65 protein-coding genes, 7 tRNA genes and 2 riboswitches are annotated in these 56,320 nt (G+C 37.1%); of the genes, 51 read left to right on the plus strand and 21 right to left on the minus strand.

Annotation, left to right across the window (positions count from 1 at the left end; genetic code table 11):
• Positions 1-230: 230 nt before the first annotated feature.
• Both P9E47_RS03375 and P9E47_RS03380 read left to right on the plus strand, forming a co-directional pair.
• Entirely contained in the window at positions 231-953 is a 723-nt protein-coding gene (locus P9E47_RS03375) for a tRNA (adenine(22)-N(1))-methyltransferase (protein WP_003333483.1), read from the plus strand.
• Positions 940-2,058, plus strand: coding sequence for a Nif3-like dinuclear metal center hexameric protein (locus P9E47_RS03380; RefSeq protein ID WP_003333482.1), 1,119 nt, complete (start codon positions 940-942; stop codon positions 2,056-2,058). The genes P9E47_RS03375 and P9E47_RS03380 overlap by 14 nt, the downstream gene beginning before the upstream one ends.
• A 256-nt stretch (positions 2,059-2,314) precedes the next feature.
• Here P9E47_RS03380 and P9E47_RS03385 read toward each other — a convergent pair whose 3' ends face one another.
• Positions 2,315-3,259: a 4-hydroxy-3-methylbut-2-enyl diphosphate reductase gene (locus P9E47_RS03385; RefSeq protein ID WP_326162603.1), complete on the minus strand. Its 945-nt coding sequence runs from the start codon at positions 3,257-3,259 to the stop codon at positions 2,315-2,317.
• Between the two features lie 61 nt (positions 3,260-3,320).
• Positions 3,321-4,010, minus strand: coding sequence for a VrrA/YqfQ family protein (gene vrrA / locus P9E47_RS03390; protein ID WP_326162604.1), 690 nt, complete (start codon positions 4,008-4,010; stop codon positions 3,321-3,323).
• 185 nt (positions 4,011-4,195) lie between these two features.
• Here vrrA and P9E47_RS03395 point away from each other — a divergent pair, with 185 nt between their 5' ends.
• Both P9E47_RS03395 and P9E47_RS03400 read left to right on the plus strand, forming a co-directional pair.
• Positions 4,196-5,515, plus strand: a complete 1,320-nt coding sequence (locus tag P9E47_RS03395; RefSeq protein WP_003333478.1) for a DEAD/DEAH box helicase — start codon at positions 4,196-4,198, stop codon at positions 5,513-5,515.
• An 18-nt stretch (positions 5,516-5,533) separates the two neighbouring features.
• Entirely contained in the window at positions 5,534-6,427 is an 894-nt protein-coding gene (locus P9E47_RS03400; RefSeq protein WP_003333477.1) for a deoxyribonuclease IV, read from the plus strand.
• 38 nt (positions 6,428-6,465) lie between these two features.
• Here the strand turns inward: P9E47_RS03400 and P9E47_RS03405 are convergent, their stop codons facing one another.
• Entirely contained in the window at positions 6,466-6,726 is a 261-nt protein-coding gene (locus P9E47_RS03405; RefSeq protein ID WP_003333476.1) for a DUF2624 family protein, read from the minus strand.
• A gap of 260 nt (positions 6,727-6,986) precedes the next feature.
• Here P9E47_RS03405 and P9E47_RS03410 point away from each other — a divergent pair, with 260 nt between their 5' ends.
• Entirely contained in the window at positions 6,987-7,373 is a 387-nt protein-coding gene (locus tag P9E47_RS03410; RefSeq protein ID WP_039957883.1) for a DUF4190 domain-containing protein, read from the plus strand.
• A gap of 88 nt (positions 7,374-7,461) precedes the next feature.
• Here P9E47_RS03410 and ispG read toward each other — a convergent pair whose 3' ends face one another.
• From ispG to P9E47_RS03425, 3 genes are all read right to left on the minus strand, one after another.
• Entirely contained in the window at positions 7,462-8,550 is a 1,089-nt protein-coding gene (ispG, locus tag P9E47_RS03415; protein ID WP_326162605.1) for a flavodoxin-dependent (E)-4-hydroxy-3-methylbut-2-enyl-diphosphate synthase, read from the minus strand.
• 89 nt (positions 8,551-8,639) lie between these two features.
• The gene (locus tag P9E47_RS03420; RefSeq protein ID WP_003333473.1) at positions 8,640-9,047 is read right to left on the minus strand and encodes a hypothetical protein; all 408 of its coding nucleotides are present in this window, start codon (positions 9,045-9,047) and stop codon (positions 8,640-8,642) included.
• Positions 9,048-9,280: 233 nt separating this feature from the next.
• The gene (locus tag P9E47_RS03425) at positions 9,281-10,081 is read right to left on the minus strand and encodes a DUF1189 domain-containing protein (protein ID WP_326162606.1); all 801 of its coding nucleotides are present in this window, start codon (positions 10,079-10,081) and stop codon (positions 9,281-9,283) included.
• A gap of 196 nt (positions 10,082-10,277) precedes the next feature.
• Here P9E47_RS03425 and P9E47_RS03430 point away from each other — a divergent pair.
• The 11 genes from P9E47_RS03430 to rsgA all read left to right on the plus strand — a co-directional run bounded on the left by P9E47_RS03430 (position 10,278) and on the right by rsgA (position 14,348).
• A tRNA-Asn gene (locus tag P9E47_RS03430) sits at positions 10,278-10,352 on the plus strand.
• A gap of 9 nt (positions 10,353-10,361) precedes the next feature.
• Positions 10,362-10,435 (plus strand) — tRNA-Met (locus P9E47_RS03435).
• Between the two features lie 21 nt (positions 10,436-10,456).
• Positions 10,457-10,532: transfer RNA gene (locus P9E47_RS03440), tRNA-His, on the plus strand.
• Positions 10,533-10,550: 18 nt separating this feature from the next.
• Positions 10,551-10,627 (plus strand) — tRNA-Ile (locus P9E47_RS03445).
• Between the two features lie 24 nt (positions 10,628-10,651).
• A tRNA-Ser gene (locus P9E47_RS03450) sits at positions 10,652-10,744 on the plus strand.
• Positions 10,745-10,925: 181 nt separating this feature from the next.
• Positions 10,926-11,002, plus strand: a tRNA-Met gene (locus P9E47_RS03455).
• Between the two features lie 13 nt (positions 11,003-11,015).
• Positions 11,016-11,088: transfer RNA gene (locus P9E47_RS03460), tRNA-Phe, on the plus strand.
• A 212-nt stretch (positions 11,089-11,300) separates the two neighbouring features.
• Positions 11,301-11,912 carry a superoxide dismutase gene (locus P9E47_RS03465; protein WP_003332388.1) on the plus strand — a complete coding sequence of 204 codons (612 nt, stop codon included), beginning with the start codon at positions 11,301-11,303 and terminating at the stop codon, positions 11,910-11,912.
• A gap of 180 nt (positions 11,913-12,092) precedes the next feature.
• Positions 12,093-12,590, plus strand: coding sequence for a CBO0543 family protein (locus P9E47_RS03470; RefSeq protein WP_003332389.1), 498 nt, complete (start codon positions 12,093-12,095; stop codon positions 12,588-12,590).
• A complete protein-coding gene (locus P9E47_RS03475) occupies positions 12,587-13,060 on the plus strand; it encodes a CBO0543 family protein (protein ID WP_003332390.1) in 474 nt (157 codons plus the stop codon). The genes P9E47_RS03470 and P9E47_RS03475 overlap by 4 nt, the downstream gene beginning before the upstream one ends.
• A 202-nt stretch (positions 13,061-13,262) precedes the next feature.
• Positions 13,263-14,348 (plus strand): ribosome small subunit-dependent GTPase A, encoded by a 1,086-nt coding sequence (gene rsgA, locus P9E47_RS03480; RefSeq protein ID WP_326162607.1) that lies wholly within the window; start codon positions 13,263-13,265, stop codon positions 14,346-14,348.
• Positions 14,349-14,634: 286 nt separating this feature from the next.
• Here the strand turns inward: rsgA and P9E47_RS03485 are convergent, their stop codons facing one another.
• On the minus strand, positions 14,635-14,787 hold the full coding sequence (locus P9E47_RS03485) for a helix-turn-helix domain-containing protein (protein ID WP_003332392.1): 153 nt from the start codon (positions 14,785-14,787) through the stop codon (positions 14,635-14,637).
• Between the two features lie 112 nt (positions 14,788-14,899).
• On the opposite strand from P9E47_RS03485, the gene P9E47_RS03490 reads away from it, so the two are divergent.
• Positions 14,900-16,099 carry an MFS transporter gene (locus P9E47_RS03490; protein ID WP_003332393.1) on the plus strand — a complete coding sequence of 400 codons (1,200 nt, stop codon included), beginning with the start codon at positions 14,900-14,902 and terminating at the stop codon, positions 16,097-16,099.
• Between the two features lie 50 nt (positions 16,100-16,149).
• On the opposite strand, the gene def is transcribed toward P9E47_RS03490, so the two are convergent.
• Both def and P9E47_RS03500 read right to left on the minus strand, forming a co-directional pair.
• Positions 16,150-16,722: a peptide deformylase gene (def, locus tag P9E47_RS03495; RefSeq protein ID WP_326162608.1), complete on the minus strand. Its 573-nt coding sequence runs from the start codon at positions 16,720-16,722 to the stop codon at positions 16,150-16,152.
• On the minus strand, positions 16,715-16,906 hold the full coding sequence (locus tag P9E47_RS03500) for a helix-turn-helix transcriptional regulator (RefSeq protein WP_003332395.1): 192 nt from the start codon (positions 16,904-16,906) through the stop codon (positions 16,715-16,717). Before P9E47_RS03500 ends, def begins: the two co-directional genes overlap by 8 nt.
• A 148-nt stretch (positions 16,907-17,054) precedes the next feature.
• On the opposite strand from P9E47_RS03500, the gene P9E47_RS03505 reads away from it, so the two are divergent.
• From P9E47_RS03505 to phoU, 5 genes are all read left to right on the plus strand, one after another.
• On the plus strand, positions 17,055-18,356 hold the full coding sequence (locus tag P9E47_RS03505; RefSeq protein WP_003332396.1) for an MFS transporter: 1,302 nt from the start codon (positions 17,055-17,057) through the stop codon (positions 18,354-18,356).
• A gap of 210 nt (positions 18,357-18,566) precedes the next feature.
• Complete coding sequence (pstC, locus tag P9E47_RS03510; RefSeq protein WP_003332397.1) at positions 18,567-19,496, plus strand: phosphate ABC transporter permease subunit PstC; 930 nt, start codon at positions 18,567-18,569, stop codon at positions 19,494-19,496.
• Position 19,497: 1 nt separating this feature from the next.
• Positions 19,498-20,346 (plus strand): phosphate ABC transporter permease PstA, encoded by an 849-nt coding sequence (gene pstA / locus P9E47_RS03515; protein ID WP_003332398.1) that lies wholly within the window; start codon positions 19,498-19,500, stop codon positions 20,344-20,346.
• Between the two features lie 13 nt (positions 20,347-20,359).
• The gene (pstB, locus tag P9E47_RS03520) at positions 20,360-21,127 is read left to right on the plus strand and encodes a phosphate ABC transporter ATP-binding protein PstB (protein WP_003332399.1); all 768 of its coding nucleotides are present in this window, start codon (positions 20,360-20,362) and stop codon (positions 21,125-21,127) included.
• Between the two features lie 33 nt (positions 21,128-21,160).
• Entirely contained in the window at positions 21,161-21,820 is a 660-nt protein-coding gene (gene phoU, locus P9E47_RS03525; protein WP_003332401.1) for a phosphate signaling complex protein PhoU, read from the plus strand.
• A 58-nt stretch (positions 21,821-21,878) separates the two neighbouring features.
• Here phoU and P9E47_RS03530 read toward each other — a convergent pair whose 3' ends face one another.
• The 6 genes from P9E47_RS03530 to P9E47_RS03555 form a co-directional block, all read right to left on the minus strand.
• Entirely contained in the window at positions 21,879-22,064 is a 186-nt protein-coding gene (locus P9E47_RS03530; protein ID WP_003332402.1) for a hypothetical protein, read from the minus strand.
• A 34-nt stretch (positions 22,065-22,098) separates the two neighbouring features.
• Entirely contained in the window at positions 22,099-23,115 is a 1,017-nt protein-coding gene (locus tag P9E47_RS03535) for a ThiF family adenylyltransferase (protein ID WP_003332403.1), read from the minus strand.
• Positions 23,116-23,128: 13 nt separating this feature from the next.
• Positions 23,129-23,920, minus strand: coding sequence for a DUF92 domain-containing protein (locus P9E47_RS03540; protein WP_003332404.1), 792 nt, complete (start codon positions 23,918-23,920; stop codon positions 23,129-23,131).
• Positions 23,911-24,477 (minus strand): 5-formyltetrahydrofolate cyclo-ligase, encoded by a 567-nt coding sequence (locus P9E47_RS03545; protein ID WP_003332405.1) that lies wholly within the window; start codon positions 24,475-24,477, stop codon positions 23,911-23,913. Before P9E47_RS03545 ends, P9E47_RS03540 begins: the two co-directional genes overlap by 10 nt.
• Positions 24,478-24,540: 63 nt before the next feature.
• Entirely contained in the window at positions 24,541-24,690 is a 150-nt protein-coding gene (gene rpmG / locus P9E47_RS03550; RefSeq protein WP_003332406.1) for a 50S ribosomal protein L33, read from the minus strand.
• A 106-nt stretch (positions 24,691-24,796) separates the two neighbouring features.
• Positions 24,797-25,477, minus strand: coding sequence for a hypothetical protein (locus P9E47_RS03555; RefSeq protein WP_003332407.1), 681 nt, complete (start codon positions 25,475-25,477; stop codon positions 24,797-24,799).
• Between the two features lie 320 nt (positions 25,478-25,797).
• Between P9E47_RS03555 and P9E47_RS03560 the strand changes: the two genes are divergently transcribed.
• From P9E47_RS03560 to P9E47_RS03595, 8 genes are all read left to right on the plus strand, one after another.
• Positions 25,798-26,040, plus strand: a complete 243-nt coding sequence (locus P9E47_RS03560) for a hypothetical protein (protein ID WP_003332408.1) — start codon at positions 25,798-25,800, stop codon at positions 26,038-26,040.
• Positions 26,030-26,557, plus strand: a complete 528-nt coding sequence (locus tag P9E47_RS03565; protein ID WP_003332410.1) for an MltG/YceG/YrrL family protein — start codon at positions 26,030-26,032, stop codon at positions 26,555-26,557. Before P9E47_RS03560 ends, P9E47_RS03565 begins: the two co-directional genes overlap by 11 nt.
• 35 nt (positions 26,558-26,592) lie before the next feature.
• Positions 26,593-28,116 carry a rhomboid family intramembrane serine protease gene (locus P9E47_RS03570; protein ID WP_003332411.1) on the plus strand — a complete coding sequence of 508 codons (1,524 nt, stop codon included), beginning with the start codon at positions 26,593-26,595 and terminating at the stop codon, positions 28,114-28,116.
• 67 nt (positions 28,117-28,183) lie between these two features.
• On the plus strand, positions 28,184-29,650 hold the full coding sequence (locus P9E47_RS03575; protein ID WP_003332412.1) for a spore germination protein: 1,467 nt from the start codon (positions 28,184-28,186) through the stop codon (positions 29,648-29,650).
• 106 nt (positions 29,651-29,756) lie between these two features.
• Entirely contained in the window at positions 29,757-29,984 is a 228-nt protein-coding gene (locus P9E47_RS03580; RefSeq protein WP_003332413.1) for a YqgQ family protein, read from the plus strand.
• A 1-nt stretch (position 29,985) separates the two neighbouring features.
• Complete coding sequence (locus P9E47_RS03585; protein WP_003332414.1) at positions 29,986-30,945, plus strand: ROK family glucokinase; 960 nt, start codon at positions 29,986-29,988, stop codon at positions 30,943-30,945.
• Positions 30,946-31,009: 64 nt separating this feature from the next.
• Complete coding sequence (locus P9E47_RS03590; RefSeq protein ID WP_003332415.1) at positions 31,010-32,197, plus strand: M14 family metallopeptidase; 1,188 nt, start codon at positions 31,010-31,012, stop codon at positions 32,195-32,197.
• Positions 32,198-32,266: 69 nt separating this feature from the next.
• Positions 32,267-33,391, plus strand: coding sequence for a YqgU-like beta propeller domain-containing protein (locus tag P9E47_RS03595; RefSeq protein WP_235786744.1), 1,125 nt, complete (start codon positions 32,267-32,269; stop codon positions 33,389-33,391).
• Between the two features lie 79 nt (positions 33,392-33,470).
• Here the strand turns inward: P9E47_RS03595 and P9E47_RS03600 are convergent, their stop codons facing one another.
• A complete protein-coding gene (locus P9E47_RS03600) occupies positions 33,471-33,656 on the minus strand; it encodes a DUF2759 domain-containing protein (RefSeq protein WP_003332417.1) in 186 nt (61 codons plus the stop codon).
• Positions 33,657-33,894: 238 nt separating this feature from the next.
• On the opposite strand from P9E47_RS03600, the gene P9E47_RS03605 reads away from it, so the two are divergent.
• On the plus strand, positions 33,895-34,536 hold the full coding sequence (locus tag P9E47_RS03605; protein ID WP_003332418.1) for an MBL fold metallo-hydrolase: 642 nt from the start codon (positions 33,895-33,897) through the stop codon (positions 34,534-34,536).
• Positions 34,537-34,569: 33 nt separating this feature from the next.
• A complete protein-coding gene (locus tag P9E47_RS03610) occupies positions 34,570-35,691 on the plus strand; it encodes a class I SAM-dependent methyltransferase (RefSeq protein WP_326162609.1) in 1,122 nt (373 codons plus the stop codon).
• Positions 35,692-35,733: 42 nt separating this feature from the next.
• Here P9E47_RS03610 and P9E47_RS03615 read toward each other — a convergent pair whose 3' ends face one another.
• Together P9E47_RS03615 and P9E47_RS03620 are read right to left on the minus strand one after the other, a co-directional pair.
• Entirely contained in the window at positions 35,734-35,976 is a 243-nt protein-coding gene (locus P9E47_RS03615) for a DUF2626 family protein (RefSeq protein WP_003332420.1), read from the minus strand.
• 282 nt (positions 35,977-36,258) lie between these two features.
• On the minus strand, positions 36,259-36,951 hold the full coding sequence (locus tag P9E47_RS03620; RefSeq protein ID WP_003332421.1) for a helix-turn-helix transcriptional regulator: 693 nt from the start codon (positions 36,949-36,951) through the stop codon (positions 36,259-36,261).
• Between the two features lie 266 nt (positions 36,952-37,217).
• Between P9E47_RS03620 and comGA the strand changes: the two genes are divergently transcribed.
• The 15 genes from comGA to P9E47_RS03695 all read left to right on the plus strand — a co-directional run bounded on the left by comGA (position 37,218) and on the right by P9E47_RS03695 (position 47,900).
• A complete protein-coding gene (gene comGA / locus P9E47_RS03625; protein ID WP_326162610.1) occupies positions 37,218-38,273 on the plus strand; it encodes a competence type IV pilus ATPase ComGA in 1,056 nt (351 codons plus the stop codon).
• On the plus strand, positions 38,270-39,304 hold the full coding sequence (comGB, locus tag P9E47_RS03630) for a competence type IV pilus assembly protein ComGB (protein ID WP_326162612.1): 1,035 nt from the start codon (positions 38,270-38,272) through the stop codon (positions 39,302-39,304). Before comGA ends, comGB begins: the two co-directional genes overlap by 4 nt.
• 24 nt (positions 39,305-39,328) lie before the next feature.
• Positions 39,329-39,643 carry a competence type IV pilus major pilin ComGC gene (comGC, locus tag P9E47_RS03635; RefSeq protein WP_003332424.1) on the plus strand — a complete coding sequence of 105 codons (315 nt, stop codon included), beginning with the start codon at positions 39,329-39,331 and terminating at the stop codon, positions 39,641-39,643.
• Positions 39,644-39,662: 19 nt separating this feature from the next.
• Complete coding sequence (gene comGD, locus P9E47_RS03640; RefSeq protein WP_003332425.1) at positions 39,663-40,118, plus strand: competence type IV pilus minor pilin ComGD; 456 nt, start codon at positions 39,663-39,665, stop codon at positions 40,116-40,118.
• A complete protein-coding gene (locus P9E47_RS03645; RefSeq protein ID WP_326162614.1) occupies positions 40,102-40,437 on the plus strand; it encodes a type II secretion system protein in 336 nt (111 codons plus the stop codon). The genes comGD and P9E47_RS03645 overlap by 17 nt, the downstream gene beginning before the upstream one ends.
• Positions 40,424-40,879, plus strand: a complete 456-nt coding sequence (gene comGF, locus P9E47_RS03650; protein ID WP_326162615.1) for a competence type IV pilus minor pilin ComGF — start codon at positions 40,424-40,426, stop codon at positions 40,877-40,879. Before P9E47_RS03645 ends, comGF begins: the two co-directional genes overlap by 14 nt.
• Positions 40,880-41,269, plus strand: coding sequence for a competence type IV pilus minor pilin ComGG (comGG, locus tag P9E47_RS03655; protein ID WP_003332428.1), 390 nt, complete (start codon positions 40,880-40,882; stop codon positions 41,267-41,269). It abuts the gene before it with no gap.
• A complete protein-coding gene (locus tag P9E47_RS03660; protein ID WP_003332429.1) occupies positions 41,270-41,764 on the plus strand; it encodes a shikimate kinase in 495 nt (164 codons plus the stop codon).
• 47 nt (positions 41,765-41,811) lie between these two features.
• Positions 41,812-42,015, plus strand: coding sequence for a YqzE family protein (locus P9E47_RS03665; RefSeq protein ID WP_003332431.1), 204 nt, complete (start codon positions 41,812-41,814; stop codon positions 42,013-42,015).
• 87 nt (positions 42,016-42,102) lie between these two features.
• Positions 42,103-43,134, plus strand: coding sequence for a GTP 3',8-cyclase MoaA (moaA, locus tag P9E47_RS03670; protein WP_003332432.1), 1,032 nt, complete (start codon positions 42,103-42,105; stop codon positions 43,132-43,134).
• A gap of 247 nt (positions 43,135-43,381) precedes the next feature.
• Entirely contained in the window at positions 43,382-43,978 is a 597-nt protein-coding gene (locus P9E47_RS03675; protein WP_003332433.1) for a 4Fe-4S dicluster domain-containing protein, read from the plus strand.
• A 75-nt stretch (positions 43,979-44,053) separates the two neighbouring features.
• Positions 44,054-46,591, plus strand: a complete 2,538-nt coding sequence (gene napA / locus P9E47_RS03680; RefSeq protein WP_003332434.1) for a nitrate reductase catalytic subunit NapA — start codon at positions 44,054-44,056, stop codon at positions 46,589-46,591.
• A 12-nt stretch (positions 46,592-46,603) separates the two neighbouring features.
• Entirely contained in the window at positions 46,604-47,023 is a 420-nt protein-coding gene (locus P9E47_RS03685) for a nitrate reductase cytochrome c-type subunit (protein WP_003332435.1), read from the plus strand.
• A 44-nt stretch (positions 47,024-47,067) separates the two neighbouring features.
• Positions 47,068-47,325: a chaperone NapD gene (locus P9E47_RS03690; RefSeq protein ID WP_003332436.1), complete on the plus strand. Its 258-nt coding sequence runs from the start codon at positions 47,068-47,070 to the stop codon at positions 47,323-47,325.
• A 5-nt stretch (positions 47,326-47,330) separates the two neighbouring features.
• Positions 47,331-47,900, plus strand: coding sequence for a 4Fe-4S dicluster domain-containing protein (locus P9E47_RS03695; protein WP_326162616.1), 570 nt, complete (start codon positions 47,331-47,333; stop codon positions 47,898-47,900).
• 67 nt (positions 47,901-47,967) lie between these two features.
• Here P9E47_RS03695 and P9E47_RS03700 read toward each other — a convergent pair whose 3' ends face one another.
• Together P9E47_RS03700 and P9E47_RS03705 are read right to left on the minus strand one after the other, a co-directional pair.
• The gene (locus P9E47_RS03700; RefSeq protein ID WP_003332438.1) at positions 47,968-48,756 is read right to left on the minus strand and encodes a YqhG family protein; all 789 of its coding nucleotides are present in this window, start codon (positions 48,754-48,756) and stop codon (positions 47,968-47,970) included.
• A complete protein-coding gene (locus tag P9E47_RS03705) occupies positions 48,734-50,419 on the minus strand; it encodes a DEAD/DEAH box helicase (protein ID WP_003332439.1) in 1,686 nt (561 codons plus the stop codon). Before P9E47_RS03705 ends, P9E47_RS03700 begins: the two co-directional genes overlap by 23 nt.
• A gap of 153 nt (positions 50,420-50,572) precedes the next feature.
• Positions 50,573-50,688: riboswitch (glycine riboswitch) on the plus strand.
• A gap of 3 nt (positions 50,689-50,691) precedes the next feature.
• A riboswitch (glycine riboswitch) is annotated at positions 50,692-50,781 on the plus strand.
• Between the two features lie 72 nt (positions 50,782-50,853).
• On the opposite strand from P9E47_RS03705, the gene gcvT reads away from it, so the two are divergent.
• The 3 genes from gcvT to gcvPB are packed head-to-tail and all read left to right on the plus strand — an operon-like array spanning position 50,854 to position 54,768.
• A complete protein-coding gene (gene gcvT / locus P9E47_RS03710) occupies positions 50,854-51,960 on the plus strand; it encodes a glycine cleavage system aminomethyltransferase GcvT (protein WP_003332440.1) in 1,107 nt (368 codons plus the stop codon).
• Between the two features lie 11 nt (positions 51,961-51,971).
• Positions 51,972-53,318, plus strand: a complete 1,347-nt coding sequence (gene gcvPA, locus P9E47_RS03715; RefSeq protein ID WP_326162618.1) for an aminomethyl-transferring glycine dehydrogenase subunit GcvPA — start codon at positions 51,972-51,974, stop codon at positions 53,316-53,318.
• Positions 53,311-54,768 (plus strand): aminomethyl-transferring glycine dehydrogenase subunit GcvPB, encoded by a 1,458-nt coding sequence (gene gcvPB / locus P9E47_RS03720; protein ID WP_003332443.1) that lies wholly within the window; start codon positions 53,311-53,313, stop codon positions 54,766-54,768. Before gcvPA ends, gcvPB begins: the two co-directional genes overlap by 8 nt.
• 93 nt (positions 54,769-54,861) lie before the next feature.
• Here gcvPB and P9E47_RS03725 read toward each other — a convergent pair whose 3' ends face one another.
• The gene (locus P9E47_RS03725) at positions 54,862-55,245 is read right to left on the minus strand and encodes a rhodanese-like domain-containing protein (RefSeq protein ID WP_003332444.1); all 384 of its coding nucleotides are present in this window, start codon (positions 55,243-55,245) and stop codon (positions 54,862-54,864) included.
• A 213-nt stretch (positions 55,246-55,458) separates the two neighbouring features.
• Here P9E47_RS03725 and P9E47_RS03730 point away from each other — a divergent pair, with 213 nt between their 5' ends.
• Positions 55,459-56,295 carry a lipoate--protein ligase family protein gene (locus tag P9E47_RS03730; RefSeq protein WP_003332445.1) on the plus strand — a complete coding sequence of 279 codons (837 nt, stop codon included), beginning with the start codon at positions 55,459-55,461 and terminating at the stop codon, positions 56,293-56,295.
• Positions 56,296-56,320: the final 25 nt, after the last annotated feature.

Below are 56,320 nucleotides of genomic sequence, written 5' to 3' on the forward strand. Positions count from 1 at the left end.
AGAGGTTTCCCTACTTTATTTACATCATTGTCTAGCTCTAGCGCCTATCGCTTAGCAAACTTCAGGTCTCCTCCCTACGATAAGTCAACTAAGAATTGCTGACGCAATTCAAGTTTCCTTTATCTCGAGACCGAAGACCCTCCAATTTGTACGGTGATGAGCAAGGCGCTTGCGCTTTTCTAATTTATGATATGATTTAGGAAAATATTGAAAGGTTTTTGGTGATTATTGTGAACGAACTAGCGTTATCGGATAGACTAAGAGCAGTTGCTCTTGAAATCCCCATCGGTTCAAAAATAGCTGACATTGGCTCAGATCACGCCTATCTTCCTTGTTTTGCAGCGCTTCAGGGTCTAATTAGTTATGCCGTTGCAGGTGAAGTAAATGAGGGACCTTTTCAATCAGCTAAAAATCAGGTCGAAAAATTAAATTTGAATGACCGTATAAAGGTTAGAAAAGGAAATGGCTTAGAAGTAATTGAAAAAGATGAGATAAATGTTATCACTATCGCTGGTATGGGTGGTCCCTTAATCAGTGAAATTTTAGAAGCGGGTAAAGACAAATTAAATGGAAAAGAACGCCTGATTTTACAGCCGAATATTGGAGCAAAAAGCATTAGGCTTTGGCTTATAGAAAATGGCTGGGAGTTAATAAAGGAGCATATTTTAGAAGAAGATCAGAAGATCTATGAAATATTAGTTGCTGAAAAAGGTAACCCGCACGCACCCTATAGTAACGAGGAGAGGGAGGCTGACTTATTGCTTGGTCCATTTTTAAAGAAAGAAAAAAATGAAGCATTCCAGAAAAAGTGGAAGCATGAGCTTTTAAAATGGAAAAAGATTATCAGGCAAATCGATCAAAAAGCTCAAAACGAAGATACCGTCGAAAAAAGAAAAGATCTAATGAATAAGATACAAATGGTTGAGGAGGTATTGAACGATGAGATTTCCTAACGGACAGGAAGTCATTCAAGTATTTGAAAAACTGGCACCAAAATCATTGGCAATGGATGGTGACAAAATTGGATTACAAATAGGAACCTTGCAAAAGCCAATCAAAAAAATTATGATCACACTTGATGTACTAGAGGATGTTGTTGATGAAGCCATAGTTAAGCAAGTGGATTTAATCATAGCTCATCACCCTGTGATCTACAATCCATTAAAAACAGTGATTACCGATAATCCTTCTGGGCGGATAGTTGGAAAGTGCTTAAAAAATGATATTACGGTTTATGCCGCCCATACTAATCTAGATGTTGCAATTGGCGGTGTAAATGATCTTTTAACTGTAGCCCTTGAGCTTGAAGATACAGAAGTATTAGTTCCGACATTTGAGGATAGTTTAAAAAAGTTGGCAGTCTATGTACCGGAAGATCATGCTGAAAAAATGAGAAACGTCTTAGGTAGTGCCGGGGCGGGATATATTGGCAACTATAGTCATTGCACATTTAATTCAGCGGGTACAGGTACTTTTCTGCCCAATGATGGGGCAAATCCATTTATTGGTGAGCAAGGAAAGCTGGAGCATGTAGCGGAGGTGAAAATTGAAACTATTTTTCCGGGATCAATTCAAAATAAAGTCATTAACGCTATGTTAAAGGCTCACCCATATGAGGAGCCTGCTTATGATATTTATCCGTTAGAAAACAAAGGACCAACACTTGGGTTGGGTCGTATCGGGGTGCTGAAAAAAGAAATGACATTAAAGGAATTTGCAGAACATGTTAAATCTTCCTTGGATGTTTCCGGCGTGCGAGTAGTTGGTGATCTGGGTTCAATCGTTCGAAAGGTCGCAGTTTTAGGCGGAGATGGCGGCAAGTTTTGGCCCAAGGCTAAATTTAAAGGAGCCGATGTTTTTGTAACTGGTGATATATATTATCATGTTGCCCATGATGCCATGATGGAAGGGCTTAATATGGTTGATCCAGGGCATAATGTTGAGAAGGTCATGAAGCAAGGAGTGCAAAAGTATCTACAATCATTTATAACTGAAAAGAAATATGACACTACAGTCATTACATCACAGGTCCATACTGATCCGTTTCAATTTATGTAAAAAAACAAAGTTTGTGCGTAAATAAAACAGGCTGAATATCGCTCCTAATAACTGATTGGACAAACAAAATTTCGAATAAAATCTAAAGTCTCTAGGCTAACACGAATGAACATCTGGGTATTTCGGGAAGTGAGACTACATTCGTGTTTTAACGCCTAGAGACTTTGGTTTGCAAGTATTCATGATTATGAACGTTGTCCAATCAAGTTCCGTCGCAATATCCAGCCCGTTTTATTAATTTCAAAGAAATGCGTTCTTATCGTTTAATCTTTGGTAAAATTTTATCAACTGTTACTCTACGTTCAACGTTCCATGTAGATTCGTCATTAGGGTCAAATTGCTCTAAAAACGCAATAACCTCTTTAGTAATTGGTGTCGGTGTTGAAGCACCAGCAGTAACAGCAACCTTATTAATATTTTTTAACCAATTAACATCGATTTCTGTAACATCTGCAACTCGATAGGCGGTGGTACCTGCTATCTCTTCTGATACTTGAGCTAATCGGTTTGAGTTATTGCTTCTTGGGTCCCCAACAACGATCGTAAGATCCGCATCATGCGCTTGTTCTGCAACTGCTTCTTGGCGCATTTGGGTAGCCATACAGATCTCATTATGAATCTCGGCATGTGGATACTTCTCTTTTACCTTTTTCATAACATCGGCAACATCCCATTGACTCATAGTTGTTTGATTTGTAACGACAATCTTTTCACAGTCAATTTCAAGCTTTTCAATATCATCCTCGTTTTCAATCAAATGTACGATATCAGGAGCAACACCAACGGCGCCCTCTGGTTCTGGGTGTCCTTTTTTACCGATATATATGACTTGGTATCCTTTATCTTTTGAACTGCGAATCAGGTCGTGTGTTCTAGTAACATCAGGGCAAGTAGCATCCAGTACAGTTAAGCCACGGTCTCTGGCAATTTGGATGACTTCCGGAGAAGTACCATGTGCGGTGAAGATAACGGTTCCTTCCGTTATTTCATCTAGAAGTTCTTTACGAGTTTTCCCTTTTATATCTAAAGTTTTAATATCTTCTTTCTCAAACGCTTCTGTAACATGTTGATTATGAACAATCATTCCTAATATATAAATAGGTCTTGGTAAACTTTTATCAAGAGCAGCATTTTGGGCAATTACCATCGCGTCAACTACGCCATGACAATAACCTCTTGGTGCGATTTTTAAGACTTCCATCCTTGACCCCTCCTCCCGTTACAATTATATGATAGAAGAGGAGGAATTACAAAGGAAACTCCTAGATATACAGCTTTGGTTTTGAGAGTTTAACTTTTTCAACCGGTTCCACCTTAATGTTGTCGAAATCGGGTACTTCTTTCTCTATTATTGCTTGCGATCTTTTTTTATTTCCTGTCGAACCTTCATTAACAAAATCTTCTGCAGTAGTACCATCTTCTGCAATAGGACTATCTTCTGTAGAAGTACTATCTTCTGTTTCAGTTGACTCATCGGAGTTATTTAGTGCTCTCATCATTTTGAACATGGCAGGCATGTTCTTAATAAAAGGTCCATATTGTTGGATCATTGGTCCAACTTGTTGGGCCAGCCCCATAACCCTCTGTACGTTATTTAACATTCCAGAAATTCCACCTGAAGAAAAATTTCCCATGAGTCCTGATAAACCTGAACCACCACCATTCATAAGCTGTCCGCCAATTCCAGGGTTAAAACCCTGGCCCAATCCACCTGGGAAACCACCGCCTCTAAGGAACGTGCCACCACCTGGGAAGGCGCCACCGCCAGGAAAGCCCCCGAAATTAGCTGGTGCATTTCCTTTTCCTAAAAGCCTTGATAGTAAGCCGCCAAGTCCCCTTGATTGCTGCATTCCCTGCTGCATCTGCTGCATTGGAAATCGTGAGATTGGTGGCATCATGGGGCGTTGCATTGGGAATTGCATTGGAAAATTGCCTGGTCGAAAAGGGTGCATTTTATTCCTCCTTTCATAGTTAAACCGCAATATATGTCTCATTGTTAAAATATGCTGTTTTTTGACCAAGGTGTTAGTCATATGAAAGAATGGGTGTTTACCTAATAGAGTTAGTTAGCTATTTTTTGCAGTTTATTTTATACTAGTAAGACGACATGAAATTTATAGAATTTAGGAGATATACAATGGAAAATTCATTTAAAAGGTTTGATTTAAAACCGTTCCTTTTAGAGGCTCTAAAAAGTATTGGCTTCCAAGAACCAACTGAAATTCAAGAAAGAATAATACCGACAATTAAAAAAGGGGACAGTGCAATCGGGCAATCGCAAACAGGAACGGGAAAAACACATGCATATTTACTGCCAGTAGTCGATAGTATTAACCCGAAAAAAGAACAGGTTCAAGCGGTGATTACAGCCCCGACAAGAGAGTTGGCTACGCAAATTTATGAGGAACTAAACAAACTTACCAAATTCTGTTCTGAAGAAGAAATTATTACATCGAAACTATTTATTGGTGGTACGGACAAGCTGCGTACGATTGAAAAATTAAAGACTCAGCCACATATTGTTGTGGGGACACCAGGCCGTATTAACGATCTTGTAAAGGAACAAGCCCTATTTGTTCACACAACAAATAGGCTTGTTGTCGATGAGGCAGATCTCATGCTGGATATGGGTTTTATTAATGATGTAGACCAAATTGCCGGGAAAATGGGGCAAGATTTACAAATACTCGTTTTTTCAGCCACGATTCCCGAAAAGCTAAAACCATTTTTAAAAAAGTATTTAGAAAATCCAACATTCACACATGTGGCCCCAAAACAAATTGCCGCTGAAAAAATAGAACATTTATTAATTCCGTTGCGTCATCGAAATAAACTGGATGTCATTTATGAAATAGCTAATCAATTTAATCCTTATTTAGCCCTTATTTTTACAAATACAAAAAAAATGGCAGATGAGGTGGCAGATGGTTTAATCGAAAAAGGCCTAAAGGTTGGACGCATCCATGGTGATTTAACCCCTAGAGAGCGGAAAAAAATGATGAAGCAAATTAAGGACTTGGAGTATCAATATATTGTGGCTACGGATTTAGCCGCAAGGGGTATAGATATCGAGGGTGTAAGTCATGTTATTAATTATGAGTTGCCTTCAGATTTAGATTTCTACATTCATCGTGTTGGGCGAACAGCAAGAGCCGGCTATTCTGGCATAGCAGCTTCTATTTATGAATTAAGGGACCAGGATGCTCTAAACAGGCTCGAGAAAATGGGCATTGAGTTTAAGCATGTGGATTTACGCGATCACGAATGGGTCGATTTAGGCGCTAGGGATAAAAGAAAAGAAAGAAAAAATAACGCTCCACAGGCCGAACCGGAAAAGCTTGCTCATAAAACAATAAGAAAACCTAAAACAGTAAAGCCAGGCTATAAAAAGAAAAGACAGCAGGAAATTGAAAAATTTATTAAGAAAGAAAAAAGAAAAATTCGTAATAAAAAATAAAGGGAGAAGAATTGAATTATGTTAAAAATAGGTTCACATGTTTCAATGAATGGGAAAAAGATGCTTTTAGGAGCTAGTGAGGAAGCCGTTTCCTATGGAGCAAATACGTTTATGGTGTATACAGGTGCACCACAAAATACACGAAGAAAGCCGATAGAAGAATTAAACATAGAAGCAGGCCTTGCACACATGAAACAAAATGGGATTGAAGAAATTGTTGTTCATGCACCGTACATTATCAACATTGGTAATACTGAAAACCCTGCAACATTTGAGCTTGGAGTGAGATTTCTTCGATCAGAAATTGAGCGTACAGCAGCCATTGGGGCAAAACAAATTGTCTTACATCCGGGAGCACATGTAGGTGCGGGCGCTGAAAAAGGAATTCAAAAGATTATTGAAGGTCTAAATGAAGTGTTGACGAAAGAGCAAACTGTTCAAATCGCCCTTGAGACAATGGCAGGAAAAGGCTCTGAATGTGGACGTTCCTTTGAAGAACTTGCCGAAATTATTGAAGGTGTTACACATAATGAGAAGCTGTCTGTATGCTTCGACACATGTCATACACATGATGCAGGGTATGACATTGTCCATGACTTTGATGGAGTATTAGAAGAATTTGATCGGATCGTCGGTATTGATCGAATGAAAGTACTTCATATTAATGATAGCAAAAATGAACGAGGGGCGCGTAAGGACCGGCATGAAAACATCGGATTTGGGAAAATTGGCTTTGATGCCTTAAATTATGTCATCCATCACCCACAGCTTGAACAAATCCCTAAAATCCTGGAAACTCCGTACGTTGGAGAAGATAAAAAGAACCAAAAACCACCATATCGCTTTGAAATCGCGATGTTAAAGGAACAGACATTTGATCAGAGCTTATTAGAAAAAATTATGAATCAATAAATAATAAAGAAGAGGCTGGATATAAAACAGCCTCTTCTTTACTTTTTAAATTGTCTTAAAAGTTCATTTGCTTTTTTAGCTAAATTTACATTGACCTCTTTACCGATTTTTTTAATGATATTGCGATGCTGTTCATCGTTATCAATACTAATGTTTTTTTCTGCTTTAAGGATAGTAATGATTTTGGCCGCTTCTGCTTGGGATAAATTAATATTATAATTTTTGGCATGCTTTAATAATTCATCGACAGTGATCGTTTTTAATTTTTGATTAATAAACTGCTGAACAAATGGATTCATTTTGAACTTCCCCACCTTTGATTGTGCCATTAATAACATAGTATGAATTAACAACTAAGGTGTTCTAGCCATTATTGATAAAGATTGACATTAATGATTCGGCCATAATCGGACCATACTATTAATGCTCCTCAATTAATGAAAGTGAGGGATCCAAGGTGGCAGAACAAAACTTTAGTGAAAAAAATAAGAATAATAAGGCTTCAATAGACGATTCCCAAGGGATATCGTATGAGAATTATGAGAACAACTTTGCAGATATCACACAAGCTGAAAAAAATAACTCTGAGGATTATGACTTAAGGGACCGAAACGACTGGGCAACAACAGATGCGGATTTTTCTGAAGAAACGGCGGCTGAGGTTGCACCTGGTTTAGGTTATTTAGGAAGGGCCGATGATACGGACAGACCGCGTACCTTTGATAGACCAACGGAGGAGGGAACTGGCGGAAGAGTAATGGGGGCAATTGCTTTAGCATTGTCAATATTATCCCTATTCTATTCCCCAGTACTATTTGGTGCTGCAGGGATCATCGTTGGATTTATTGCACGCCGAAGAGGAGCAAATGGATTAGGTAATTGGGCGATGGGGATTGGTGTTGTATCGTTAATCATCGGATTATTTATTGCACCATTCTTTTATTAAATAATTATCATTAAAAGACATGAAAAAGGAGCTACCAATTTGGGTAAGCTCCTTCTTCATAAATTGTCTAGCGCTTCTGCTTTTCTTATCAATTTTGTTTTTGGAAGTGCTCTTCGGCTAATTGATCGACTTCCTTCTTTAATTCCTCAACAAGTTTGTCTTCAGGTACTTTACGAATAATTTCTCCGTGGCGGAATAATAATCCTTCACCACGTGCACCGGCAATACCAATATCAGCCTCACGTGCTTCACCCGGCCCGTTAACCGCACATCCAAGCACTGCTACTTTTATTGGTGCCTTGATTTTTGAAATATATTCTTCAATTTCATTCGCAATACTGATTAAATCAATTTCGATCCGGCCACAAGTTGGGCAGGAAATAAGCGTCGCTGCATTGGCAGCCAGGCCAAATGTTTTAAGAAGTTCTCTTGCTACCTTTACTTCCTCTACAGGATCAGCACTTAGGGAAATTCGAATTGTGTTTCCGATTCCTTTGCTTAAAATGGCACCCAAGCCAGCTGCACTTTTTACAGTACCCGCAAAAAGTGTTCCAGATTCGGTAATACCTAAATGCAAAGGATAATCAAAGGCTTTTGCTGCTTTTTCATAGGCCTCAATGGCAAGATGTACATCAGATGCTTTTAGTGACACGATAATGTTGTGAAAATCAAGGTCTTCAAGAATTTTAATATGGTGTAGTGCACTTTCAACCATACCATCTGCTGTAGGATAGCCGTATTTATCCAAAATTCGTTTTTCTAAAGAACCGGCATTAACACCGATACGGATCGGTACGCCTTTTTCCTTAGCAGCTTTAACGACAGCTTCCACTTTTTCACGTTTGCCAATATTACCGGGATTGATTCTGATTTTATCTGCACCGCCTTCAATTGCTTTTAATGCGAGGCGATAATCAAAGTGTATGTCTACGACAAGTGGGATATTTATTCGTTTTTTTATTTCAGCAATTGCGTTTGCTGCTTTCTCGTCTGGGCAGGCAACACGAACAATTTGACAGCCGGCCTCTTCCAATCGATTTATTTGTGCAACCGTTGCATCAACATCGTGTGTTTTGGTTGTAGTCATACTTTGAATAACAACTTCATTATTACCGCCAATCGTTAAATTACCAACTTTAATTGGGCGGGTTTTTGTACGATGTGTTATTTCACTCATGCGAAAAACGCTCCTTCATAATGGTATACCCATCTATTGTATCAATGTATTCAAAAAAATGACAACTTTTTTATTGATGGAGAGGAGCATTATTCTTTATCTGTATAAACTGGAAATTTATAAACCTTTCCAATTTGGATCATTTCCGGTTCTGTCTTAGGATTTAATAGCTGAAAGTCAGTTATTAACTGTGAAATGGAAACGGGTAGTGGTCCGTCTTGAATTTGTTCAACGATGGATAGTACAGTTTGTCCGGCAGCTACTTTTACCTCTTGGTAATATAACTCTTCTTCTTTTCCAGTGTTAACACTCTTTTGTTCCTGTTCGTTCGCTTTTTCTACTGTTAATTCTTTTGCTGTTGCGTTTTCACTTTGTTTACTTTCTTTATTTTGTAGTAAAACGATGGAGGTTGGTTTACTTAAGACACCGGCACTTAAATCATAATAGATTACATAGGTAATAAACAAAACAAGCAAAGTAAGAAGTAATTTTCTCATAATATTCACCGTCTTAATCGTTTTACTACACTTTATGCTTGTCTTTTGAAAATATGATAGTTTTATACGGAAATTTTCGGTGAATCTAGTAATTTTATTGATTCTTTTACCTTTATATCTTTTACAGCGATCTGCTTCCCTTTTTTCTTTTTCCGATTTGTCAATATGGTTGCTCCTTTTTAAAAGTAGAATATGTTTGATATGTTATATAATTTTGGCAAAAAAAGAGCTACCTATTCAGGCAGCTGTTCTTCATTACTTGGGGCTTTTGCTTTCGGGATTTCTTTAATAATTAAATATAAAACAATGATCGCGGTTGCCCAGTATAGTAAAAATGCAAAAGGGATCGTAATTTTTAACGTATCGGTAATGGCAAAAAAGAGAGTTGGTATTGTTACCGCATAGGCAGATAGAATCCATAGATTTTGGTAGCGGAGCTTTCTGTTCATTTGTTTTGCAACCATTATTCCGATTAAAGCTAGGAACGAGACGCCAATAAATTTTAGACTAGACTGGAATAAATAAATGAATATAAATAAAATTGGGAGAATGACTAAAACAATCGAATCCAACTTATCTGTAAAACCTACTACCGTATCTTTGTTTAATGTTATGTTTCCAAATGAAGAATAGGGCAGGCGCTGTGAATCTGTCTCATTTACCAGTATCGCTTCTTTCTTTAATAAACCAATTGCATTGGAATGTTTTGAAACATCGCTCGCAGATACCTCACCAGTTGTATCAAAAATAAAGGTAAAGCCGCTTTCGATGTCTTCCTTTATAATTGGAGATTTAATTTCCGATGTTAGGATGCCATTTTTAAGTTCAAAATTTGGTAGGTCATTGATGATCTTTGTATTTGTAATGGAGGCCCAATTAAGAAAGTCCATCCCAAGTGAAATACTTGTTATTAAAGTGGAAATGAACATTAATAGAAACACATAGCCAATTGTCTTACCTATTCCTTGAAATCGAAAGAGCGCAACATCTTTAGGAGAATAGATGCTTTTTCCTAATTGCTTAAATATATTCATTTTTATAGACACACTTCCCTTCATGGCATATCTTACCTATCTATTCAAAAAGATACAAGTAAAATAATTATTGAGTTTTGCTCTTTAAAATGTTATATTATTTTAGCAGTCGTTATTCATAGTTTCAAAAGTATTTTAAAAAGAGTTGACATAATTAAGATTGTTTGATATATTAAAAAATGTCGCTAAACAATATTCCACAGTAGCTCAGTGGTAGAGCTATCGGCTGTTAACCGATCGGTCGCAGGTTCGAATCCTGCCTGTGGAGCCATTTTATTATGGCGGTGTAGCTCAGCTGGCTAGAGCGTACGGTTCATACCCGTAAGGTCGGGGGTTCGATCCCCTCCGCCGCTATTTCTTTCATCTATAGACATGGCGACTGTGGCGAAGTGGTGAACGCACCGGATTGTGGCTCCGGCACTCGTGGGTTCGATCCCCATCAGTCGCCCCATACTACTATAACTAGAATGGACCCTTAGCTCAGCTGGTTAGAGCTATCGGCTCATAACCGATCGGTCGCAGGTTCGAGTCCTGCAGGGTCCACCATTTCTATATTATATTATTTAACGCGGAGGAATACCCAAGTCCGGCTGAAGGGATCGGTCTTGAAAACCGACAGGCGGGTTAAACCGCGCGGGGGTTCGAATCCCTCTTCCTCCGCCATAAATTTAATTATTATTTTACCATCGCGGGGTGGAGCACGACCGAATAAGCTTCATCGAATCCGCATCAGCGTACCGACCGAAACGCTTCTTGAATAATCTTTCTGAGGTCGGGACGACAAAGGGACAGTCGTTTCTATGCAAACTTTGAAGGAAGCACAATATTATATATTTTTTACCATCGCGGGGTGGAGCAGTCTGGTAGCTCGTCGGGCTCATAACCCGAAGGTCGTAGGTTCAAATCCTGCCCCCGCAACCAAATACATAACTATGGCTCGATAGCTCAGTCGGTAGAGCAGAGGACTGAAAATCCTCGTGTCGGCAGTTCGATTCTGTCTCGAGCCACTCTAAAAAACATCCTTTATAAGGGTGTTTTTATTTTGAATAAATAATGGCTTGGTTGGAAAAAATTATGTTGTTATGTAAAATTTTGAGGTTTTAAATTTGAAAAAGTGTGGAATAAGTGTTAATGTAAGAGCGAAAGATACTTTTGAAACAAAAAAGTATAAAAATCCAAAAATTAACATCTACATAATTAACTAGGAGGAGATTTTATTATGGCTAAATTTGAATTACCACAATTACCTTATGCATATGATGCATTAGAACCACATGTTGATGCTAGAACTATGGAAATCCATCATACGAAACACCACAATACTTATGTAACAAACTTAAATAACGCACTTGAAGGAAATGACGAGCTTTTAAGCAAATCTGTTGAAGAAGTTATTTCAAACCTTGATGCTGTTCCTGAAGCAGCACGTACTGCAGTTCGCAATAACGGTGGTGGTCATGCTAACCATTCATTATTCTGGACTGTTATGAGTCCAAATGGTGGTGGCGCACCAACTGGTGAACTTGCTGACGCAATCGCTCAAAAATTTGGTAGCTTTGATGCTTTTAAAGAAGAGTTCGCTAAAGCAGCTACAACCCGTTTTGGTTCAGGTTGGGCTTGGTTAGCAGTTAACAATGGACAGCTTGAAGTGACTAGCACACCAAACCAAGATTCTCCATTAATGGAAGGCAAAACGCCAATTCTTGGTCTAGATGTTTGGGAGCATGCTTATTACTTAAACTACCAAAACCGTCGTCCCGACTACGTAAGTGCATTCTGGAACGTAATAAATTGGGAAGAAGTTACAAAACGCTATAACGCTGCAAAATAATAATAAAAATACACAAAACAAAAGGTATGCAAATTCGAATATGAATTCGCATACCTTCTTTTTTTGGCAAGACCAGATTTTATATTTTTTTATCGACATTATTGAATATGATTGGAGAATACTGAAAATACTTTTAATGCCATAAATAATAAGTAGTTTATTGGGAGGGATTTCTGAAACATGCTGATGGAGTGTTTGATCCTTGTAGCAATGTGGCTGTTCGGTTTTCTTGGCTTTATTTTGTTTATTCCACACAAAGAATGGCGCAAGGGATTCTTAGCATTCTTAATGTTTCAAGCAATCGTCTGGCTTTGCGATATGCCCTCTTTTCAATTTGGCTTATTAAGTGCACCTGTGCGGGTGTTGCCGAAAGCGACAGATCTCCCCCTAACAATTAATTATTTTTTCTATCCAGTATTGTTTTCAATATTTTACGTCAATAAGAGAGCAAAGGGCAGTCTATGGTCTAGAATTACATACTTTTTTGTTTGGGTCTCTATTATCACGTTGTTTGATGTTGTTATCGAGAGATTTACAGATTTATTAGAATATGGATTACTGTCATGGTGGGGGATGTGGATTTACATTTGGCTTCTCTTTTTCGTGAGTCAAGTCTGCTGTAATTGGTTCTTTAAGGACAAAGCCCTGTTTCGAGCAGAGATATGGAGTACAAAATGAGAATTGAATGGTGGATCTTGCTATCGGTGTACGCAGTGGCAACAGGAATTGTTTTCTTCATACCCAAAAATAAACTTCGACTTGCGGTAGTGGCGTTTTTGTTCACACAGATTATTACCTTTCTTATAGGTTTGGTGGTTGTAGAGTTGGGTCTTCTTAAATATCCTATTCGTTTGTTTACTACTATCAATCGGACGAGTTTCACGTTTGAATATTATGCTTTTCCAGTCGTATGTTCCGCCTTTAATGTATGGTATCCCAATGATCGAAGTGCTCTTATTCAATTGGGTTATTATGTTGGAGTAGGCTCTTTGTTGACTTTGGTTGAAGTCATTATCGAAAAATATACCGATCTCATTGAATACATACACTGGGAATGGTATATTACTTTGCTAACAATATGTCTTTCGTTTTTCGTAACTCGTTTATTTTGCGTCTGGTTTTTCGAAAAGGGACGTTCAAATACATAATATGTAATCTTAATTAATTCGAAGCGGGAAAAACTCCATAAACTATGGTATAGTGAAATCTAATTAATGGTAGAAAGGGGATGTTTTTTTATGCGTAGCAAGCAAGAGCTTGAGATTGTAGCAATTGGGGAGGTATGTGCACAATAATTCACAGGCATAAACCTCCCAAAGGTTATAATCTAAACTTTAGGAGGCAATCAAGTTGAATAAAATTGATATGAAAAATATAGGGCTAACTGAAAGGTTTATACTGGAAGCCAATCAATATAAAGGTTTTTATATTGGCCGAATTTCATCCCAATCTAAAAATCTGTATAAGGTTTTAACGGAAAAAGGTGAGATTAAAGCTAATATTTCTGGAAAGCTTCGCCACAGTGTAATTGAACTGTCTGAATATCCTGCTGTTGGAGATTTTGTAATGGTTGACCGAGTGGACAACTCAGATGGCAACGGTATTATTCACCATGTACTAACACGTAAAAGTGTTTTTGCACGTAAAGTAGCAGGTTCTACAAATGATACTCAAGTTGTTGCTGCTAACATTGATACAGTTTTTATTTGTATGTCACTGAACAATGATTTTAATCTTCGAAGGTTAGAGCGCTACCTTTCTATCGCTTGGGATAGCGGTGCAACACCAGTTATTGTGCTTACAAAATCCGATCTATGTCAGGAAGTAGAGGTAAGACTTAACGAAATATCATCTATCGCATTTGGTATAGATGTGCTTGTTACAACAAGTATTTCTGATGATGGATATCAACCATTAAAAAGCTATCTTTTTAGTGGTCGAACAATAGCCCTTATTGGCTCATCTGGAGTTGGGAAATCATCCTTAATTAATCGTCTTCTCGGTCAAACTATATTAGAAACAAAAGAGATAAGAAATGATGATAAGGGCAGACATACTACTACAAGACGTGAACTGATTATGTTGCCGAATTTAGGTGTTGTTATAGACACTCCGGGAATGAGGGAGCTTGGAATTATTAGCGCTGATTTAACGAAATCGTTTGCTGATATTACCGAGCTTGCTTCTAATTGCCGTTTTAACGATTGTACCCATCAAAGTGAGCCCAACTGTGTTGTGCAAAAAGCGATTAAAGATGGTATTTTGTCGGCAGAAAGGCTAGAGAGTTACAGAAAACTTGGCAGGGAAACTAAGTATGATGGCTTGAATTCTAAAATGATTGAAAAAGAAAAGATAAATGAAATGTTTAGTGGCATGGGTGGCATGAAAAATGCTAGAAAATTCCTAAAAGAACAAAATAGGAAAAAAAGAAGATAAAACTTTAGAACAAAAAAGCCTAATTTCTCAATTTTAACTGAGAAATTAGGCTTTTTTACAAAAACTCAAATCCGAATGATTGCATGATATGACTTGCAGAAAGAATCTAATTTTCAATCAGTGTATCGAGGGAAAATGTCCTAAAAAATATAGAAATGATTTTGCCCTTCACTACCAATGGATTGATAAGGAAAGCTTAGATATTCTTATGAAAAGTACTTATCACAGACAATAATAAGTATTAAGAAGTGCCATTAAGATTTTATATATAAGTGCTTGCTTTTATTTACTCTTTAGTTTCCATTTGTTCAACTTCATTGATATAGCGATAAATAGTTGCTTCACTACTATCTAATAGCTTTGCGACTTCAGTTACAGCACCTTTTAGTAATCGGTATACACCTGCTTTTTTGCCTACACAAAGAATTATTTTTGTCAATCGAATGACGTATGTCAACTCTTTTTGGAATTGGTTTGTTTTGAAGTATCATTGACAATTGTTTGCTATCATTATAGAATTGTTTTTTTGGAAGAAAAAGAGGTGAGTAATTTTGAATGTAGAACAGCGGAAAAAGATAATAGTATTGATGATTAATATGTTCATCGCCATTGGAAGCTTCGGGATTATTATCCCTATTTTGCCAGCGTATTTAGAGTCCATCAACCAAGGTGGTACTGCCGCGGGATTAATGATTGCTCTATTTGCAGGAGCGCAATTAATCTTTTCTCCGATTGCGGGAAAATGGGCTGATCAATATGGGCGTAGGAAGATGATTATTTATGGATTGATAGGTTTGACGATTTCCATGTTTGTGTTTTACGGCTTTAATTCAATTTGGTGGCTTTATGTATCACGTGTCATTGGCGGTATTGGAGCTGCATTGCTCATACCTGCTATTTTTGCCTATATAGCAGATATTACTACGGTGGATCAACGAGCAAAAGGTAATAGCTTAATATCAGCAGCTATGTCTCTAGGAATTGTCATTGGACCAGGGATAGGTGGCTTTTTAGCGGATTTTGGATTGAAGATGCCGTTATTAATATCTGCACTTGTATCACTAGTTGCTGTATTATTTTCTATCTTTATCCTTAAGGAAAGTAGCACAACTGAATCAAAGGATTTATCTACAGATGATGAATCAATGGGTAGAAAGATGGTTCGCTCCGTGAAAATGCCTTATTTTATCCCTCTTATTATTACGCTTGTAATGAGTTTCGGTTTAATGGCATACGAATCCGTTCTTGGTCTTTTTGTCGATAATCAATTTGGTGCAACTCCACAAGAAATTGCGATAATGGTTACATCTACGGGAATTGTAAGCGTCATAGCTCAGCTTTTTGTCGTTGATCGTATCGTTAGCCGCTTTGGAGAAGTAGTTGTCTTAAATATCTTTATAGGAGTAACAACAATTGGGTTTCTTCTTTCACTCTTTGCATCTAGCTATATACTTTTCTTTGGAATTACACTTTTAATTTTTCTTGCTACTTCCATTCTTCGTCCTGTTCTAAATACACTTATCTCTAAAATGGCTGGTAATGAACAAGGCTTTGCTATGGGCATGAATAATGCTTACATGAGTATCGGGAATATTTTAGGACCCACCCTTGCTGGGCTGTTATATGATGTCAATATTATTTATCCATTTATTATGGGCCTTATTTTTCTAGTCCTGACAATGTTAGTGACGATAATGTGGCAGAAACGCTTAGATAATAAAAGTAAGCAGATAAAACTTGGTGAACTATAAAAATAATGAGAAAGCTGTCCCTAAAAAATGGGGCAGCTTTTTCAATTGAATTAATACAAACTTTCAATTGGAACATTATCTGGTAGTTTAAATGGATTTTCTTTATTTATCCTGTCATAAAACATGATGCCATCTAAATGATCGATTTCATGTTGGATAACGATGGAATAATATCCTTTAAATTTCAAAATCACTTCTTGCCCAGTTATGTCATATGCTTTTACTTTAATTCTCTCATATCTCGGAACTAATCCCTCCACTTCCCTATCAACCGAAAGGCAACCTTCTCCTTCAGGTAGATAAATCATATTAAGAGAATGACTAATAATTTTTGGATTAATTAACATATATTCTTTATCTTTATCATCAAAAAGTGCTGCAAACATACGTTTATCAAGCCCAATTTGATTTGCAGATAACCCTACTCCAGGGCGAAGTTTATATTTTTTTGAGATATTTGGATCTTGGCTGTTTTTTAAATATTGAAGCATGCATAGCAAAGCATCTTTATCTTCACTTGAAACAGGAAGGTCAACTTCTTGGGTTTTTTTACGTAATATTGCAGCACCTTCTCTAACTATATCATTCATTGTAATTATGTATTCCGCGCCAAACTTACTCATATATAAACACCTCGTCCACTTTTCTATTTAGAACTTTTGCAATTTTAAATGCTACTTCAAGAGTAGGATCATACTTATCATTTTCAATACAATTAATCGTTTGCCTCACGACTCCACATTCTTTAGCAAGAGTTTCTTGGGTAATTCCTAATTTTTTTCTCAACACTTTAATAATATTTTTCAAATTCATTACCTCGTTTGTCAAAAACTTTAGACATTTATCATACCGTACCATGGCAGGAATGTCCAATATTACTGGCCAAATAAATTATTTGCATATCTCTATCCTAACTAAGGAACAATAATTGCTAGTACATAAAGGGGAGTCAGCAATGAACCGATTTTTACAAAAGATTACAGGACATGAAGAAGTAAATAAGGAAATAGTTTTCTTGCTATTAATTGGTGGGTTGTATTCATTAAGTATTGCTTTGTCAAACACATTTGTGAATATTTATATATGGAAGCAATCGGGTGAATTTACGGATATTGCTCTATACAATTTGGCTGTAGTTGTAATGCAGCCGCTTACATTTATTCTTGCTGGAAAATGGGCAAAAAAAATTGACCGGATTATCGTATTGAGATTAGGTGTTATATTTTTATCATTTTTTTATTTAACTGTTCTTGTAAGTGGAGATAATGCAGCTGGCTTTTTACTTTTACTGGGTGGTCTCTTAGGAATTGGCTATGGTTTTTATTGGCTGGCATTTAATGTTTTAACATTTGAGATTACAGAACCAGAAACGCGGGATTTTTTTAATGGCTTTTTTGGAGTGTTAACTTCTTTAACAGGTATGATTGGTCCTATTTTAGCAGGTTGGATTATCTCTAGCTTACAAGCATTCACAGGTTATACGACTATTTTTAGTATTTCATTAGGTTTATTTGTTGGTGCCGTTCTTCTAAGCTTGCTCATTAAAAGACGGCCCGCGCATGGAACCTATTCATTCAAGCGCATATTACAAGAACGAAAAAATAATCCTAACTGGCAACGAATTTTACATGCAAGTTTTTTTCAAGGTTTGCGTGAAGGTTCCTTTTTGTTTGTCATCTCTCTTTGGGTTTATATTACGACTAACAGTGAGCTTGCCATTGGAACATTTGGGCTTGTAAACTCCGGGATTGCGTTCGTCTTTTATTTTCTTGCTACTAAATTCATAAAACCTGCCCATCGCTTAAAAACAATTCTTATAGGAGGTTTGATGTTGTATGGCAGTGTATTTCTCATTATTTTTGATCTTTCCTTCCAGCGCTTGATTATGTACGCTGTTGTAATTGCCATAGCTTATCCGATATTGTTAGTGCCCTATATGTCAATCACTTATGATGTTATCGGTAAGGCCTGGAAAGCAGCTGATATGAGGATTGAGTATATCGTTGTTCGTGAATTATATTTAAATAGCGGTCGAGTAGTATCAATATTACTATTTTTAGTTTTCGTTACATTTATTAATGAAGAAAGTGGAATTCCGATAGTACTGGCTATTACTGGGGCAGGACATTTAATTATTTACTTTTTCTTCAAAGGGATTGATGTGAAAAGTGAAAATCCTAATGAAATGAAAGAAAAGGTATACTCCCGCATGCCGTCTAGAAGGTTGACGGATGGAGAGGGGGGATCACCTATTTAAGAACACAGATATTGTGTTCTATTTTTTTTTGCCTGTCTAGCTTCAGTTTATACGTTGATGAACGGGCGCTTTTGCTTTCCTTGACTTTACATTGTTTAACATTGTTTTACAATACCTTTACATTCTGTTTAAACAAGATTAATACAAAAACATTAAAGTAAATATTGTATGAGAGATCCACAGGTATTATGTAAGAGAGGAGCAGTTTTCATGCAAAAAACTGTTAATGTTAAAGAACTGATAGAAAATAGCAAAAGTAGGGGGAAGAACAGGCTAATTGAAAAGTCTGTACCTATTATATTGTTTTTAATTGCATCTATTTCTATACTTACGACAATTGGGATTGTGTTTACATTAATTGTTGAAGCCGTTCTTTTCTTTAAAGAAGTATCTTTGATCGAGTTTTTTACAAGTACGAAATTAGCACCACTGGCTAAAGATCCATCGTTTGGTATTCTTCCATTAATTAATGGAACGCTGATTACAACCTTGATCGCGATGTTAGTTGCAATCCCGATCGGATTAACAGCTGCCATTTATTTAAGTGAGTATGCTTCCGAAAAAGTAAGAAGGCAGCTTAAACCATTGATTGAAATATTGGCAGGCATCCCAACTATTGTTTATGGTTTTTTTGCCTTTACATTTGTTACTCCTCTTCTAAGGCAAGTAATTCCTACATTAGAGCCTGTTAACGCATTGAGTCCAGGCATTGTCATGGGAATCATGATTATACCATTAGTTGCTTCTCTTTCCGAAGATGCGATGAGTGCCGTTCCGAATGCAATGAGAGAGGGGGCGCTTGCATTAGGTGCTACGAAATTTGAAGTAACAATGAAAGTTGTTATTCCAGCGGCTATTTCCGGGATCATTGCATCATTTGTTTTAGCCATTTCACGAGCAATTGGCGAAACGATGATTGTCGCGATTGCGAGTGGATCAAATAAGGTTTTCACATTTGATATTACACAACCTATGCAAACCATGACTGCTTATATTGTGGAATTTACAAGCGGTGACGCGGGTAGTGGAACAGTCGGCTATCATAGCTTATATGCGGTTGGGATCACTTTGTTTGCCTTTACGTTGTTAATGAATTTATTAGCACAGTTTATTTCCCGTAAGTTCAGGGAGGAATATTAAGATGAAATATCGGATTTTAAAAAATAAATTGATTAAAAATATCTTTTTACTTTCTACATTATTTTCTCTGTTTGTTTTAGGAATATTAATCTACCGGGTTGCAGTCGATAGTATCGGCTGGTTAGACTGGCAGTTTCTTACGAGTAAATTATCAATGTCTGCAGACAGAGCTGGGATTAAGGGGGTCATTGCCGGAACGTTATGGTTAATGGCTGTCGTTGCGCCAATTACGATGTTTTTAGGTATTGGTACGGCGATCTATTTAGAGGAGTATGCAAAGCGTGGTAAATTTCAAGCTTTTATTCAAATGAATATATCTAACTTAGCTGGTGTTCCGTCTGTTATCTTTGGTCTTTTAGGGTTAACGGTATTTGGCAGAATGTTTAATTTAGGATCTAGTATTTTAGCAGGAGGACTTACAATGTCCCTTCTAGTGCTCCCCATTGTCGTTGTTGCCAGCCAGGAGGCCATCCGCGCAGTGCCCGGGTTTTTACGGGAAGCGTCTTACGGGATGGGTGCGACAAAATGGCAAACAACAAAAAATATTGTTTTGCCTGCCGCACTTCCTGGGATATTGACAGGCGTGATTCTAGCCCTTTCAAGAGCGATTGGCGAAACGGCTCCATTAGTAGTTTTAGGGATTCCGGCTTTAATTATGCCGGTACCAGATCATATTATGGACGACTTTACAGCACTTCCGATGCAAATCTATTATTGGACAGTTGATTCAGTTTTAACAGCCGAATATGCTAATCTAGCTGCAGCAACAATTGTTGTTCTGTTGCTCGTACTGTTTGTAATGAATTCAATTGCGATCATTATCCGAAATAAATTCCAAAAAAGATATTAGGAGGAGCAACAAAATGAGTTCCGTTAAAAATCTTGTTTTTGAAACAAAGGACTTAAATCTTTGGTATGGTGATGACCATGCGTTAAAAGAAATAAATTTGCCGATCTATGAAAATGAAGTAACTGCGATTATCGGTCCATCAGGGTGTGGTAAATCAACTTATATAAAAACCTTAAACCGCATGGTTGAAATGATTCCTATCGTGAGAACCTCTGGAGAAATTTTATATCGAGGCAAAAATATTTTCGATAAATCATATGAAGTTGAAGAACTAAGGACAAGGGTTGGAATGGTATTTCAAAAGCCAAACCCATTTCCAAAATCCATATACGACAACATTGCATACGGCCCAAGAATCCATGGAATTCGTGACCGACGAATAATCGATGAAATAGTTGAAAAAAGCTTACGCGGTGCAGCAATATGGGATGAAGTAAAGGACAGACTTCATGAAAATGCTTACGGACTATCAGGAGGACAGCAGCAGCGGATTTGTATTGCAAGATGCCTAGCAATTGAACCGGATGTTATTTTAATGGATGAACCAACATCAGCTTTGGACCCGATTTCTACATTAAAAGTGGAAGAGTTATGTCAGGAATTAAAACAAAACTACAGCATAGTTATTGTAACACACAACATGCAACAAGCTGCTCGTATTTCCGATCGGACTGCATTTTTCCTTAGCGGGGAAGTCATCGAATATGAACCAACAGACCAGATTTTCTCAAAACCAAAGGATAAACGAACAGAAGACTACATTACGGGTCGTTTTGGCTAAGGCAAAAAAATAAAGAGAAAAGAGGGGAAATATATGTCCTTAAGAGAAAATTTTGATTTGAAATTAAAACAGCTAAATGAAAAAGTGCTTGAACTTGGAGGTCTTGCTGAGAATGCATTTGTAAAGTCAATAACTGCCATGGAAAATAAGGATATAGAAAGTGCCATTCAAGTTATCGATGAAGATTCTTACATTGACCATATAGAAGAGGAAATTAATGATTTAGCTATTATTTTAATTGCAAGGGAAGCCCCAGTCGCTGTTGATTTACGACGAATTATCGTTGCCATTAAGATTGCATCTGATTTGGAAAGAGTCGCTGATTATGCTGTAAACATTGCCAAATCAGTCATTAGAATCGGCGAGACTGATCATAAAGTACCCGTTGACTCCTTGCTTAAAATGTCTAGAATAGCAAAAGAAATGTTGTCCCTTTCATTTAAAGCCTTTATCGAAGAGGACGTTGTACTCGCTAAAAAGATAGCTGATATGGATGACGAAATCGATAAATTATACGGTGAAACGATCAAAACATATTTACAATTATCAGACGAAACGAAACAGGATTTCATGCAAATTACCCAATTATCATTTATTGCTAGATATATCGAGCGCATTGGCGACTATGCAACCAATATATCTGAAGGTGTGTTTTATATCGTAAAAGGGATTCGATATGAATTAAATAATTAATGGTGGGGCTGTCCAAAAAGTCACTTTTTAATGACTTTTTGGACAGCCCTTTTACTATTTATTGAAACCGCAACATCTGGCCGACCATTCGGTCTCGAACAAATGGTATTTTCATAAAAGATCTTACGGCAAATTTTCTAAGCCCTGGCTGGCCCATAAGTATATTCATTAAATTAAAGCGGTAACGATAAACAAAAAGCGAGGCTATTCCCAAAATAAGTATTCGCAACAAGGAATTTTGCATGTATTATCCCTCCTGCTAATTAGAATTCCAAGAATTAAAGGCCGATATACCTTGAATATAATGTTTTTGCTCTGACCTGGTCTTCTGTACCTTGAACGAGCGTACGTCCATCCGGAAATAAGACAAGACGTTCTCCTTCCGGCAACTCTACTTTTAATAAAAATGGGGTTTTCTGAACTTTCCCGATAGGTTTAAGACGGTCTGCCCAAACATCTAAATTAAATCCCTGCTTCGCCTGGATTTGTACAGTCTCTCTACCGCACAACACTGTTATTATATCCTTCTCGGCTAAATTTAAGGCAGGATATTCTTTCTTCTGACATGTCGGACAGTCTGTTTTAGGTGTTGAAAATTTCATATCGTAATGATAGTTGTTCCAAATATCGAGCGTTAAAAGACTTTTCCTGCGATTTTTTACATCGCCGACTAGGAACTTTATCACTTCAACTACTTGCAGGGAGGCGACAATATCAACGATTGGTGAAATAACTCCAATCGTATCACAAGTTTGGCCACCTTGATCAGTGGATGTGATAAAGCAGCGCAAGCATGGTGTTTCATTTGGTACAAAGATCGCCGACATTCCTCTTGAACTTACTGCTCCACCATAAACAAAAGGAATCCCATACTTAAAACAGGCGTCATTTAATAAAAATCTTGTTTGAAAATTGTCTGTACCATCTAGAACTATATCCATTCCGTTGATTAATTCATCAATATTTTTAGGGGAAGCATCACCCACGATGGCTTCGATTTTTATGTCTGAATTTATCTTTGTTAGCTTATTTTTAGCTGCGATTGCTTTTGGAAGAGCACCAGTAACATCATCTTCATCAAACAGCATTTGCCGTTGAAGATTGCTTCTTTCCACATAGTCGCGGTCAATAAAGCGTATATGACCAATACCAGCCCTAACTAGATGATTGGCTAGCGCTGTACCTAGTGCCCCCATTCCGACTATTAAAACTGAACTGTTAGTAAGTTTTTTTTGTCCATCTTCACCAATTGGCGAAAATAACATTTGCCTTGAATATCTTGTAAAATCGGTCATTATCAACACTCCATTACATGGTAAAAAGTAGTATGAGTAGCGAACCTAACGCAATAGATAAAAAGTTTACCGTATCATTATTTAAAAAACGATATCCACTTTTATACATCGTACTTTGCCCACAATGGTTCGTTTTTTCTGTGTTTAATCCGCAATTCGGACAGGTATATGTAACTTGGACGGTTGCTCCTAATAAAGTATCGATTAAGTTGCCAATAAATCCAACAATACCGATAGCTAATCCTAATTGAAATGTTACCTCATTCCATAAATAATGGCTAATGATTCCTATTAAAAATGCACCACATAACGCTGATATGGTACCTAAGAAAGACATGGCACCGGATGTACCGGCATCAACCTTGCTAAACGATAAAATATGGACAGGTTTACTTTTGCTGATTGAACCAATTTCAGATGCCCATGTATCTGAATTTGCTGTTGCCAATGAACTAATAAACATATACAATAAGAAATTTTCTTGAAAAAGAAGAAAAAGCAAACTTATTATACCCGGAACACCACCGTTAGCAATAACTTGAACAGCATCACGGGCACCGCTTTTTTTTATTTTATCCTCTACGGATTTTTTCTTATCTGCTTTAAACTTGCTCCAAAAATTCGAGGTTACGAAAAAAGTACCCATTAACAATAAACCTTGGGCACCGAATGCTAGCAAGGTTGCCAGACCAACGATGATTGTTGCAATGGCCCCTGATAATGTCAGCGCTCTTAACTTGTAACCCGATATTGCTGCAATCACAACAAGTATAAATAAGACAATACCATTGGAAATTATCGACATAAGATAACCTGCTTATTTGTAACTATGAGATTAACTGGAACATCATGTTCCTCTATCGGAAGTTCATCAACTAATTGGACTTCTTGAAAGGCAAGAGCTGCTTTTCTTCCGTTATATTCGCTTAAAAAACGGTCATAATACCCTCCGCCAAAACCTACCCGATATCCATTTTGATTAAAGCCAAGGCCTGGTACTACTATTAATTTAATTTTACTAGGTGAAACGGCTTTCGTTTCGTTTTCCTTCGGTTCCAATAGACCATAGTATACAACCTCTAATTGATCAAAGCTTTCCAATACACGAAATGTCATTCCTTTCGTGGCTGGTTCACATTTGGGGACGACCATCTGTTTTCTTTCTTCCCAACCCTTTTCAATGATTGCTTTTGTATCTACCTCTGTACCCCGTGAAATTGTAATGGCGATGGTATCAGCCTGTTTCCAATCATCTGTATTGAATAGGTTAGCTGCTATATTAGAAGACCATTTTTTTAAAACATCCGGTGGAACGGCTTGTAACTTTTCTTTAATGTCTTTTCTTATTTGTCTTTTATCCATAACATATCACCTCTTAACACTGGATAGTATAAAAAAAACAGTAGGAATAATATCCCTACTGTTTTATTTTGTTTCACGGTGAACTGTGTGAGTTTTGCAAGATGGACAATATTTTTTTAGCTCAATACGTTCAGTATTGTTACGCTTGTTTTTTGTTGTAATATAGTTACGATGTCCGCTTTCTGTGCAAGCTAAAGTTACGTTAACGCGCATGTATATCCCTCCAAACTTTCATTACATAAGTTCATATACTATTATTATCTTTCGTCGATTACTCAGACTCAAATATAATAACAAATATAAACAAAATGTTCAACCCTTATTTGCTTAGAGGGATAATTCTTTCATCGCTAAAGCCATTTTCAATAAATTCCCTTATGAGCCATTCAGGATTGCTTTTAACGAGATTATTTAAATAATTGATTTCATTTAAATTGTCTCCAAAGACCATCCAATAATACCCTTGCTTTATTTCATATGGCAACACTGTTGTTTCTAGAGCAAAGGCACTGTTAACTCTGCCTGAAGAAATCGGATTGTAAAAAAGGCTACCGTTTACGAAATTAACGATGTCTTTATTTTGGAAATCATTTTTTTGCCATGTTGTATATTGTGAAATGCCTTTATTATCAACAAGACCATTAAACAACATATAGCTTCCATCATATTCATGATAAAGAGTACGGTTACTTAAGCTAAAAAAAGCTGTTCCATTCTGATGTTCAAAATCCTGATGGAAAAATAAAGTTAAATCCTGTTTTTCTTTCGATTCATTGGATAAAGTTACTTTTTTTAATAAAATACTACGGCTTGGATGAATAAAATCCTCGAATTCCAATTGTAATGAATGCTTATTGCTTAAAGCATGTGCATAACTCGGGATTTGGTATTGATTTGTTTTGGAGTTAACGTTCCAAAATAACTCTGTTCCCCACTCAATCCCATTCGCTTTACTCCATATCCCAACATTGTTCCTATTCATAAATTTTGATTTTATCATATATAACATCCTTAAGTTTATTTTTGTCTAAAAAAAATCATTGCTAAATCTTTGAAATCGCTTACTCATGCAGTCCACAATCTATCTTTTTTATTATTACTGTAATGATATCACCGTTGTGATAACGACTACAACGAGGTGATTTTGTCGAAAACTTCGAACGGTTGATATAACAATATAAAAAAATAAAGAAAAATTTTAATTTTTTGAGTTTCGACAATAGCATTTAATTTTTTTATCGTATATTTAGCAAATTACTACAAAAAAAGCTATAATGTATTAGGTATATAAAAGCAATCTTGAATTGGGGTGACCAGTTAATGATATCTGTAGAGTCGGCCATCATAGGGCTTTTCTCTTTTTCAATTGTTTTATTGGCCCTATCTTTTTTCAAAAAGGACAAATATAAAGAACTCGAAAATCAGGTTGAGAATTTAACAATGATCGTTATGCAGGAAAACTATCAATTGAAGAAAAAAATGAAAGTGCTAGAGGAAGAATTATTAGGAAATGAAAGCTATACGGTCCCTTTAAACGAAAGGTATGAAACGAATGGCAAATAATTCTTTAAAAAGCTTTGCTTCGGGAATGATTATCGCTACTTCGATTTTTACAGCTGTCTATTATTTTCAACCATTTAATAAACGGGAACAAAAAATAGTAGAGAACGATACGCTAACAAGCGAAGAGGTACAGGCATACTTGAATAATAATGGGTATATTTCAATTTCAGAGCAAACCTATGACGAATTGGTAGCTAAAAGTAAAGAATTCGAAGCGATAAAAAATCAAACTCAAAAAGCATCGGAACCAAAACTGCCTGAGCAAAAGGAAACAGTGCCTATCCCGCCATCGCCAGAAGTAGAAAAGAAAATCTTTACTTTGACAGTGAAAAGCGGCATGGACAGTATTCAGATTGCGAATTTGCTGGAGAATGCCGGAATCGTTGATAGCGGTAGGGAATTCGAACAATTTTTAACAAAGAAAGATTGGACAAGGTCAATACAAGTTGGAACGTACAAACTTAACAGTTCGATGTCATATGAGGAAATCGGTAAGATCATTACGAAGAAGAAGTAAATATTTAATTGAATTAATCGAAAGAAGGTGGGGGATTGCATAATATTAATAGTCAGGATTATTTATATTGGCGTTTGGTTTACGAACTTGTCACCAAGCATCGTTTTCGTATTATAAACCTCTATGATCATGGAGAAGTTTGGCTGCAACGCATGGAGTGGCGAGAAAAGAATATTCTCCGACTGGTACGGGATGACATCAACTGGGGAAATTATTTAGTACGGGATATGGCAAATGTAACAAGAGTGATCGATCTGTATAAACAACAATCCTATAGTAAAAAGGCAGATTTTTATAATATTTTTGTTTCAACCTATCCACCTGTTGATGACTGGGAGTATCGAGTCGACAACCGAAATAATGTTCGTATTGTTTTAATAGAGCAGACCAATTGGGAACAAGAAATAGAAAGGCTTTTTAAACTTCTGAATCTGCCTTCTCCAGAAGTTAAAAGCTGGTTTTCAGATATGGTAGACCCGACAGAATTAATTAACAGATTACGACAAACAGAAAAGAATAGAAAGAAGGCAGAGAACGATCTTTTATTCGCTAAAAAACCTTTTTTAACCTATGTTTTAGTAGTGATTAATTTAATCATGTTTTTGCTTCTTGAATTAGTTGGTTCAGGCAGTACGGATCTTTCTACTTTAATTAAGTTTGGTGCAAAATACAATCCTGCTATTTTAGAAGGAGATTGGTGGCGTTTTATCACACCAATGTTTTTACATATAGGTTTCTTGCACTTATTAATGAATACGCTTGCTTTATATTATTTAGGGATTTCTGTTGAAAGAATTTATGGGACATGGCGCTTTCTAATCCTTTATTTTGCCGCAGGCATCACTGGCGGTGTAGCAAGCTTTGCCTTTACAACACAAGTATCTGCGGGTGCATCTGGTGCCATTTTCGGTTGTTTCGGTGCATTATTATATTTTGGGGTTGTCCATCCCTCTCTATTTCTACGCTCGATGGGATGGAATATTATTGTAGTGTTAGGCATAAACCTTGCGTTTGGTTTCCTTGTTCCAATGGTCGATAACAGTGCTCATATTGGCGGTCTTATCGGTGGATTTTTAGCCTCAGCCATTGTCCATTTACCGAATCATAAAAAGTCGCTTCATCAAGTAGCGGCATTCTTGCTTTTTTCGGTAATCTTGGGGGCTTCATTGGCTTATGGATTTTATTATAGCGATCAAAAAGAGGATCCGTTGGTCGTTGGCCAATTATCGCAACAGCTTATAGAAGATGGCAACTATGAAAAAGCAAATCAATTATTATCTGAAGTCGTACAAGCTAATGGGGAAGTTCCACCGGAAATTCTATTTTTGCTGTCCTACACTGAGATCAAGCTGGGACAGAACGAAAAAGCCATCCCTTTACTTGAGACCGTCGTGGAAGAAAAAAATGATTTTCATGAAGCTTATTATAATCTAGCTTTACTCTATTTAGACAAGGGAGATTACGAAAAAGCCAAAGACTCAATCAACAAAGCATTGGAAATCAAGCCATATGAAGGGGATTATAAGTCTTTGGCAACGGAAATTGAAAAAATAAAATAATGTATGTTTCCTCATTATTTGGTTAATGATGGAATCTAGAAGATTGCCAGTTTGAGGAGGACATACATTGTCTAAGGAGAAAGAAGTAAAGCACCCCGTCCAGTCAAAAATTGAACCCAATATTGAATATTTAAGGGAGCAATTGGGCGCTGGTAAAAGCTTTGATGTGATTCATATTGATCTCGAATATGCTGGCCGAAAGATGGCAATGTTTCTTATTGATGGTTTTGCAAAGGATGATCTTTTGCATTTATTGCAAAAATTCCTTGCAAAACTAAAGCCGGAAGACCTTGAGCCAGAGCCGTTACATAAATTGTTGAAAACCTATATTCCCTATGTAGAAGTTGATAAAAACAAAGATTTGGATGTTGTTGTCGACACTGTATTGGCGGGTCCTACAGCGCTCGTCGTAGATGGTATTGCTGAAGTAATCATCATCGATGCTAGAACGTATCCAGTTCGAGGACCTGAAGAGCCTGATACAGAACGGGTTGTTCGCGGTTCACGGGATGGTTTTGTTGAAACGATTGTCTTTAACATGTCCTTAACTAGGAGAAGAGTTCGTGATCGGTCATTAAGGATGGAATATATGCAGGTTGGTAGACGATCAAAAACCGATGTTTGTATATGCTATCTGGAAGACATTGCGGATCCTGACTTAGTGAAGGAGATTAAAGAATCTATATCAAACATAGATACAGATGGAGTGCCGATGGCAGAAAAAACAATCGAAGAATTCATCGGTGGCAGACATTGGAACCCATATCCAATTGTTCGCTATACAGAGCGCCCTGACACGGCAGCTTCCCATATTTTTGAGGGTCATGTCATCATTATTATTGATGGATCTCCAAGCGTTATGATTGCACCGACTACTTTTTGGCATCATCTCCAGCATGCCGAGGAATATAGACAAAAGCCGATTGTTGGCGCCTATTTACGGTTAATTCGTTTCTTGGCAATATGGTCTTCATTATTTTTACTGCCTTTATGGTATTTATTCGCTGTTCATCCTGAATACCTCCCAGATCAATTGAGTTTTATTGGAGTGAAGGAACCGGGAGAGATCCCTTTACTTATCCAAATTTTTCTGGCTGAGCTCGGAATTGATATTTTGCGGATGGCGGCTGTTCATACACCAACATCACTTGCAACAGCACTCGGTTTAGTAGCGGCTTTAATGATCGGCCAAGTTGCTGTTGAAGTTGGTTTGTTTACAAATGAAACGGTGCTCTATATTTCTGTTGCAGCGATTGGGACATTTGCAACACCAAGTTACGAGATGAGTTTAGCTAATCGTTTAGTGCGGATTGTATTTTTGCTAATGGCCGGCTGGTTTGGACTTATTGGTTTTGTCATAGCTGTTGCTGTTTGGCTCATCATGATGGTTAGGATGAAATCATTTCAAACCCCATATTTTTGGCCGTTTATCCCATTTTCACTGCATGCCTTTAGAGACGTATTAATTCGATCACCAATTCCATTAAAAAAACGCAGACCAACAATCCTGCACCCGCAAGACCCAGATCGCTAAGGGGCTGTCTCATTTTGAGGTGGCTCCTTTCATGTTTTCAGGTGGCTAAACACATCTTTTTTTAATATACTTAATGCAGTACATAGAATTAGGAGATGCATTTATTGTGAGGACGATTTATGATATTCAACAGTTATTGAAGCGTTTCGGTGTCTTTATTTATGTTGGCGATCGGATTGCAGACTTAGAATTAATGGAAGATGAAGTACGGGAATTATACAAATCGCAATTTATTGATACAAAAGAGTTTCAAATGGCTTTGCTTTTACTTCGTCAGGAAATAGAAAGGGAGAAATCGAAAAGACTAAAACAAGCATCAGTAAAGGATGAGTAAAATGGAGAAATGGCTTGTTGGGGTAGATGTAGGAGGAACCAACATCAAATTTGCATTTCTTTCCGATGATGGGGATATTGTTTACCGTTGGTCCATTCCAACCGATGTTACTAATGACGGTCAAAATATCATCCCTGATATCGCAAGTTCAATTTTACATAAGCTCCATGAAAACAATCAAACAACTAACAATGTAAAAGGAATCGGCATTGGTGCCCCGGCTTTTATGAATATGGAAACCGGCTTTATTTTTGAAGCTATTAATTTAGGATGGAAAGATATAGATATCAAATCAGAACTTGAACGAAGATTAATGCTTCCTGTCGTAATAGATAATGATGCCAATGTTGCTGCTATTGGAGAAATGTGGAAGGGGGCTGGAATTGGTTCAAAAGATCTGCTCTGTATTACAATCGGAACAGGTATCGGTGGGGGCATTATTATTAACGGAGAGATTGTTCATGGAACAAACGGGATGGCTGGCGAAATAGGGCATATTACAGTGAACCTAGAAAATGGGATATTATGTAACTGTGGTAAATACGGATGTTTGGAGACGAAATCATCAGCAACAGGAATGGTACAACAGGCTATTGCAGAAATCGATAATCACCCGGAAAGTCTTTTGTTTATTTCGTATAAACAGACCGGTCAACTAACAGCCAAAATGATTGTACAGGCAGCTCTTGAAAAAGATGAATATGCCTTAAAAATTGTTGACACATCCTGTTATTACTTGGGGCTTGCTATTGCCAATATTGCCAATACGATAAATCCAAGCAGGATTGTTATTGGTGGTGGAGTATCAAAGGCGGGTTCCCTCCTATTGAATTCAATACAAAAGTATTTTAATCAATTTGCACTACCGAGAGTTAAGATGGGAGCAGATTTGGCTATTGCAACTCTTGGAAACGATGCCGGTGTCATTGGTGCCGCATGGCTTGTGAAAAACAAACTGTAACTTCATTTGGCGATGTACATTTTTCCTACCTTCTCATACTCTAATGATAAAGGAGGAGGTAGTGATGAAAGTTAAAGGTCGTGCGGAACATTCACTTTGGTACTATAGCCAGCTTTTTAATGTGCCGCTTTCGTTAATTATTGATTCCAACACCAATTTACATGTTAAGGATACTTTACATGATAAAATAATAAATATCCCGGGATATATTGTTAAAGAATATGGTATTACCAAAGAGGATTCCTTTGATAGTGTAGCAAACAAATTAAACATGAATATAGAAGCTCTTCTCTTGCTTAATCATGGTGACCTATCAAATCTTAACCAAAATAGTAAAATTAATATTCCAATTCGTGTCACAGAGCCCATTGTTATTGGTGAGCAAAACTACACCTACCAAACAATGATTGCCGATTTAAAGCGGCTAGAGGAAATTTATCCCTTTATGAAAAGAAATACGATTGGATATTCCGTTCAAAATAAAGAAATCCCTGAAGTGATTGTTGGGAATGGCGAGATGCGGGTCCATATGAATGGGTCCTTTCACGCAAATGAATGGATCACAACTGCGGTGTTAATGGCATTATTGAATAATTATTTATTATCGATTACCAATCAAACAAGCCTAGCCGGCATAAAAACTGAACCTTTATACCATTATGCAACCTTATCGCTTGTACCGATGGTCAATCCCGACGGTGTGGAATTAGTATTGAACGGTCTACCAGAGGATGATCAATCCCGTGAGTATGTAATTGCTTTAAACGAGGGAAGTACAGATTTTTCTAATTGGAAGGCCAACATTAATGGTGTTGATTTAAATAAACAGTTTCCGGCGAAATGGGAACTCGAACGGCCACGAAAACCACAGCAACCTAGGCCTAGAGATTTCCCTGGTTTTCGGCCGTTATCAGAGCCTGAAACGATTGCAATGGCGACATTGACAATGAACAGTAATTTTGATAGAGTTATCGCTTTTCATACCCAGTGCAAGGAAATATATTGGGGCTTTGACGACCGGGAGCCGCCATATTCAAAAACAATTGTTAATGAATTTGCGAAGAAAAGTGGTTATAAGCCGATTCAAACCTTGGATAGTTATTCAGGCTTTAAAGATTGGTTTATCTATGAATGGAAAAGGCCAGGCTTCACCGTTGAGCTTGGTGAGGGAGTAAATCCATTACCTATTACGCAATTTAAAGATATATATAATGAAAGTATTGGGATTTTTTTAGCAGGATTATATATGTAGTAAAATAGCAATTAAAGTCATCAGATGGACGATGTTCTATCTGATGCAAACCATTCTTGGGGTGAAGAAATGAGGAAATTATTCGTAGTCATCATATGTTTTTTCTTATATGGGTGTAGTACTCCGAATAGAGTGGTAAATGATGCATCATACATCAAAAGAACTACCGAAGAAAAAAGTATAATTACAAAACAGTTTTTTTCAAAGAGTTCATTTAAGCCCATAGCTATGGCTGAAAATGAAGACTTTTATTCTATAAATGAATGGTATGACGAAGATACGGTCATCTATTCTGTTGGTGAAAAAGAGATGTCTTCTCTTTTTTTACATAATTTATTATCGGGTAAACGGAACTTATTTTATCAAACAAATGAATTTATTACTAAAATTCAAGCGAATTCTGCCCATTCCCTATTTGCTGTTCAAACATTAGAACAAAGTGGAGACAGTCATATTCGGATTCTTGATAAAATGGGAAAAGAAGTTTTTTCTTGGGATAATAAGATTGAGGACCTACAATTTATGTGGAATCCATATGAACCTGATGAATTAGTGATTACTGAATTTTTATCCTATATGGAATTTCAACTTTTGAAGGTTAATATTAGTACGAAGGACGTAACCGAAATTCCTGTCAATAATCCGTTTGTTCAGTGGACAAGCAGGGATGAACTCGGGTTTTTAAATTGGGACCAAAATGAACCTAGTCTTGATGCGCCACTTATTCTATTTAATTTAAAGACATTGAAGGAAGAGGAGTGGCTTAAAAACTGTATTATGCTTTTTACTCTAAAAGATGTAGTGATTACCGTCTCTATGGATAATAACGATTTAAATAAATCATTATATACTTTTTATGAATCAAAAACACGAAAGAAGTTAACGGAGGTGTATATTCCTATATTAAATACTTTTTCAGAAGCGTGGTGGATCCCAAGCTTTGATTTTGATGAAGATAAGAAAATATTTTATTATATGAAACCGAAACGGGCAGGGGATATTTCAGAATATAACGAGGGATACGAGCTTACAGCGTTATCGATCGACGATCAAAAAGAGGAAGTGTTAATGAAAATTCCAAACAACTATCCGATTAAGCTATCACCGGATGGGCAGCGGTGTTTAATCGGTCAACAGCTGGAACAGGTTATTACTATTTCTAATCAGCAAATGACGAACTTAATTTCAAATTAAAAATAAAAAAACATCAACAATTGCAAAATAGCAGTTGTTGATGTTTTTTGCTTAAAAGATTTGTTTAGCTCTCAAAAAATTAATGAGCAGTTGGGACGCCATGTCCTCCAAGAATACCGATGAAAGTCATTACAGCAAACCACCCAAAAACTAGCGTTGAAGCTCCTGCAAAGAAAACCGCAAGCATTGCTTTTTGTTTTAAAGAGCGGAATGTACCTGCCAGACATAATAATGCTACTAATGCGAAGATAATAACTAAGCCCACTGTTCTACCCCCTTACAATAAAGTTCTGTCATTAATATACCCATTTTTTTGAATAAAAACTACAAACTATGTATACTAAAAGTGCATCTCTTTGTATATTTTAATCTTTTTTTGTAGTTTTGTCGAGGACAAAAATCTATCTGTATGTGTCAATATTATGATTGATCATAGCATTTTATAGGTATTAAAACTAGTCTTCGTGTAAAATTAAGAAAATGTGAAAAATGGGGGTTCGTATATGGAATTAAAATGGAGGCAGTTTCCTCTTGGTCCACTTCAAACAAATGCGTACATAATTGAGAACGAAAATAAGGAATGTATCATCATTGATCCTGGCAGTGAAGGGAAAAGATTGGTTAGAAATTTGGAGCAAAAAGAACTTAGCCCATTAGCCATTCTTTTAACACATGCTCATTTTGACCATATTGGTGCTGTTGATGACTTGAGGGAAAAATGGCATTGCCCGGTTTATTTGCATGTGAATGAACAAGATTGGTTGATGAATCCATCCTTAAATGGCTCGAAGTATTTTGGACTTGATGAAGAGATTATCGTAAAGAAAGCGGACCAACTAGTAAAGGAAGAAGGAAAGCTGACAATTGGTCCATTTAGTTTTGAGGTCTATGAAACACCAGGTCATTCTCCTGGTAGCGTATCCTATTATTTAAGAGAACAATCGATTGTGTTTTCAGGTGATGCACTTTTCAGAGGAAGTATAGGAAGAACGGATTTACAGGGTGGTTCACATCGCCAATTAATTCAAAGCATTCATGAGAAGCTGTTGGTGCTTCCTGAAGAAACTACAGTTGCACCAGGGCATGGACCAATAACTACGATCATGAATGAAATGAATGACAATCCTTTCTTAAATGGTTTTTAACTTTATCCAGCATTTGATAAGGTGGCGGAGTGTTTGATTAATAAAATTAAAAAGAGCATCAAGGATTCGGAAAAAGGCAGTATTTCATATTCAGACTTTATCAGTCTAGCCTTATATGACCAAGATGGCGGCTATTATATGAAGGACAGAAAAAAGATTGGAAAAGAAGGGGACTTCTACACAAACAGCAATGTTCATAGCGTATTTGGAAAGGTACTAGCTCGAATTTTTGTTCAACTTGTGCAAAAGGATGTTTTACCGCCAACGATATGTGAAATTGGCGCTGGAACAGGCCGTCTTGCGAGTTTTATCCTAGATGAATGGGAGAAAATTGACCCTGTTACTTTTGCCCAGTTGAACTATCATATCATTGAAATGAGCCCGTACCATCGAAGGGAACAATTATCAACAATTCAAAAAATCGAGAAAGTATGTCAATATGAATCGATGGATGAGATGTTCGGCAAGATTGGCAAATACACAGGCTTCGTTCTTTCTAATGAACTTTTTGATGCTTTTCCAGTCGATGTGTTACAAAGAAAAGGAAATGAGATCTATGAGGCTAGAGTGACTGTTGAAGATGATGTATTAAAGGAGGTATTAATTCCTTGTGAACGGGTAGAACTTCTGAATTGGCTTAGGAAAAACGGGATTGCCCTTAGGGACGGACAGAGAATGGAAATTCCGATAGCGATGAATAAATGGCTTGATGAATCGAGTGTTTGGCTTGAAAAAGGGATTATGTTCACGATTGACTACGGTTATACGAAAGAGGAATGGATGGAACCGATTCATCGGGAAGGAAGCCTAAGAGGGTTCTACAAGCATCAAATGATTCGCGACCCGCTGCTCCACCCTGGGGATATGGATGTAACGACTCATATTCATTTGGATACTTTAATTGAAAAAGGAGAACAAGTTGACTTAACATTTTTAGCGATGTTAAAGCAATACCAATTTCTGCTTAGAGGAGGAATACTAGAGTATCTGCAAGAACACTACGATCCAAATCCTTTTTCAGAAGTAAGCAAACAAAATCGGGCTATTCGCAATCTTTTATTAGATGATGGGATCAGTGCGAGCTTTACTGTGGTGATTCAGAAAAAGGAATTACCTAATATAACAACTGATGATGTGTTGCTATATAATCTTTAGATAAATAAAAAAACGATGCAATATGCATCGTTTTTTTATTTTTTAATGACCGCCACCAAGTGGCATCATAAATGTTGTCCAGTATGTGAAGCCAATAAAGAAAACTGTTAAAAATGCTGCAAATATGTAGACACCCATACGCTCAGATAATTGTAAAAATCCTATTGCTAAGAACAATACAGTAATCCCTAAAAATAAAAGGGAAGTTGTATGCATGTGTCCTAGGTAGAACATGATACTGAAAATTGCAGTCCAAAATGCCATAACTTTATACATATTACCCATTATGTACTACTCCTCCTTTACAAAAAACTTCACCATAGCTAAACATAGATAATAATTACTCTACTTATTATAATGGACAAATTGTGTGGTGTAAATGACTGAAATCTCAAATTTTGTATAAACGTGGCGTAAATCAAGTGCGCCTTGGCGCATTTGTGCCCATACTCGCGAGTTTGCTCGGAAAACTACCTTTGAAAATCGCAAGGCTCGCCGGAGGCTTTAACTTTATTCAGCTTCTGCTCCTGCGATTACTCGTCGCATAAAAACATTTGCTGAATGAAGTTAATCCTGAATAAGAGCTAAATAATTGCAAGATTCACAACCTTTGAACATATTATCTTCTTGAACAAGTTTGGCATTATTAAATAAGCTTTTAAACATTCCTTCAAGAAAAGCAAAGTGCATTTTGCAAATGTTCCCAATATCTTGGGCGGCAACCTCTTTAAATGGACAATTGAAAATTTTAAAATAAACCTTTGTTTGTTCCGGATTTGTATCAAACTCTGGATAAAATCCTAGCAACGAAGCTGCATCTTTAAGTAAATGAAGCTTGTCATTAAAGTTTAATTCCAATCCTGTTCGTTTAAATTCCTTTTGAATTATTTCTTTTCCGTAACGCTCTCCTGTTTCAAGCAGTGCTTGTTTACCAATATCACCTAGAGATAGTAAAGTCCCAATTGCGATTTCAGATAGCAGCTGATAATCTCTAAATGGAAAATTAAGTTGAACTACATCATCAGATAACCGATATAGGCGGCTAGGTCTTCCACCTTTGCCCGTTTTTTTCGTTTCGGAAATTAACATATTAACATCTTCGAGCTTGGAAAGATGCAGTCTTGCTACGTTTGGATGAATATTAAAGGAATCAGCAATTTCCTGAACTGTTACCTCATTATGATGTTTAGTTATATATTGATAAATTGAGAAACGTGTTGGATCTGAGAGTACATTCGTAATTTTTAATGTCTGTTCCAACTTTTTCACCCCTATGCATAATTACTATTAATATTACTGTCATTATAGTATAGTTCGATGGACATTGGAATTGTTTCTAGCAAGTAAAAGGTATTTGTTTGAAAATATTCACAATTGAATTATACGTTATTTAAACGAAACATATACAAATATTAAACGCTAGTGGTGAAATTAAAGATAACAAAAAAATGAAAGAAATAAGAAGGATTTTGTCTTCTTATGGCGAATAGAAATAAATATGAAAAATAGAAAGAGGGTGTATAGGTTTGGGCTTTATAGAAGAAAGAGGTGAAGCTTTGCTCAAGGAAGCGCTGCTCTTACATGCTTCAGATATCCATGCTATGCCGCGCCAACACGATGCGATCATTCAATTTCGGATTCAACACAGACTGGTCCTAAAAGAAAAAATACCAATTCCGATATTTGAAAAGCTAGTATCCCATTTTAAATTTCTTGCAGGTATGGATATTGGAGAAAAAAGGCGGCCGCAAAATGGTTCGATACAAATGATTGTTGATGAAAGAATGGTCAGTCTCCGATTGTCTACGCTCCCAACACTTCAACAAGAAAGCTTGGTAATACGAATATTACCCCAAAATATTGACTCTCACTTAACGGAGCTCTCACTTTTTCCACAAGCAACAAAAATACTATTCTCATTAGCATTGCGTACAACAGGATTAATAATCCTAACAGGGCCGACCGGCTCAGGCAAAACTACGACTTTATATTCTCTCATTCATGCTGTCCAACAAACATTAGACTGCAACATAATCACTCTGGAAGACCCTATCGAAAAAAGAATAGACACCGGCTGCCTTCAGGTTCAGGTGAATGAAAAGGCGGGAATTACGTATGCAACTGGTTTGAAGGCGATATTAAGACATGACCCGGATATAATTATGGTTGGTGAAATCCGCGATGAAGAAACTGCAAAAGCTGCAGTACGAGCAAGTCTGACTGGACATCTAGTACTTACAACACTCCATACAAAAAACACCAAAAGTGCCATTAACCGTTTGGTTGATTTAGGTATTTCAATCCAAGATATTGAGCAGACCTTAATTTGTGTCACCTCTCAAAGACTTGTTAACTTAAAGTGTCCTTACTGTAATGGACCTTGTTCAATCCACTGTCTAAAACAGCGGAAGGTTAATCGTTTATGTGTTTATGAAATTTTACATGGTGAAAATTTAAAGGAGGTTATTAAAGAAGCTAAGGGATTGACGGGCAATTACCACTATAAAACGCTAACTGATTTAATCGAAAAAGGAATTGCGTTAGGATATCTTCCTTTTGATTGTCATGGTGTTAAGATATGAAAGTAAAAAAAAGATGGAAAGTTAAAGATCAAGCAAAATTATTTTATCGCCTTGGTCATTTGCTTAGTAGGGGATATACCCTTGCAACAGCTATTGAATTTCTAATGCTGTATGTGAATGATGAAAAACAGAAGGACCTCGAGTTTATCTTAATAAAACTAAAACAAGGTAGCCCTTTTTTCAATTCTTTTCATACGCTTCAATTTTCCAATGATGGCTTAAGTATTATTTATTTTGCTGAAAAGTATGGAGACCTTGCCAAGGGACTACTCAATGCCGGTAAAATACTTGAAATGAAAGAAGCTTATAAGAAAAATACGTTAAAGGTAATCCGCTATCCATTATTCTTATTATTGCTACTCGTTGTGCTCATAGCCGCTATGCAAAAGGTTTTGATTCCGCAATTCATTCAACTATATCAATCGATGAGTCTGCCGCAATCTAAGATTATTTCATTTATCATCTACATAAAATCTTTCCTTCCAGTCATCGGATTGATACTTCTCACAATATGCTTAGCAATAATCCTTACCCATTTTTTTATCTACCGAAAAAGAACTATTATTGACCAATATATTTTTCTCTGTAAAGTTCCATTTGTTAGATATGTTGTTAAGAAATATAATACTTACTTTTTTTCGTTTCACCTAGGGAATTTGTTGGATAATGGAATGTCCATTAATGAAGCATTAACAGTGTTTGAACAGCAAAAGCCATTTAAATTTTTTCATGAGGAGGCGAAAAGGTTAAGGGCTTGTCTACTTGAAGGTGACCAATTGGCCGCCATTCTAAAAAATACAACCTACTACGACAAAGAATTAGCTACCGTTATTCTTCATGGTCAGGCAAATGGAATCTTGTCAAGTGAACTTATAGAGTATAGCAATTTGATTATTGATGAATTCGAAGAAACATTTACATTTTGGCTTCGAACACTACAGCCCGCAATCATGCTATTGATCGGCCTGTTTGTTATTTTATTGTACATGGCAGTCATGCTGCCGATTTACGGAATGATTCAAACAATCTAACATTCTGTCGGGGAGGAATTTTAATTGAAAAATCAAAATGGATTTACGCTAGTAGAAATGATGATTGTACTGATGATTATTTCTATATTGCTGCTTATCACGATTCCTAATGTAACGAAAAATAATTCATCCGTTAAAAAGAAAGGCTGTGATGCCCTTGTTCAGTTAGTTGGGGCGCAGGTTCAAGCTTATGAAATAGAGAAAGGGTCAACTCCGCCTGATTTAGAAACTCTAATTACTGAAAAATATATAAAAACCTATACATGCCCAGGTGGTGGTCAAGTTCAATTGGCTGCAGACGGTTCCGTTACCGCACCAGCGGCGCCTGCAGGGACGTAATGGTAAGCGGTACTATGTAATGAAGCGAAATAGGGCAAATAAACAAGCTGGGTATACTTTGGTTGAAATGTTGATCGTACTAACGATTTTTTTAATGGTAATTACGATTACATCTGTGTCCGTTAAGCCTTTCTTACAGCAGCTGGAAATTAAATACTTTTTTAAACAGCTCCAACTAGATATTGCCTATTCTCAAATGTATGCAATGGGAAATTATAAAGACGCCTTTATAAGGTTTTACCCGGAAAACAATCGATATGTAATTTCTCCAAATGGTTATAACCAAAAAATCATTGTAGATAGGACGTATTCTGAAAATATAAAAATCAAACTGGAAACGTTACCAACAAAGGTTATCTTTCGGCGGGATGGTAATATTGAAAAAGCCGGAATGATGCATGTTTTTCATCATGATGATGCTTATAGATTTGTGTTTTTATTTGGAAAGGGACAAACGTATGTTGAGAAATTGTAACGGATTTTCCATTTTGGAGGTGATTGGGGCCCTCTCTATTTTTCTTGTCGCAATTATGCTGATGTTACCGATTTTGATAAAAACGTATGAGGAGCGAAGTATTCTTGATTATAAAAAAGAGGCATTGGTTTTATTGCACAATGAGAAGGAGTCCTATTTATATGATCATGGATATGAAGCTATTACAAAAGAGATTGTAAATGGAAGAAGGACTTATTTATTAACCTTTGATGGAGAAGCTCCTTTAATTAAGCTTTGTGTCCATTGGGAAGTACCTTGGGATAAGAAAGGAAAAGTATGTGGCTATGCAAAAAAATAATATTGCAACCAAGCAAGATGGGTTTACAATGCTAAATATGCTTTTTGCTTTTGCTGTATTTTTAGTATTAATGTCCTTCTTTCCGTTCGTAATGAAAGTTATGAAAACTGAGATTTCGACTACATCGTACAAAGTCGATTTGTTTTTTGAACATATACGGAATGATATTGTACAAGCGAAGGAATTATCTATTTCAGATGGGTCTCTTTATCTAAGCATGGAAAATGGCAATCGTATTCGTTATCAAAAATATAATACGAATATTCGTAGACAAGTAAATGAAGCAGGTAATGAAATATTATTACAGAATGTTGATAACGTTCAATATAAAATCGTTTCGAATGGTGTTGTCGTATCAGTTGAGGTTGCAAAGAAGGTTGCGAAAAAAAGATTATCAATGGCGCCGATTATATTTTTCATACTATACTATAGGGGTGGCTAAATGTATGTTATTTTTAATCAAAGAGGCTTTATCCTGCCGCTAACGATGATGTTTTGTTTTCTTTTTTCTCTTTTTTTACTGTCTGAAGTAGAAATATACAAAATCGAACAGCGTTTATACATCGAGGAAGAGGAATTGGAAAATCTGAAAAGCCTTTTGCAAATCGGAATTCAGGATATAAATGATATAGTCCAAAGTAAAACGCTGGATGATAAATTAGTTGGAAGGCTGGAATATCCAATTGGCTCTATTCAGTATACGATAGAACTATTAGAAACTAAAGTTATACTGATTCAGGGTACCTGTATAACAAATAAACAAAGGAAGCAGCTCTTTAACGCGATTGTTAATATAGAGACACAGAAAATAGTGAGATGGGTGGAAGGGTAGATGAAATCGATATTTTTAACAGGATTTATGGGATCTGGAAAGACGACAATTGGGAAGTTGCTGTCAGAAAAATTGTCGCTTCCGGTTATTGATACAGACCATGTGATCGAAGAAAAGCTAAATAAAACAATTCGGGACATTTTTGAAACAGAAGGGGAAAATAAGTTCCGGGAATATGAGCATCAGTTTCTGGAAATGATGCCGACTGAAAATATGATTATAACAACTGGTGGCGGTATTATATTAAGAAAAGAAAATCGGGACTGGATGAAAAAAAATGGCGTGGTCGTTTATTTGCACTGTGAACCGGAAGAAATCCTGAATAGATTAGCAGGTGACCAAACTAGGCCACTTTTAGATGGCGATAAGAAGAAAAATGTCCTTTCGATATTTACAGAACGATCTCCTTTTTATCATGAAGCAGATTTCAAGGTAGATACAACGAATAAAACTCCTGAAGAAGTCGTGTTAGAAATTGAACAATTGATTAAATAACAAAAATCTGGAGATACTAGTCATTAATATAGGGATGGTGATTAGGGATGTCTTCAAATGATTATGTAAAATTCGTAACGGAACAATTTGTAAAATTTGTAGATACATCTAAGGAAGAAAGATTAGATAAAAAAAGAAAAAGGAAATCTGAACAAGATCCGGTACTTACAAGAATGTTTGGCGTTCTTCCTTTGGCGCTTATGTTAATTGTTAATAATAAACGAAAAGAAAATAAATTCCCACGAAAATAGCCCGAATTTAAACTTGGGCTTTTTTTCTTTTTACACATTGTTACTATTATGATAGAGTTTTGATAATGAGAGGTAAGGGGTGAAAACATGAAGAAAAATTCTAATAAAATAGTTGATACATTAAAACGCCCATTAAGAGATTTAAGAATCTCAGTTATAGATCAATGCAATTTTAGATGTGCATACTGCATGCCAAAGGAATTATTCGGAGATAATTATCCTTTTCTTCCACTGAGTGAACTCCTGTCATTTGATGAAATTGAACGGATATCAAAGCTATTTGCATCACTTGGTGTGGAGAAAATAAGATTAACCGGTGGAGAACCGCTAGTTAGAAAGGACATGCACCTTTTAGTGGAGCGCCTTAATAAAATTGACGGAATAAAAGATATTGCTCTCACAACTAATGGTGTTTATTTACCAAAATATGCGCAAGCATTGAAAGAAGCGGGTTTAAGCCGAGTTAATGTAAGTCTCGATGCGCTTGCCGACGAGCTTTTTGGTCAGATAAACGGTAGGAATGTCAAGGTCAATGCAGTTTTAAAAGGGATAGATGCAGCTGTTGAAGCTGGATTGCTTGTTAAGGTTAATATGGTTGTCAAAAAAGGCCTGAATGACAATCAAATTTTACCGATGGCTAAATATTTTAAAGAAAAAAATATTAATTTAAGATTTATAGAATTTATGGATGTCGGCAACTCGAATGGTTGGGACTTATCACAGGTTGTTTCTAAAAAGGAAATTGTCGAGATGATTTCAAAGGAAATCCCGGTAGAACCATTGGATCCTAATTATTATGGTGAAGTCGCCAGCCGTTATCGCTATGTAGACTCTACTGCAGAATTTGGGGTAATTTCTTCAGTAACAGATTCATTTTGTTCCTCATGTACGCGGGTACGACTATCGGCAGACGGAAAAATATACACATGTCTTTTTGCTGAAAAAGGGTTTGATTTAAGAGCATTGGTTAGGCAGGAATTTAGTGATGAAAGTCTTCTTCAATCCTTGATCGATGTTTGGGAGAATCGAAAAGATCGTTACTCAGATGAAAGATTGGAAAATACAAGAAAAGGAAAGAAACGCAAGAATAAAATAGAGATGTCATATATTGGTGGATAAAATTTGTATCCTATTCTAACAAAAGGTTGACCTTTAAAGAGGCCAACCTTTTATTTTTCTACAAAAATATATTTTATCGGGATATACATCTTTTTTACTATGAAAATGGTAGTAAAAATAATATTCAGTTCTTTCACAAAATGGTCAATAACTTGGGGGTAGTCCCGTGAAATTGGTCACGACTGCAATTTCTCTATCTTTATATACTTTCTGATATAGGGAATTACCAATTGGGAGTGGGGTGTGTATGAGAGGTATAAGCCTACTCAGGGTGTTAGTTGGCGGTTTCGCTGCTTTTGAATTACTAAATTTGATGAAATCTGGCAGCAAGGCAGCAATTAGACCTCCAGGGGCAGCTGATGAAGATGAGTTTCTGGCATTATGTACAAGATGTGGTAAATGTAACTTAGCTTGTCCATATGACAGTATCAAAATGGGCAAGGAGGATTTTGGCCTAGGGATGGGGACACCCTACCTTGATGTCCGTGAAAATCCATGCATGCTATGTGAAGATTTTCCGTGTGTGGCGGCATGTCCAACGGAAGCGCTTTCGGGTATTGAAAAAAGACAGGATGTTGACATGGGTGTAGCAGTAATAGATGAAAAAACATGTATTGCTTATCAAGGGATGAGATGTGAAGTTTGTTACCGAGTTTGTCCTTTTATTGATGAAGCGATAAAAATTGATTATCGTTTGAGACCTGGAGACGATATTCATGCGATTTTCGCTCCTGTTATCGACCCAGAAAAATGTGTTGGCTGTGGAATTTGTGTGGAGCGTTGTGTAGTCAATGACCCAGTACCCATTAAGGTTGAACCAAGGGCTCCAAAGGGTTTATTTTAAAACTTTTTTATTTGAATCATTAAATACAATATAGAGCAAATGATTCAAGAAGAGCGAAAAGGGAGGATTTATGTAATGAATCTAACTAGAAGAACTTTACTAAAAGCAACAGCAATTACAGCAGCGCTTGCCGCAGCTGGATGTTCTTCCAAAAAGTCGAATGCACCAAAAGAAGAATCCGTTGTACAACAAGCTGAAAGTGTAGAGCCGGAAGAGTGGAAAAGCACAATATGCCGTTTCTGCGGAACAGGCTGCGGTGTTTTAGTCGGCATTAAAGATGGTAAAGTAGTTGCAGCAAAAGGGGATCCAGATAACCGTTCAAGCCGTGGACTAAACTGTGTTAAAGGATTTTATGTTGCAAAAATTCTTTTTGGTAAAGACCGCTTAACTAAACCGTTAATTCGTGAAGATAATAGTAAAAAAGGTACAATGGATGGCTTCCGTGAAGCATCATGGGAGGAAGCATTAGAACTAGTATCTAAAAAATTGAAAGAAAACTGGGAAAAGGATCCTAAATCAATCGCATTTTGGGGTTCTGGACAACAGACGATCATGGAAGGCTATGTTGCTTCTAAGTTCTGGAAAGCAGGACTATTAAGTAATAACATTGACCCCAATGCCCGTCTTTGTATGGCAAGTGCGGTTACAGGCTTTATGACAACATTCCAATCTGACGAGCCGATGGGTTCTTACCGTGACTTGGATGAAGCAGATGTGTTTGTAACATGGGGCGCCAATATGGCGGAAATGCATCCAGTACTATACTCTCGTCTAACTGCCCGCAAACTAAGCGGTACAAATGTTAAACATTATGATTTGACAACACGCGAGTCACGTACATCAGAAACAGCTGATAAACTTTTAGTATTTAGACCACAAACGGATTTAGCAATTGCTAATGCTATTATTAATTATTTAATACAAAATGAAGCATACGATAAAAAATTCGTTGAAGAGCATTGCCAATTTAAAGCAGGTACTGAAAATCTAGGACATTCTTTAAAAGATGACTATGATGTTACAGAACCAGGGGCATCTGCTACAAAAGCATGGTCGATTACATTTGAAGAATTAAAAGAAAAAGTGAGCTATTATACCCTTGAAAAGGCTGAAGAAATTTCAGGAGTACCAGCTGCCGACATCGAAGCATTGGCTAAGGAGTTTGCTGATCCAAATAAAAAGATCATGTCTTTGTGGACAATGGGGATGAATCAGCATACACGTGGCACATGGATTAATAACCTAGTTTATGATATCCACTTATTAACCGGAAAAATCAGTGAACCTGGTAATGGACCATTTTCCTTAACAGGTCAGCCAAGTGCCTGTGGTACAGCTCGTGAAGTTGGCGTATTCAGTCATCGTTTACCTGCTGATATGAACGTAGATGTTCCAGAACATCGTCGTTATACTGAATTAATTTGGAATTTACCTGAGGGCTACTTAGATGCAATCGAAAAACCTGGATTTCACACTGTTAAAATGTTCCGTGAGATGGGTAAGGGTAATATTAAATTCTTTTGGAGTATGTCTAATAACTGGGGACAAACTATGCCGAAGCTAAACCGTTTCCGTGGTAATGACCCAGATGGCAAAGGTGTTCTTGATGCCTTTATCGTAGTATCTGAAGTATATCCTACTCGTTCTACTGAATTAGCGAACGTTGTTTTCCCTGCAGCTATGTGGGTTGAACGTGAAGGACAATTCGGTAATGCAGAGCGTCGTACGAACGTGTTTGAAAAATGTACAGAACCGCCGGGAGAAGCTAAATGGGATGTATGGGCAATGATTCAAGTTGCAAAACGTGTCTTAGAAGGCAAAAAGATCGGCGATAAAGATGCGTTTGATACGTTATTTGGATTCATTTGGGATAAAGATAAGAATGACATGCTTGAAGACGAACATGAAGTGAATGGTCGCTTATGGGCTGAATATCGTTCCTTCTCTAATCCTGATGAAAATCAAAATCCAAAAGCTAAAGAAGCTGGTCATAAGCTCCATATGTCAGCAAAACAACTTGCACCATATGATGAATACTTTAAGCAGCATGGTATTTGCTGGCCAGTTCGTAATATTAATGGTAAATGGATTGAAACAAACTGGCGCTATAAAGATGGTAAACAAGAAGATGGCTTTGACCAATATGGGGTGGAACAAAAAGGTAAATATAAAGATATCGATTTCTATAAATCTGCTGATCACCGTCCATCTGTCTTCTTCCGTCCGTTCGAAGATGCAGCGGAAATTCCTGATGCAGAATATCCATTATGGTTATGTACAGGTCGTGTATTAGAGCATTGGCACAGTGGTTCTATGACCCGCCGTGTACCTGAATTACACCGTGCAGTACCGGAGGCATTCTGTGAAATTCACCCTGAAACTGCAGCAGAGTTAGGCATTAAAGAAGGCGACTGGGTGAAGGTAGTATCTAGACGCGGTGAATGTAAAGTGAAAGCAACAATGCAAGGGCGTGGAAAACCACCTAAAAACTTAGTCTTTGTACCGTTCTTTGCTGAAGAAACATTAATCAATCTAGTAACACTTGATGCATATTGTCCAATTTCTAAGCAGCCGGACTATAAAAAGTGCGCTGTGAAGATTGTGAAAGCATAGGAGGGGTTCATCATGAGAGCAAAAGAATTAGGATTTGTTTTAGTATTTTTGCTAGTCGTAATAGTTGCTGTTGCTTGTTCGCCTTCAGGTACATCCCAAAAAGCAACAGAAAAAACAGATGCTGCTCCGCCTGCTGATACGGTCGCAGCTGCAACAGTACCGCAGCTTGAATCTAATGGTCGTGAAGATGCAGCTACAATGGTATTGCTTAATGCACCTCCAGTGCTACCGGCTGACCACAAAAACTTCTGGCAGGAAAAGTTACGTCAAGAAAGCTGTATGGTTTGTCATGCAACACCTGAAACTGGTGCACCGTTACCAACTCCTGAACATTACTATGATAACCAACAAGGGGGAAAGATTTTCCGTGATACATGTATTCAATGCCATGCAACACAAAATGATACAAAATCGGCATTTAACGAAAAATAATAACTAACATAGATATTTCCGGTAAAAAGGGAGGAACCAGTTTTATGATGATTTCAGGTATTCTTATTTTAACTAAAGAAGGCATGGCTTTCGAAGTTGCGAAGAAGATTGAAAATATACAAGGTGTGGAAGTACATCATATCGTAGAAGGTTCGAAGATTGTCATTACCTTAGAGGAAAAATCAATCGATCAAAGCTATCAAACAGGTAAACAATTGGAAAAGGTACCTGGGGTCTTGGGCGTAAACGTTGTGTATTATAACTTTGAAGAGGCTGAAGAAGCATTAGCGGAGGCTAATTAACAACAATGAAAGAGTTGTTAAATCGAAGAGAATTTCTTACAGGAAATTTAAAATCAGCTCTTGGTCTCTTCGGACAAATGATTATACCAACTATTGACCAGGAAAGGACGTTTATACGTCCTCCTGGTGCCCAAGATGAGATTGTGTTCTTAACTTCCTGTACAAGATGTGGAATTTGTAGGGATGTGTGCCCTGTAACAACTATCCAATTATTTAATATTGAAAGTGGAGCAAAACTTGCTGGGACACCATTTCTAAACCCAAATGAAATTGCTTGTACCTATTGCAATGAATGTAGTAAGCATTGTCCAACTGATGCATTAGAAGTTCCTGAAAATGGAATGGTTCCACCTATTGGAATAGCTAAAGTAATGAAGAAGAACTGTATTGCCTATCAGGATGTAATGTGTGATTATTGCATTCGAGCTTGTCCAATTTCCGGGGCATTAACACTTGAAAATGGTAAGCCAAAAGTTGATTCAGATTTTTGTAATGGATGTGGTCAATGTGTCGCATCCTGTATTCAACATGATACGAAGGGCTTATATGTTAAGGCTCTCTCGAGTTTAAGTTGATCTCCCTTTAAAATATATTTTTATCAGGCTGTTTAAAAACTATTTAGACAGCCTTTTTTTTGTTTCCTTAAATGGCCTGTTGGGTTAGATAAAACAAGCCGCTATTTACAATCTCAACTTTTATTCTTGGTCTGTATTGTTCCTCTAAGGCTGCTTTCTCAACGTGATAGCTTTCCGGCTTTTCTTCAAGCTCCTCATAAAAATGATCTAATAGTTCCAGGTCTTGTTCCCAACGTATTTCTGCCTCTCTTGCCCATGTATGGTCATCACTATTAATCATTTGTGTAATTATGTTTTCGATTCTTTTTACACCGCTCATTGGTTTGATGAGCGGGGAAAGTGTAAAACAATAATCAGGAATTTTGGGTGTTAGTTGTTTTTTAAATAATTTTTTTTGGATTTGATCGACCACCACACCGTTTATTAAGTTTAGCCCAAGGGATAGAAACAAATCCTTTTTCCGGTCACACATATAGGATATCTTCGTATTTAAAACTAACCAAGGTTGGAGGGCTACTTTTTGGGTGCTGTTAATTTGTTCATACATGCGGATATTGGCTGCCATTTTTTTAGTCACTTGAAAAATTTGGTGTAATCTAGGTGAGCCAAAATGGATCGTCTCCCCGCGGATGCCTTCCGGTGTTTTACTATGGTCAGTAATAAATGTTAATCTCATAGGATTAGGGGCGCCCCCTGTTTTCTCCACATAATGCCAATAAAAAGGTCGATTCATCAATAGTTTGTCCATTTCAATCGTCAGTTGCACAACGATGTGTCCACTAGAATTTTCTATAATATTGCATTCATTGGAAATAAAGAAACGATGTAAAAAATTATGAATATCTTGCTGCTGCATCGGCATACGCCTCACTTTCATGACCGGAATTATAATTAATAATAGAAGCAAGATTGTCCATTTTGATTCTTACTTCTCCTTCACTGTCTGAATGGAAAAGGATATCCTCAATATGGCTTTCAATATTCGTGATTTCAAGTCTTGTTAGGATCTCATCCAGTTCGCCGATCACTTTTTCAAAGAGATTAATTTTTTCATAAAGTAGGTGTAAAATATGCTCTTCCACAGTCCCTTTTGTTGCAAAGTTATAGATAAGTACGTCCCGTTCTTGCCCTAAACGATGAATCCTACCGATTCGTTGTTCAATTCTCATTGGATTCCATGGCAGGTCGTAATTAATGATTCGGTTGCAAAATTGAAGGTTGATTCCTTCTCCTCCTGCTTCTGTAGCGATCAATACCTGTACATTATTCTTAAATAAATCTCTCATCCAATCCTTTTTACTTCTTTTAAATCCACCCCGATATGGAACTGAAGTGATCCCGTGCTGTTGTAAAAACCACTGTAAATAAACTTGCGTAGCCCTGTATTCAGTGAATATAATAAATTTTTCCGAGGTTCCCTTTATTAATGCTAAAACATTTTCAGCCTTGGAATTCGTCTGAACAAGACTTGCTTTTTGCATTAAGTCACGGATGATTGTGAGCATTTGCATGCTGGTTTGCTCTTTTTGGAGCATATTTTTAAGTGTTAAAAAAGCCGCTTCCCGGCTTGAGCATACTTCCTTTTGCAGCGTGATTAACGAAAATTGACTCTTATTAAGCGTTTGATCAGATTTTAATGCGCATACGGCATCATAAAGCTCCTTCTCTTCCTTTGACAATATAATTGGAACAGTTTTAATATGACGTTTCGTCCACTCCATTCCGGTATCGCCGCGTCGATTTCTAATCATGACTTTATTGATTAATTCCTTAAGGTAATCATTATTTTCAACGGAACGTTCCTTTGCCGAGAAAGATTGCGTAAAATTGGATTGACTGCCGAGATGCCCCGGCTTAAGCAATGATACAAGATTAAAGATTTCCTCCACTTTATTTTGAACAGGTGTCGCTGTTAGGAGGAGGCAAAACTTTTTCTTAAGGTTTTGAACAAATTCATAGTTTTTAGTTTTATTGTTTTTTAATTTATGTGCCTCATCGATAATAACCATGTCATAATCCTGACGATAGATAATCTCTCGATGAGGGTCCCGCTTTGCGGTGTCAATCGATGAAATGACAACATCGCATTGTTCCCAAACATAGCTTTTTTTCTGAGCAACAGCGGGTATATAAAACTTTTGATTTAATTCGCTTTCCCACTGGGTAACAAGTGAAGCAGGCACAAGGATGAGTACTTTTTTGACCAACCCTCTAATCATATATTCTTTTAAAATAAGCCCCGCTTCAATCGTCTTTCCGAGTCCAACCTCATCAGCGAGAATGGCTTTTCCATTCATTTGTTCCAATACTGTTTGGGCTGCTTCAATTTGGTGAGGATGCGGCGTAAGATTTGGTAAAAAGTTCGGTGCAATCAACCCTTCGAATTCAGGGATGATCATATGTTCTTCGATCTCATAAGCTAGCTTAAACAAGTCCCAGTTTGCCCAAGGACCATCATGATCTATTTTTCTTAAAAAATCGTTCTGCCATGTTTGATCAAATTCAATGTCGATATGCATAGAATCGATCCTTTCTTTTAGAAAGTACAGATAATTCCGTGTTTGATAATTCAAAAAGTATTTGCCGAACTCACCTATTTATTGTAGGATAATAGTAGAATTGACTTATTCGATAGTATATCCAAATTTTTGATAAAAATTATATATTTGCGAATGATAACATGGGGAGAGACCACAGCTTTCAAGTTTAACTACGTTTACATGTGGCGCCGAAGGAGCAAGCAACAAGAAGTTGTGAATCTCTCAGGCAAAAAGACTCTTGTTGGACGCAACTCTGGAGAGAGCTTGTATAAGCCACCCACGAGGAAGTAAACCGTTTCGAGTATGGGATTGGTTGAAAACTTTCTGGTAACAGGACAGAGAAATGTACGCTTATTTGTGTGTGCATTTCTCTGTCTTTTTTAGTATTACAAAATAAGGCAAGGAGGGGTCTTATGGCTGACCTTAAGCGTACACCATTATTTCCTTTATATGAGGATCACGGTGCAAAAACAATTGATTTTGGAGGATGGGATTTACCTGTTCAGTTTTCTTCCATAAAGGAAGAGCATGAGGCTGTTCGTTCAAAAGCAGGACTGTTTGACGTTTCCCACATGGGTGAAATTGAAGTGAAGGGCACAGATAGTCTGCCTTTTCTACAAAAAGTTATGACAAATGACATCGCCTTATTACAGGATGGCGATATATTGTACACGGCCATGTGTTATGAAAACGGGGGAACAGTTGATGACCTATTAGTATATAAAAGAAAAGATCATGATTATTTATTAGTTGTTAATGCAGCGAATACAGATAAGGATTTTGAGTGGTTAATGAAGCATATTTTTGGTGATGTTGAAGTTACTAATATTTCTTCGGAAGTTGCCCAATTAGCGCTTCAAGGTCCGTTAGCAGAGGAGACACTTCAAAAATTAACAACTACAGATTTAAATGAAATAAAAAATTTTAAATTTAAAGAGGATATTGACCTGAACGGGGTTAAAGCACTTGTTTCCCGTACAGGCTATACCGGTGAAGATGGATTTGAAATCTATTGCAAGGAATCCGAAGCACAAAAGCTATGGAAAATGGTTTTGGAAGCAGGCGCGGAGTTTGGAGTTCAACCAATCGGTTTAGGTGCCCGTGATACATTGCGGTTTGAAGCAAGACTTGCGTTGTATGGACAGGAATTAGATGCAGATATTTCACCATTAGAGGCTGGAATTGGCTTTGCTGTTAAAGTAAATAAAGAAGCTGATTTTATCGGTAAAGAGGCATTGAAAAAACAAAAAGCGGTAGGCGGGATGTCCCGTAAAATAGTTGGAATTGAAATGGTTGAGCGCGGGATTCCCCGCCATGGCTACAAGGTATACAGCGGAAGCGAGGAAATCGGCCATATTACATCTGGAACTCAATCTCCAACATTAAATAAATCAGTCGGTCTGGTTCTGTTAAAGAGTGAATTTTCAAATCTTGGAACAGAAGTAAGCATTGAGGTACGACCTGGTAAATTTGCAAAAGCAAAGGTTGTAGCCACTCCATTCTATAAACGCCAAAAGTAAGGGGGAGCAGAATGAACTATCGTTATTTGCCAATGACGGAGCAAGATAAAAAAGGAATGTTAGAAACAATTGGGGTCCATTCCATTGATGAATTATTTTCCAACATTCCGGAAGAGGTCCGTTTTAAAGGATCATTACAACTAAAAGCGCCTCTAGCAGAGCACGAATTAATGAAGGAATTTACAAGATTAGCTGGGTTAAATAAGGATCTTAAAGCGAATGTTTCTTTTTTGGGAGCTGGTATTTATGACCATTACATCCCGGTTATCGTTGACCATGTTATTTCTAGGTCTGAGTTTTACACAGCCTATACACCATATCAGCCGGAAATTTCTCAAGGTGAGCTGCAAGCCATTTTTGAATTTCAAACGATGATTTGTGAATTAACAGGAATGGATGTAGCTAACTCATCTATGTATGATGGCGGTACTGCACTTGCTGAGGCGGCTGCCTTAAGTGCTGGTCAAACCAATCGTAATAAAGTTTTAATTTCAAAAGCAGTTCATCCTGAATATCGCACAGTTCTAGAAACCTATGCTCGTGGACAGCATCTAGAAGTTATTGAAATTGATATTGAAAATGGAAAAACAGATTTGGCTGATCTAAAAAATAAGATGTCTGAGGATGTTGCTTGTTTTATTGTTCAATATCCAAATTTCTTCGGTCAGATTGAGGCTCTAAAAGAGATTGAGGAAATTATCCATGCAAATAAAGCAATGTTTGTTGTATCAAGTAATCCGTTAGCACTTGGCTTATTAACACCTCCCGGGGAGTTTGGGGCAGATATCGTCATTGGTGATGTGCAAGTTTTTGGTATTCCTGCTCAGTTTGGAGGCCCGCATTGCGGTTATTTTGCCGTAACGAAAAAGCTAATGAGAAAAGTGCCAGGCCGTTTAATAGGGCAAACCGTAGATGAGGACGGAAAACGGGGCTTTGTATTAACCCTTCAAGCACGTGAGCAGCATATCCGCCGGGAAAAAGCGACTTCAAATATTTGTTCCAATCAGGCATTAAATGCATTAGCTGCAGCAGTGGCGATGACGGCCTTAGGTAAAAAAGGTTTGAAGGAAATGGCATTACAAAATGTTGCTAAAGCACAATATGCTAAAAAGAAACTCGAAGAAGCTGGCTTCAACTCTCCGTATACCGGTTCATTCTTTAATGAATTTGTTATCGATTGTGGAAAATCAGTAAAGGAAATTAATGAGAACTTACTTCAAAAAGGAATTATCGGTGGATATGATTTAGGCAATGATTATGCTGAGCTTAGCGGCCATATGCTTGTTGCTGTAACTGAGTTAAGAACAAAAGAAGAAATAGATTTGTTCGCTAGGGAAATGGAGGGGTACCATGCTTAAGCAAGATCAGCCATTAATTTTTGAAATGACGAAAGAAGGAAGAGTCGGTTATAGTCTACCAGAATTAGATGTTCCTGAAATCAATGTGGAGGATCTGTTTGGTGGGGACTATATCCGTAAGAACGAGCCAGAATTACCACAAGTGTCTGAATTAGATATTATGCGTCATTATACAGCCTTATCTAGAAGAAATCATGGTGTTGATTCTGGCTTTTATCCACTTGGCTCTTGTACAATGAAATATAATCCGAAAGTCAATGAGGCGGTTGTTCGTTTACCCGGATTTAGCCATATCCATCCATATCAAAGTGAAAGCTCTGTTCAAGGGGCATTAGAACTAATGTATGAGTTACAAAATGACCTTGCAGAGATAACTGGAATGGATCAAGTAACATTACAGCCAGCAGCAGGTGCCCACGGTGAATGGACGGGGCTGATGCTCATTAGAGCTTATCACGAAGCAAATGGTGATTTTGACCGAACAAAAGTCATTGTACCTGACTCTGCCCATGGAACAAATCCAGCTTCTGCATCAGTAGCCGGATTTGAATCAATTACTGTTAAATCGGATGAAAATGGATTAGTTGATTTAGAGGACTTAAAGCAGGTTGTTGGGAAAGATACAGCAGCTTTAATGCTTACCAATCCAAATACATTAGGCCTATTTGAAAAGCATATTGTTGAAATTGCCAAAATTGTTCATGAAGCGGGTGGAAAGGTTTACTATGATGGTGCTAATCTAAATGCTATTTTAGGGAAAGCACGACCAGGGGATATGGGATTTGACGTTGTCCATTTAAATCTTCATAAAACATTTACGGGACCGCATGGCGGCGGTGGTCCGGGTTCTGGTCCTGTTGGAGTTAAAGCGGATTTGATACCATATTTACCAGTTCCATTAGCAGCCAAAAATGAAGAAGGGTATTATTTGGACTATAATAAGCCGCAGTCGATTGGCCGTGTAAAACCATTTCATGGTAATTTCGGCATTTATGTCCGTGCCTATGCTTATATTCGCACAATGGGTCCTGAAGGGTTAAGACTTGTTTCTGAATATGCTGTTTTAAATGCGAACTATATGATGAGAAGACTTGCTCCCTATTTTGATTTACCACATGATACTCATTGTATGCATGAGTTCGTATTATCAGGTCGCCGTCAGAAAAAGCTTGGTGTAAGAACATTAGATATAGCCAAGCGATTATTAGATTTTAGTTACCATCCACCAACAATATACTTCCCGCTTATTGTTGAGGAATGTATGATGATTGAACCAACAGAAACGGAATCGAAGGAAACGATTGATGAGTTTATTGATGTTATGATTCAAATTGCCAAGGAAGTTGAGGAGACACCAGAGGTTGTTCAGGAAGCACCTCATCATACAGTTGTGAAACGCCTTGACGAAACATTGGCAGCGAGAAAACCGGTACTGCGATATGAAAAATAGTATAGAAAAGCGGAAGCGCCCGTTCAGCGAAGTTTACGAGTCGCTGGGCGCTGAGCTAGACAAGTAAAAGGAGCTGAATCTCAGCTCCTTTTATTATGATTTCTTTTTAATTTTGCCTGTCCAAGTTTTGAATCCACCTTTTAGGTGATTAATGTCTTTATATCCTAATTTCTTTAAAATTCCTGCAGCTTGTGCACTGCGCATTCCACTTTGGCAATATAAGTAAACAGGCATATCATGGCGTATTTCCCCTTTTCTCATCCGAAGTTGGCTTAGTGGAATATTTCGAGCGCCTAAAATATGACCATTTTGAAATTCATTCGGTTCACGTACATCGATGATCTGTGCTTTTCGATAACCAGCTATGAATTCTTCCTCTGTTAACGTTTTTAAGTAGCGTTTTTGGTAAAGCTTTGTACCAACAAAATAAACGATGATTGCCACGATCGTTATAATTAATAAAGTTAATGAATCCATTGCAAAAACTCCTCTCTCATTCTTCGCGAAAACGTCCACTTATAATTATATAAAGGTTTGTTTCAATAGGCAAAGAAAATAAGAAAATAATTGTACAGAAGATGAAGATAGGCATAAGTGTTTTGGAAATTAGCCACTATTTGGTAGACTAAATAATGGCTTCCTAATTAAATATAATCATCGTGCACTTGAGTAAAAGGAGTTAAAATTACCATGAAAAAAGAAGTGTGGAACTTTATAGATTCAGAGAACAGCTCTCCAAGCTTTAATATGGCTTGTGATGAAGCGCTATTAACTTGGCATAGTGAAGGGAAAATCGGACCAACTATTCGATTCTATGGCTGGAATCCCCCGACACTTTCTATCGGCTATTTTCAAACGGTAGAAAAAGAAATAAATATGGATGCGGTGAGAGAGCAGAAATTAGGATTTGTTCGACGACCTACAGGTGGTAGGGCGGTTTTGCATGATAAAGAATTAACATACAGTGTCATTGTTTCAGAGGAACATCCGAAAATGCCCCAAACCGTAACAGAAGCGTATCGGGTTATTTCAGAAGGGATTTTAGAAGGCTTTAAGGAGCTGGGGCTTGATGCTTATTTTGCCATACCATCAACATCTAGGGAACAGGAGGAATTGAAGAATCCTAGATCCTCTGTTTGTTTTGATGCACCATCATGGTATGAATTAGTTGTCGAAGGACGGAAAGTTGCTGGTAGTGCCCAAACAAGGCAAAAGGGTGTAATTTTACAGCATGGCTCGATATTACTAGATATAGATGAAGAGCAGCTTTTTAGTTTATTTAAATTTAATAATGAGCGGATCAGGGAGCGGATGAAATCTGCATTTAGCAAAAAGGCTGTTTCTATTAATAGTCTAGCTAAGAAATCAGTATCATTAGAACAAGCAAAACAGGCGTTCAAAAACGGTTTCGAAAAAGGTCTTGAAATTGATCTTGAACCATATATACTAAGTGAGGGAGAATTAAAAATTATAAAGAATATTGAAGTCGAAAAATATTTAAATGATGCTTGGAATTTTCGAAAATAGATAATGAAGTCGAAATTTCTATGAA

It is taken from the genome of Schinkia azotoformans (assembly GCF_035811335.1).
Taxonomy (GTDB): domain Bacteria; phylum Bacillota; class Bacilli; order Bacillales; family Bacillaceae_J; genus Schinkia; species Schinkia azotoformans.

Coding starts and splice junctions, on each gene's coding strand:
- P9E47_RS03380 (WP_003333482.1), top strand. CDS start 940: ATGAGATTTCCTAACGGACAGGAAGTCATTCAAGTATTTGAAAAACTG.
- P9E47_RS03385 (WP_326162603.1), bottom strand. CDS start 3,259: ATGGAAGTCTTAAAAATCGCACCAAGAGGTTATTGTCATGGCGTAGTT.
- vrrA (WP_326162604.1), bottom strand. CDS start 4,010: ATGCACCCTTTTCGACCAGGCAATTTTCCAATGCAATTCCCAATGCAA.
- P9E47_RS03395 (WP_003333478.1), top strand. CDS start 4,196: ATGGAAAATTCATTTAAAAGGTTTGATTTAAAACCGTTCCTTTTAGAG.
- P9E47_RS03400 (WP_003333477.1), top strand. CDS start 5,534: ATGTTAAAAATAGGTTCACATGTTTCAATGAATGGGAAAAAGATGCTT.
- P9E47_RS03405 (WP_003333476.1), bottom strand. CDS start 6,726: ATGAATCCATTTGTTCAGCAGTTTATTAATCAAAAATTAAAAACGATC.
- ispG (WP_326162605.1), bottom strand. CDS start 8,550: ATGAGTGAAATAACACATCGTACAAAAACCCGCCCAATTAAAGTTGGT.
- P9E47_RS03420 (WP_003333473.1), bottom strand. CDS start 9,047: ATGAGAAAATTACTTCTTACTTTGCTTGTTTTGTTTATTACCTATGTA.
- P9E47_RS03425 (WP_326162606.1), bottom strand. CDS start 10,081: ATGAATATATTTAAGCAATTAGGAAAAAGCATCTATTCTCCTAAAGAT.
- P9E47_RS03465 (WP_003332388.1), top strand. CDS start 11,301: ATGGCTAAATTTGAATTACCACAATTACCTTATGCATATGATGCATTA.
- P9E47_RS03470 (WP_003332389.1), top strand. CDS start 12,093: ATGCTGATGGAGTGTTTGATCCTTGTAGCAATGTGGCTGTTCGGTTTT.
- P9E47_RS03475 (WP_003332390.1), top strand. CDS start 12,587: ATGAGAATTGAATGGTGGATCTTGCTATCGGTGTACGCAGTGGCAACA.
- def (WP_326162608.1), bottom strand. CDS start 16,722: ATGAGTAAGTTTGGCGCGGAATACATAATTACAATGAATGATATAGTT.
- P9E47_RS03505 (WP_003332396.1), top strand. CDS start 17,055: ATGAACCGATTTTTACAAAAGATTACAGGACATGAAGAAGTAAATAAG.
- pstC (WP_003332397.1), top strand. CDS start 18,567: ATGCAAAAAACTGTTAATGTTAAAGAACTGATAGAAAATAGCAAAAGT.
- pstA (WP_003332398.1), top strand. CDS start 19,498: ATGAAATATCGGATTTTAAAAAATAAATTGATTAAAAATATCTTTTTA.
- pstB (WP_003332399.1), top strand. CDS start 20,360: ATGAGTTCCGTTAAAAATCTTGTTTTTGAAACAAAGGACTTAAATCTT.
- phoU (WP_003332401.1), top strand. CDS start 21,161: ATGTCCTTAAGAGAAAATTTTGATTTGAAATTAAAACAGCTAAATGAA.
- P9E47_RS03530 (WP_003332402.1), bottom strand. CDS start 22,064: ATGCAAAATTCCTTGTTGCGAATACTTATTTTGGGAATAGCCTCGCTT.
- P9E47_RS03535 (WP_003332403.1), bottom strand. CDS start 23,115: ATGACCGATTTTACAAGATATTCAAGGCAAATGTTATTTTCGCCAATT.
- P9E47_RS03540 (WP_003332404.1), bottom strand. CDS start 23,920: ATGTCGATAATTTCCAATGGTATTGTCTTATTTATACTTGTTGTGATT.
- P9E47_RS03545 (WP_003332405.1), bottom strand. CDS start 24,477: ATGGATAAAAGACAAATAAGAAAAGACATTAAAGAAAAGTTACAAGCC.
- rpmG (WP_003332406.1), bottom strand. CDS start 24,690: ATGCGCGTTAACGTAACTTTAGCTTGCACAGAAAGCGGACATCGTAAC.
- P9E47_RS03555 (WP_003332407.1), bottom strand. CDS start 25,477: ATGATAAAATCAAAATTTATGAATAGGAACAATGTTGGGATATGGAGT.
- P9E47_RS03560 (WP_003332408.1), top strand. CDS start 25,798: ATGATATCTGTAGAGTCGGCCATCATAGGGCTTTTCTCTTTTTCAATT.
- P9E47_RS03565 (WP_003332410.1), top strand. CDS start 26,030: ATGGCAAATAATTCTTTAAAAAGCTTTGCTTCGGGAATGATTATCGCT.
- P9E47_RS03585 (WP_003332414.1), top strand. CDS start 29,986: ATGGAGAAATGGCTTGTTGGGGTAGATGTAGGAGGAACCAACATCAAA.
- P9E47_RS03590 (WP_003332415.1), top strand. CDS start 31,010: ATGAAAGTTAAAGGTCGTGCGGAACATTCACTTTGGTACTATAGCCAG.
- P9E47_RS03595 (WP_235786744.1), top strand. CDS start 32,267: ATGAGGAAATTATTCGTAGTCATCATATGTTTTTTCTTATATGGGTGT.
- P9E47_RS03605 (WP_003332418.1), top strand. CDS start 33,895: ATGGAATTAAAATGGAGGCAGTTTCCTCTTGGTCCACTTCAAACAAAT.
- P9E47_RS03615 (WP_003332420.1), bottom strand. CDS start 35,976: ATGGGTAATATGTATAAAGTTATGGCATTTTGGACTGCAATTTTCAGT.
- comGB (WP_326162612.1), top strand. CDS start 38,270: ATGAAAGTAAAAAAAAGATGGAAAGTTAAAGATCAAGCAAAATTATTT.
- comGD (WP_003332425.1), top strand. CDS start 39,663: ATGAAGCGAAATAGGGCAAATAAACAAGCTGGGTATACTTTGGTTGAA.
- P9E47_RS03645 (WP_326162614.1), top strand. CDS start 40,102: ATGTTGAGAAATTGTAACGGATTTTCCATTTTGGAGGTGATTGGGGCC.
- comGF (WP_326162615.1), top strand. CDS start 40,424: ATGCAAAAAAATAATATTGCAACCAAGCAAGATGGGTTTACAATGCTA.
- comGG (WP_003332428.1), top strand. CDS start 40,880: ATGTATGTTATTTTTAATCAAAGAGGCTTTATCCTGCCGCTAACGATG.
- P9E47_RS03660 (WP_003332429.1), top strand. CDS start 41,270: ATGAAATCGATATTTTTAACAGGATTTATGGGATCTGGAAAGACGACA.
- P9E47_RS03665 (WP_003332431.1), top strand. CDS start 41,812: ATGTCTTCAAATGATTATGTAAAATTCGTAACGGAACAATTTGTAAAA.
- moaA (WP_003332432.1), top strand. CDS start 42,103: ATGAAGAAAAATTCTAATAAAATAGTTGATACATTAAAACGCCCATTA.
- P9E47_RS03675 (WP_003332433.1), top strand. CDS start 43,382: ATGAGAGGTATAAGCCTACTCAGGGTGTTAGTTGGCGGTTTCGCTGCT.
- napA (WP_003332434.1), top strand. CDS start 44,054: ATGAATCTAACTAGAAGAACTTTACTAAAAGCAACAGCAATTACAGCA.
- P9E47_RS03685 (WP_003332435.1), top strand. CDS start 46,604: ATGAGAGCAAAAGAATTAGGATTTGTTTTAGTATTTTTGCTAGTCGTA.
- P9E47_RS03690 (WP_003332436.1), top strand. CDS start 47,068: ATGATGATTTCAGGTATTCTTATTTTAACTAAAGAAGGCATGGCTTTC.
- P9E47_RS03695 (WP_326162616.1), top strand. CDS start 47,331: ATGAAAGAGTTGTTAAATCGAAGAGAATTTCTTACAGGAAATTTAAAA.
- P9E47_RS03700 (WP_003332438.1), bottom strand. CDS start 48,756: ATGCAGCAGCAAGATATTCATAATTTTTTACATCGTTTCTTTATTTCC.
- P9E47_RS03705 (WP_003332439.1), bottom strand. CDS start 50,419: ATGCATATCGACATTGAATTTGATCAAACATGGCAGAACGATTTTTTA.
- gcvT (WP_003332440.1), top strand. CDS start 50,854: ATGGCTGACCTTAAGCGTACACCATTATTTCCTTTATATGAGGATCAC.
- gcvPA (WP_326162618.1), top strand. CDS start 51,972: ATGAACTATCGTTATTTGCCAATGACGGAGCAAGATAAAAAAGGAATG.
- gcvPB (WP_003332443.1), top strand. CDS start 53,311: ATGCTTAAGCAAGATCAGCCATTAATTTTTGAAATGACGAAAGAAGGA.
- P9E47_RS03725 (WP_003332444.1), bottom strand. CDS start 55,245: ATGGATTCATTAACTTTATTAATTATAACGATCGTGGCAATCATCGTT.
- P9E47_RS03730 (WP_003332445.1), top strand. CDS start 55,459: ATGAAAAAAGAAGTGTGGAACTTTATAGATTCAGAGAACAGCTCTCCA.